The following is a 57671-nucleotide window of genomic DNA, read 5'->3' on the forward strand; positions in this document are numbered from 1 at the left end:
ATTTTTGGCGGTCTTCCATCTATATTCGACCTGAGACTCCCCTGCAAGACCAGAGGACAATGAAATGAATGCGATCGTGTCACCCGCTGATAATCTGTCTGGTTTGATCATATTGCTACCTCCTTGTGAAATGATCTAATATGACGATGGTAGCAGAAACTATTCGCGTTTTCCAATAATCCTATTTTTACTTTACAAATCGCTAGTGATCGCTATAAATCATTTACGTATACACAGAATTTTCTAAATGTTCACCTCTGAATTCTCAGCATTAACCACAAAATCTAGTCCTTCAACCTTAAAATATTCAGTGATCCGCTTCTTTAATTCCTGCATCGCCTGATTCGCTCGCTCCGCCTGTTCTATATTGATTGATTCCATAAAGAAAATCACGTCTTTGGTTTCTTCCGTCAGCATCGTTCGTTGGGCTTCCCGCCAGTTTAAACAACGGCAAATCGCACCTTTTTCATCGTAATAAATGATTTCTCCAGGTAAAGCTGGTGCGTCAGCTTCTGCGCCTAATGGTAAGAAGGCTTCGCCGCCTACTGCCTGACCTAAATGAATGTCGCCAGCGATCTTTTGCAGGTCTTCTCCGCCGCAGGGTACTGCGAATTCCAGCGAAATGCTGTTATAGATATCAACTAGCGGATTAATCGGCTGAAACTCACGATCCTGACTGACTCTTTTCAGCAATGCTTCAATCGAAGAACGAGCACCCTTTTTAGTTTTGAATTGGCTGAACGCCCCACGCCATTCCGCAATAACGGGATTTCGGCTGAAGGTTTCTTCCTGAAGAAACTTCTTCGCCGCTTCCTTTCCGTTAGTTAGTAGCTCGGTTAAATACGGATCATTTTCCTTAGCCTGATTGTCTGCGATTCCTTTTACGATCAGCACATTGAGCTGTGCTTCGGGAAAGCCCCCCAAAAAGGATGGATTTGCGATAAATGTTGTCATATAATTACTCCTTCGTTTTTTCTAAATAGGGCCATTTATTGCCTTTTTTGACTGAGAGCCATTCATCATCAATGTTTGCGACCACTTTTTTCAAGGTCTGGGAGAAGGTCGCAATCTCCTGCTCTGATAACTGTTGCAGCGCAATTTGATTGGAATAGTCATTTTCCAGCTTGATGATTGGTGCAAGCTCTGCTCCTTTTTCCGTAATGAATAAGCGGCGAATCTTTTTATTTTCCACATCGGTTTTCTTTTTAATAAAGCCTTTTTCCTCCAGCTTTTTGATTGCGCGAGCGGCGGTTGTCCGATCGACCTTGATCATTTCGGCCAACTTGTCGGGGATGATGCCAGGATTCTCGGAAATACGGATCAAATACAAATACTGACCTTTAGACAATTGAAAATCCTTAAATTCAATATTAGCAATTGAGTCCAGTGCTCTGGCGATCGCGCCGATGTCTCTAAGAACGTCTATCATTTTTTTGCTCCTATCTTTTACTCCGTTATCATAAAATATTTTTGTTGCAAATGCAACAAAAATTATCGAATAAAAAGTATAGAAAACAGAGTGATTCTCTTCTTTTCTTGTTAAACCAAATGTCGCTTCGCGCACGAATTAAAAATTATGATAGCTTTCAAGAAGCGAATCCGTCACCGAATCTTTTTAGAGGAGGTAATTTGCATGAAAACAAACACAATGGAAGTGAAGTTGACTGTTTGTGCTGGATTAGATGTTCACGCAAAAACGGTCGTCGCCTGTGTGCTCACTGGCGCTCTCAACTCTTTACAAGCAAAAAAGGAGAGCCGCACCTTTTGGACACGAACGTTTGAATTGCGCCAACTTGGAGAAATGTATCCTACGTTTTCTTCCGACTTTATTTCTTTTAGGCAGTGTTTAACACCCTCCATATAGCGATAATTAAAAGTATCTAAGAGGCGATCCCATGCTTAAGCAAACTTATTAACCCACACTTAGTCCATAGAACGATCTTTATGATCTACTCATTTTCGCCAATCATATTTTGCGTCGGTTCAATGAGTTAGTTGACTTTTCTTTTGTCTATGAAGAACTTGAAAACAAGTATTGTTTGAATGATGGTCGCAATGCCTATGATCCAATTAAATTATTTAAATTTTTGATGTTAAAAGCGATATTTCCTGCATCGGATGTGAACCTCGTTGTTCGCAGTAAAACAGACATGGCTCCAAGGAGCTAGAACGCTCTTTGTCACGAATTTAAAACGAATCGTGAAGCTAATAGATGAAAAAAAGAAGATAAATAGCTTCGAACGTCCGACGATCAACTGAAAAGACTGATCATCGGACTTTTTTACACTTATTCATCTGAGTTTCTGTAGAATTTAGGGTACTTTATCAGTAGTCCTAGTATTCAGGCGGTAGTTTTAATTTTCCGAAGCATTCGCTTTTGACTGAACGTTTTTTTATCCTTCGTTCCCTTGGCGAATCAACTTCTGTAACTTTTCGGGAACAATCTCGTAACCGGTCTTATTCTTTTCAATATACCCATTTTCCCGCAAATACTTAAAGGTATGCGTCAGATGGCGGTAACTAACGCCCAAATAATCAGCGATCTGCGTATTGTTTTCGCTGTATTGATTGTTGACTGAGACTTCTAATAGCAATGCGGCTAAACGGTATTTCAGTTCAAAGGTTTGGGCATTGGAAAAATGCTCCATCCGCAGCAAAAGCTTCTTTCCGATGTACTGAGCGATGAAGGTTGAAAACTCCGCATCCTCCATTAGCAATTCCTCCACAACCTTCAACGGGATCGCTAAGCAGCAAACCGAACCGATGGCGATCACATCTTTCGGAGCTTCCTCAGCTTTTACCAAGGTCAACTCACCGATAAAATCTCCGGCTTCCAGAAATTGGAGGATCAAATTTTTTCCGTTAGGCTCCTGTTGGATGATGCGAGCTTTTCCTGATAAGAGGATGAACAAATAGTCCAGCTTCGCTGCTTGACTGACAATTTTTTCATTGCGTTCATAATCGATGAAAGAGCTTTGCTGCAACATTTTTTCTATTAAGAATGGGGCTTCGACTTGATTTAGCAAATTTCTTTTTGAATCAGTATAGGGAATTTTTTTCATGATTAGGCTATATCTCCTAGTGGGCTATTTTTTCTTCTGGCATACTCATCCTATCAATTAGTTATCGGAGGAACAATTATCATGAATCGCAAAACAATCACTCGTTCATTTTTATTCTATCTTCTCAGCGCGTTTGGCATCAGTTTGACATTGAAGGCCAGCATCGGTGTCAGCAGCTTCAACTCCTTGAACGCTACTTTAGCTGAATTCAGCCAGATCAAGATCGGGACGATCACGGCAGGTTTGAATTTTCTCTTTTTGATCAGCTGCTGGCTGCTGGACCCACATCGCAAACTGAAAAATTACTTGACGATGGGTATAGCCCTGCTATTCTTTGGCTCAACTATCAATATCTTCACCTATTTTGTTTTTCCATTGTTCACGCTGCATTCCTACTTTTTGAAATGCCTACTCTTTATTCTAGGAACGGTCATCGCTGGTATCGGGACGGGGAAAGTGTTGAAATACCAGCTGCTGAAATTTCCGATCGAGACTTTTTGCCTGTATCTGGCAAAGCGTGCCAATCACAGCTTCAAGTTTTACCGCTACAGTATTGACCTGATTTGCATCCTGCTGGCGCTGATTTTGACCTTTTCCTTCCAGTTAACCTTGATGGTGCGGGAAGGAACACTGATCAGCTTTCTGCTGCTCTCACCGGTGATCGCTTGGGCGAAGGAGTGAAAAATGGTCTTGCCATGATGAAAGGACAGGACCACTTTTTTTATTTTTAATTATCTAGGGTAATATTCTTCACTATCTTGTCTACTTCTGCCTGCGGGTCAAAATCAGCACAAACTGGGCGAACTCTGTAGCTCATGCTGATCTCGATCATGTGGCAGCTCTATGCCTTTGTTACACCGGACGCGAATACGCAAAGTCTGCTGTTGATGTATGTGGCCGGCGGATTGGGTCTTTCTCGCTGGGTAACTATTCAAAATCACTGACTACAAAAATTGCTATCACGTGATGTCGATTCTGGTTCTAGCGTTAGGTATGTTCGCGGTTTTCTTTTTGATCAAGACCATCGCCGAAAAAGGACAGCAGCCGTTGGAATGGGGGTCAGTCGAAGAAGAGGAGCAGGACACTGCAGCAGTCGGATCCCTCACCTACCAGCAGGCGATCCGTTCAAGTTCCTTCAAAGTTCTGATCATCGCATTACTGTTTGCGACAATCGGCGGAACAATCTCCAATAAGCTGCAGATGTCGGGCTTCGTGATTTATGTATGCTCCGCCTTTGTTTTAACCTTTATCTGCCTGAATCTGTGGGCAGCCAGCGGCGCCACCTATCTTATGATTCTTACCGTAATGTTGGCGGCGGTCGCGTATCCCGTTTGTGCCAGTATTCCTTCCTTTGTTGGAGCGGAAGCGTTCGGCTCGCAGGTATTCGCACAGATATCGGCTACGCTGATAATCGCGGTCTATCTCGGTCAAGCCAGCGCTTCTCCGCTAATGGCCGTCTTTCTCACTTCTGATGGCGGCATGGATTTAGCATGGAATGTCTTTGCGGTAACGACAGCGATCGGGATGATTTTATTGCTAACGGCACTTAGAATTTCTCCGCTGGTAAAACAACTCACTTCTTAAACACTAAAAGACCTCTAGCTTGCTTCGATAGGAGCAAGCTAGAGGTCCTACTATTTTATGCGTAAACCTTCTTTGTAAAATATTTCAATAAAAATGGCGAGGACAGTGTCGTAATCAGGATTACCAAGATCATCGAGGAATAATACTTTCCGGTTACGAGATGTGCCTGAAAGCCTAGTTGGATGATGATCAGCGCCATCTCGCCGCGCGAAACCATTCCTGATCCCACCATTAAGCTGCTATCGTTAGTAAATCCTGAGAATCTTCCTCCCATAAAGCCGCCGATCAATTTTGAGACTACGGCGATGATGGTAAAGACAAGAATGAACAATAGCTGCTTTTTGAGACTGCCAAAGGTCACTTCCAGACCGATGCTGATGAAAAAGACCGGAATAAACACCGCATAGCCGATCGCTTCAATATTGTAGCGCACATCCTTCCAGACATTCGTTTGTCCGATCGCGATTCCTGTTGAAAAGGCGCCGATCACTGAACTTAGACCAATGAAATCCGCCAAGTAGGACATGCTCAGGCATAAAGTCAGGGACACGATGATCACAGAAGATTGAGCGAATATTTTTTTACTCAGATTCATTAAATACGGCGCGCCCCAGCGAATCAAGAAAAACACAGCGAAGAAAAACAGCACCTGCGCGATTAGCATGAAGCCTAATGGTTTGTCACTGCTGCCCTCCACGCCTAATAATGGCATGCATAAGCTGACAATGATTACGACCAAAATATCATCTACCACCGCCGCACCAAGAATGGTGGACCCTTCTTTGGTATTCGCTGCTTTTAACTCCTTCAAGACCTCCACCGAAATACTCACCGATGTCGCCGCTAAAATCAAACCAAAAAAGAAGGATTGATTCAAGGGAACGCCAAAGAGACTGCCTCCTCCTGTTCCTAATAAAAGCGGAAATAGAATTCCCAGCAAAGCCACAAACACGCCCGGTCGAAAATACTTTCGCAGCAGCGGCAGATTGCTTTCGATACCGGCTAAGAACATCAGTAAAATGACTCCAATTTCAGAAAAATCCTTTACCAAAATATCCGGATGAACGATCTTCAGTCCGCCATTTCCCAATAGGATGCCCACGAGCAGCTGCCCCACCACTGCTGGAATGCCAATTCGTCGAGAGAAGTGGCTTGCTACGGTAACGCTCACTAAAATCAGACACAACACACCAATAAATTCCATCTCTTCGCCTCCACAATCGCAAACTAAAAAGCTAGCGTCAATGCAATTGTATTCGTTTCCAACGGGTAAGTCTATGACAAAAATGACAAGAATGAAAAAGAATCCGAGCACTTGTGACAAACAAGCACACGGATTTTTTTACTGATTTATTTTACTAGCGAATCCCCATTCGAGGCGATCACTTCTTTATACCACGCAAAACTTTTCTTCTTATAACGTTCCAAAGTTCCCGTGCCGTCACTATTACGATCAACGTAGATCATGCCGTATCTTTTTTTGATTTCTGCGGTCGTGAAGCTGACTAAATCGATGCAGCCCCAAGAAGTGTAGCCCATCACCGGCACCCCATCCTCAATCGCCTCTTCGACTTGGACCAAGTGATCATTCATGTAATCGATCCGGTAATCATCTATCACGGTTTTTTCGCCATTTTCTAGCGTAACGAGCTCGTCTACTGCACCCAGACCATTTTCAACGATGAATACAGGCTTTTGATAACGATCATATAAGATGTTCAAATAGTAGCGCAGACCTTCTGGATCAATTTGCCAGCCCCATTCGCTAGCCTTTAAATAAGGATTAGGAATGCCGCCAATAATATTTCCTTCCCCTGCTTCTTTCGTCGGATCAGCTGATTCGCACACACTCATATAATAACTAAAGGAAATAAAATCGACCGTGTTCTTTAAATCAGCCAAATCCTGCGGGTGGATATCTAGCTCTATGTCGTTTTCTTTAAACATACGTTTCGCATAGCTTGGATAATATCCGCGAACCTGCACATCCGAGAAGAAAAAGTTCTCTCGCTCGGTTGCCAAAGCTTTTAGGACATCCTCTGGTTTAGGGGTTAAGGGATAGACTGGCACCCCTAAGATCATACAGCCAATCTGCGCCTCTGGAATCAATTCGTGACACGATTGAACTGCCCGACTGCTAGCAACTAATTCATGGTGAATCGCTTGATAGATATCCTGTTGCGTTAGTTCTTCCTTCGGTGTGTTGATGCCGCCGCTAAGAAACGGGACATGGGTAATCGAGTTGATTTCATTAAAAGTCAGCCAATATTTGACCTTATCTTTGTAATGGTTGAAGACAGTCCTAGTGTAATGCTCAAAGAAATCAATCATCTTTCGATTGCGCCAGCCGTCATAGGTTCGAGTCAAATGCAGCGGCGTTTCATAATGGGACAAGGTGACTAACGGTTCGATCCCATATTTTAAACATTCATCAAAAACGGCATCATAGAAGGCTAAACCTGCTTCATTTGGTTCCTGTTCATCTCCTTGCGGAAAAATCCGTGCCCAGGCAATTGATAAGCGGAAGACCTTGAAGCCCATCTCTGCAAATAGCCGGATATCTTCTTTATATCGGTGATAAAAGTCAATCCCGACTAATTTTAGATTATCCTCCATTGGCTCTTCAGTCGGTGCTTCGTGCCAACCTTTACGGGTCACATCCTGCACGGATAGCCCTTTGCCATCCTCTAAATAAGCTCCTTCACATTGATTTGCGGCCACTGCTCCGCCCCATAAAAAATCATTTGGAAATTTACTCATGCTTTTCCTCCTTCGTTTTTTCTTAAATCACATACAAGACGGCATCTTCATAGTCCGCCGTTTTCATCTCATCCTTGGGTACCACATCAATGAACGCATCGGTATTGGTAACAACGATCGGAATCACTGTATCATAGCCAGCTGCCTTGACAGCCGCAAAATCCACCGCTAACAATGTTTGACCCGCTCTAACAGAATCACCGACTGAGACAAAGCTTTCAAAATACTTGCCGTCCAATTCCACAGTATCAATTCCAACATGGATCAAAAGCTCCATCCCCGCTTCGCTGGTCAAACCAATCGCGTGCTTCGTAGGAAAGAGCGCCGATACCGTTCCATCAAATGGTGCCACGATCGTATTTTCTTCAGGAATGATAGCGATTCCCTGCCCCATTATTTTACTGGAAAAGGCGGAATCATTGACTTTTTCCAACGGAATCACTTTTCCCTTAACAGGTGCTAATACCTTCTTTGGATCACTACTGCCGCTTTCAACAACTTCTAAAACAGTATCCTCTGTCGTTACTTCTTCCTCGATCCCAAAGAACCAAGTCAACACGAAGGTGATGACGATCGAAGCAGCTGCTACGATACAGGCATTAATGAAATTACCATCGATACTACCATTGATAAATTGCGGAAGAGCCACAAGTGAAGGTACCGCAAAAGCATAAGATTCGACGCCCGTGATTCCCATGAAGATTCCACAGATCCCACCAGAAATCATCGCCGCATAAAGTGGCTTCTTGTATTTCAAGGTTACACCATATAAAGCGGGTTCAGTTACCCCTGCCAGCAAAGCTGAAATTCCGGCACCCAAAGCAACTTGTTTGAGATTTTTGTCTTTGGTTTTCATTGAAACAGCCATTGCCGCCGCCCCTTGAGCAATATTCGCAGTCAACATCGCTGGTAAAATCAGTACATCTGGCGCCACTGGAGAAGCAATCAAGAAAATCGGCGCAAATGCCCAATGCATCCCGGTCATAACGATCAAAGGCATCAAAGCGGACATCAGACCAAGAGCCAACCAACCAGCTTTCGCTTGGATCCAAAGAACTGCCGATGACAGGCCTTGTCCTGCAAATGTCCCCAGCGGTCCAACAACGACTAACGCGATGATACCAGACAGTAACAACACGACCAGAGGCTGTAAAAGATTTTTCATAACAGCCGGAATGATCCGATTGAAAAAAGCTTCAATATATTTCATCAACCAAACCATGATCAAAATCGGAATTACTGATGAACCATAGCTCGCCAGCGTGATCGGCAAACCAAAGATACTTACCGGATCACCCGCCGTAACCATCGCTGAAAAATTCGGATGCAGCATAATTCCACCTACCGCAACGGCCAGCATCGATGTCACACCGAATTTCTGCGAAGCCGTAAATGCCAGCATCACTGGCATAAAGTAAAATGGTGCATCGCCGAAAAATGTCAAAACGCTATAAGTAGATGATGATTCACTCAAAACACCAAGTATCGGTAGGACAATCAGCAGAACTTTGATCATTCCGCCTCCTAATAAAGCGGGGATCAACGGTGACATACAACCAGAAATAGTATCTACCAAAGCTTCAAACAGATTTTTCTTTTCTTCAGAGGCAACAGGCTCTGAGCTAAAATTTCCTAACTTGGCAAAAGCGCGGTAATAATTTGCGACATCATTTCCTAAAATAATATGATACTGTCCCGCTTTTTTCATGACCCCCATTACACCAGGGATTGCTTTAACCTCTTCATCATCCACCTGACTTTGGTTTTTTAAGACCAAACGTAGCCGGGTAATACAATGTGAGGCTGTTTGAATATTGTCGCTGCCGCCAACGGCATCGAAGATTTCCTTTGCAGTTTGTTGATAGTTCATTTTTTCTCCTCTTTTCTGAATATGGTAAAAACACTATATACATTTTCTCTGGAGCATTCCTAAGTCAGCTCACTACATATACTGCGAAGAGTGGAACTGGCAAAAAAAGACCTAAAGCTGCCTTGTGTGACAAGCTCTAGGTCATGCTCCGGTGGGATAACAATCCTAGTTACAAATTTTTGGTGATGCGACGGATGTGCGCGGTCAAGTAGAGCAGTTCCGTTGAGCTTAGCTCGTACTCAAAGTCCTTTTGCACATATGCTTTAATCTCTAATGCACAGGCGTATTCACCTTCGTATTTATGTTTTAGTGTATTCAGTAATTCCTCGTCTTCATCATCATAGTGATCACTTGCCAACAAACGTTGCGCAAAGAATTTCACATGCGTAATGAAGCGATAATAATCGAGCGAATCCTCATCAAACTCTGTTCGATAATGATTTTTGACAATTGTTTCAATCTTTTTGGTAATCTCGGCAATCTCGTAAGCGAAATCGAATGTTTTATCCATCTCAGCATTAACGAAATGGATTGCGATAAAGGCGGCCTCATCAATCTCAAAAGCCACACCCAAATCGTTTCGCACCACTTCAATGGCTTTTTCACCGACCGCGTATTCATCCGGATAGAAACGCGCGATGTCCCAACGAAGCGGATTTTTTAAAATCAATCCCTCTTGATACCGATCAATGGCGGAGTTGATGTGATCGGTCAAATTCACATAAATGATTTCATTCAAGTTCTTACCTAATTTGATTTTACCGAAATTAATAATCTTCTCAGAGACCAAAATATGCTCCATCGGTACATTGATTAAAAGTTCCGTGAATTTGCTTTGAGTCGCCTTGTCTTTTAGTAAAAAAGTTTTTTCGATCAGCTCCATGTCGATCGTCTGTCCCTTTTTCTTTCCAAAAGCAATGCCCTTCCCCATCAGCAACACGTCAACGCCCTTGCTATTTGACGAAATAACCGTATTATTATTTAACACTCGTTTTATGATCATAAATGATTTCCCTCGCTAGCCACAAAAAAAGCCCATTTACATACACGACAATTGTGCGGTAAATAGGTCCTGCTCACATAAAGTGATAACATCCAACAATTTTCATTTTTAATTCTCGCATGCTTACCCGAAGTAATAACATCAAGAACTTATGGAAAGGTTATCATGAACCCAAAGCTCTGTCAACAACTTCTTTAATCCATTTCTCATAAACATTGTCCTCATTCTCGACATTGTCCTTGCTGACAATTATTTTTTTCATGACTAAATAAGCTCCCTCCCTACTGGATCATCCCATTCATAACAATCTTCATCACTTAATTCTCCACCTTCATAATCAGAAAAAAGTTCATCTTTCCTCAATTTACCTATTATTTTAAATGTGAATTTGCCAACAATCAATTGATTTAAAAGAAGCCTGCCAAAAAGATTCTGGCAGACTTCATTCTATCTATAATCAAATCAATTCCTCAATCATTACCTCTGATAAATCACGGAGCACTAGATCTGCCCCGACTAATTGTTCTGCTTCACCGATCCCCACCGCGTACATGCCGCAAGCTTTGATCCCATCGATCCCCGCCTGCGCGTCTTCAAAGCCGATCACTTCACTTGGCTGCAGCTTCATTAATTCTGCGGCTTTGATAAAGATTTCTGGATCAGGTTTGCCCTTCGTTAAGGTTGCCGGATCGACAATTCCAATGAAATAATCACTGAGGGCTAATTTATCTAGAATAAAGGGCGCATTTTTTGAGACGGAGGCAACAGTACAGGGAATATTGAGTTCTCGAGCTTCTGCCAAAAACTCTCTAACTCCCGGCAGCGCGTCCTCCGGGGTTAATTCCTCTAGTAATTCAACATACTGCTGATTCTTTTTCTCCGCCAGCTCAGCTAAAACTTCTTCCGAAAATTCACCAAGCTTCCCGCCATGCTCCAAAATGCGTTCCAGCGATTTCTGGCGACTGATACCCTTCAGTTGTTCATTGAAGACTTCATCGATCGTAATCCCAATCTCAGCGGCTAATTCTTTCCACGCGATATAATGGTACTTCGCCGTGTCGGCCAGCACGCCATCTAAATCAAAGACAAATCCCTTCATTACTTGCTTCCTTCCACCTGTTTCTCGATCCAGTGTTCCTGATGACTGGCGTAAACACGATATTTCTCATTTTTGTAATAGGTATAAAAATCAATCTCTTCGATTTCTTTTGGCAAATTCGGTGCAATCGTTAATTGATCATCCACTATCTGCAAATTACAGAAGCCATAGACGATGGTCATAAAAGTACCGCCCATCGAAGCCGTATGGATACCATCTTTGGTATTCTTGTGACTGTTATCTAAGTCGGTGCGGGCATTTTTAATAAAGTATTCATAGCCCTTCTCGACTTGACCTAAACGACTATAAACCGTTGAAAACGTTGAGTAGGACAACGAAGAATCATGGGTCGTGACCTCATCATAATAGGCAATACTTTTCGCGATCGTCTCCTGATCAAAGGAATCCTGGAATAGCATCAATGCCAAAACCGCATCCGCCTGCTTAGAAATCTGGTAGCGATAAATCGTCAACGGATGGTAATTCAACAACAACGGATATTTCGTCTCTTCTTCCGAATAAGGCCAAAAGCCCTTATTTAGAAAATCGCGATCTTGCGCGATGATCCCTTTTTCTTCATCTATTGGCAACGCCATCGCCTCGGCAAACTCTGCCAACTCCTGTAGCTCTTCATTCTTTAGCTGAAGCTTTTTCATTAGCTCTGCCCAAACCGCTGGATATTGCTCCTTCAGCATTGGTGCCAAGCGATTAATCCATTCAAACTGATGTGCCACCAGCTGATTGGTGTAATAATTGTCGTTGACCAGCACGGTGTATTCGTCCGGTCCGGTAATCTTATCAATATGGAACTGACCATCCTTCAGATAGCCGATTTCGCTGAAGACCCGCGCTGTTTCCAGCAAAACTTCAAAGCCGCACTCTGCCATAAAAGCCAGATCATCGGTATAGCGATAATACTGAATGAAGGCATAGGCAATATCCGCGTTGATATGATGCTGCGCCGAACCACCCTCAAAAAATGGGGAAGATTCCGTACCTGAAATCGTGCGCCACGGATAAAGGGCGCCCGTTTGATAGCCGAAAAGCTGACGGTTTTCCCGTGCCTTATCCAAAATGCTGTAGCGATACATCAATAATTGCTTCGCCAATGCCGGATTCAAGTGTAAAAAGACTGGAAAAACAAACATTTCCGCATCCCAGAAGTAATGTCCTTCATAGCCGCTGCCGCTCAAGCCTTTGGCGGCGATACTGGTCGTACCATTGGTGCCAAGAGATTGCAGCAGAGCAAAGGTACTGTAGTTGACACTTTCTTCTAGATTTTCGGTGCTCTTGATAGTTACTTTGGCACTTTGCCAAAAATCAGTCAGAAAGTCCGTTTGGGCTTGAACCAATTCCGTGAAGCTGCTTTCGATTCCTGCGTGCTCCTGCTGCTGGAAGGCATAGCTCAAGTTCTTTTGGTAGCTGCTCCCCTCCAACTTTGTGCGAATCACGATGCGTTCTTCTTCAATCGTTTGAGACACAGTTTGATTGTTGATCGACCAGTACAACTCCGCTTCTAATTGAGAGTAATCGGTGCCGAACTGGCAGCGATTGTTTTCTAAATCGATCTCCTTGATCGTGATTTTTTGCAGATCATGACTCATGCGGGGATCATTTTTATCAATCGTTCGCACGGGGTAAAAGTTCAAATGCGTCGTTAATTCGATCTCTTCCTCATGATTCAAGCGCTCAAAATCAATCTTCATGGAGAATAGATTTTTGTATTGGAAGGAAGCCAGACGCGAGATCGTGATACGGGTTTCGCGACCCTTTGGCGATGTCCACACCAATGTTCGAACCGTAATCCCTTTGTCCATATCCAAGTAACGTTCATTCTCGCTAATCTCACCATTGTTGATGGAAAACTGTTCGCCGCCGATTGTGATCAGAGTCGTTTGGCCATCGATCACGCTGATCATCGTTTCACCAGTCGGGGTGAAGCCGTACATTTTTTCAGGATAATGGATATCTTTGGTCTCATAAAAGCCGTTGATATAGGTCTCGCGATTGGTAGAAAAGTGATCGTAATAGTCTTCCTCCAAGTTTCCCCGTAAACCGATAAAACCATTGCCGTTAAACAGCAGACTCTCGGCTTTTTCCAGTGTTTCCGTTTGATAGTCATTTAAATAGATTTTCATTGGTTTTCCTCCAAAAAGCAGGATAGAAGACGGCGCCTCTACCCTACTTTTATTTATTATGAGTTCATTGCTAATTTTTCAGCAGCTTTTTCTGTTGGTGCGGCTTCGATTTTTTCGTCCTTCTGCAAAAAAAGCGTCAATATAAAAGAGAGAACGACAGACATCAGCATCATGGATAGCCCAGCGATAACATTGGCTGTGCCTTTGTCGCCTGAGAAGCCTAAGACCGCCATCAAGCTATTCTGCGGAACATATAGTGTCACGTGCATCAAGCCGGCGAAGCAACCAGAGATTCCGGCGCTGATACAAGCCGCCACTAACGGTTTTTTGTACTTCATCGTGATTCCGTATAAAGCTGGTTCAGTGATCCCCATGATGGCTGAGATTCCCGCAGCTGCGGCGATTGATTTAACGTCCTTTTGTTTTGATTTGAAGGCGACAGCCAACGTTGCCCCACCTTGCGCTAGGTTGGCACAGACTTGCGCCACTAGAATCAATGATTCGGTTCCAGTTGCCGCAAAGGACGCCACAAAGATCGGTGTCAAGGCATGGTGCATGCCGGTCATGACGATAAATGGCATTGTTGCTGCTAATAGTGCCACCATGATGAATCCTAGTTGTCCTTGCATTAAGTTGATTACCCAAGCCAAGCCTTGTCCGGCATAATTGCCTAATGGACCGATTACGATCAGCGCTAAAGGCGCAGTGATCAATAAAGTCAGTGTCGGATTCAATAGGATCTTCAATGATTGCGGCGTGATCTTATCAACGCCTCGTTCAATATAGGACATTGCCCAGATCGTCAGCAGTGCCGGAATCACCGATGCTGCATAGATCACACCTTGAATCGGCATGCCTAAGAACGAGATCGGATCGCCAGAGGCCACCCACTGACTGAAATTCGGATGCAAAAAGACACCCACGACAATAATAGCAATTGATGTATTGACTTTAAATTTGTTCGCCGCAAAGACAGCCAACAGAATCGGCATGAAATAGAAGGCGCCATCACCAATAAAATCCAATACACGATAGGTACTTGAATCCGTCGACATCCAATTGAAGGTCGTTGACAGCGATAAGATCACCTTGATCATCCCAGCAGCGGTCAAGGCTGGGATCATCGGCGTCATACAGCCGGTGATGGTGTCCACAACCTTATTGAAAATACTGGTTTCCTTCGCAGCAGCTTTTGTCGCTTCCGTCTTCCCTTCCGCGTCGCCATTGACCACTCCCTGACGAATGACTTCTTCAAATACATCCCCCACGTGACTACCAATGATCACCTGTAATTGCGTTGGCGTCGGATTCACCCCCACGACACCATCGATCTGCTTCAATTCCTCCAGATTTGCTGTATCCGGATTTTTCAGATCAAAACGCAGACGCGTCGCACAATGGACAGCGGAATTGACGTTGCCCTTTCCTCCTATCCCTTGAATGATTTCCTTTACTAATTGTTGATACTTTTTCATTTTTTCTACCCCTTCCTATTCAAATACCACGGCGCCATTTGACGAAATGACTTTTTGATAAAAGTCGAAGCTGTCCTTTTTGTAACGCTGATGTGACCCATTGTTTTCATCATCCTGATCGACATAAATCACACCATAACGCTTGCTGATTTTTCCTTCACTGACACTTGGCAGATCGATGATGCCCCACATCAGGTAACCCATCAAATCAATCCCGTCTTCTTCAACTGCTAACAACATGTTTTGCACATGCCCCTGCAAATAATCAATCCGATAATCGTCATGTACCTTGCCATCGATGAACTCATCCGGCGTTCCGATGCCATTTTCAACGATGAACAGCGGCTTGTGGTAACGATCCTGCAACTGATTCAAGGTGATCCGCAGACCCAACGGATCGTTCTGCCAAACACTCTTGCCCTTTGGTAAATGCGGATTCCGCAACGTTGTGTAGCCATTTGTCGCCACCCGATCAATCCCCGTTTCTTCTGCAGCGGTACAAGCACTGGAATAATAGCTGAAGGAAACAAAATCAACCGTATTCGCTTTAAGCAGCTCGCGATCCTCGGGATAAATCGTCAGCTTCAAACCCTTTTCCACCATATAATGAGCGAAGAATTTCGGATATTCACCGAAAACCTGCACATCAGAGAACAATAAGTTTTCTTTCTCCTGCTGCAACGCCGCAAACACATCTTTCGGATCACAAGTATAAGCATAGGTTTTACCCGCCGCCAGCATCGCGCCGAATTGATTGTCCGGATCAATGGCTTTTCCAGCTTTGATCGCTAACGCATTCGCCAGCAATTGATGATGACCCGCTTGGTATTGGATCGACAGGTTGTCCTTGCCTTCTTCAAACAAAATCCCTCCGCCGATAAACGGAATGTGGAGCACCATGTTCATCTCATTAAAGGGAATCCAATATTTGATGCGCCCTTTGAAGTGCGTCATCACCGTTTCCGCGTAGTGACTGAACAAGTCCACCACCTTGCGATTTTCCCAGCCATTGTACTTTTTCACCAGCTCCAGCGGAATCTCAAAATGCGACAAGGTAACAATCGGTTCCATTTGATGCCGCTCTATTTCCGTCAACAGCTTTTCATAAAATCGAAACCCCGCATCATTGGGTTCTGTTTCTTCTCCCGTCGGAAATATCCGCGACCAGGAAATTGAGAAACGGAAGCTATTCAGCCCCAGTTCCTTCAATAAAGCAATATCATCGCGATAATGATGATAAAAATCATTTCCGGTTCGACCGGGATAAAATTCATCACCCTTAGATTCCAAAATAGAATCTGCTTGATTCTTATATACTGCTTTTAGACGACGATCATCTAGCGGCAAATAATCAAAATTTGAAGGCTTCCGACCATCAGCCAGATAATTCCCCTCACTTTGAGCCGCTGAGACTGCACCGCCCCAGAAAAACTGCTTTTCATTCTTCATTTATTCTTTCTCCCTTTCGGTACGTATTCGCTTTCATCGGTGTTGATACTTTTATTATAGTCAGGAAATAAAATTTTCATTCCCCCATTTTTGTTGTATTATTCTCAAATATTGTCGAAAGGCAATTACCAATCCAGTAATTGCCTTTCTGCTAGTTATTCAATTTTCATCGCATTCCGGTATTCCAGCGGTGCCATCGCCATCGAACTCTTGAATAGTCGATAGAAGGTTTTATCACTCTCAAAACCGGTCTGAGTAATGATCTCCGACACCGGCAGATCACTGTTGATCAACAGCCACTTGGCTTTATCGATGCGATATTCATTTAAAAAGGTCAGAAATGTTTTACCAGTATTCTTCTTGAAAAACTTCGTAAAATAAAACGAGCTGTAACCAGAGACCTCCGCGATATTCTGCAAAGTCAGCTCTTCATGATAGTGCGCCTCCACATAGCTGAAGATCCCATCCAGCTTCTCCAGCACATCCTGCGTGGCAAGCTTATTGATTTTCTTCGGCTGTTTGGCTTGTTTAGGAATGTCGCGAAGTAATAACGTGATCAGCTGGAAAAGCTCTGCTTTCAAAGCAAATTGATAGCCTGCCTGCTGAGTCTCCATTTCGCGATTCATAGACTCTAACAACTTTCGAGCAACCGTTTCATCGGCTTTCTCCCACAAAGGACTAATCGGCAATAATTCCGCAAACAGCTTCTGCAAATCCAAATTTTCTTTATTTCCTGCCGTAAAATAATTCAGATCAAACTGATAGACCAGCCGTTCACTGCCTGGGGAAGCCAAGACATAGTGAATCAAGCCGCCGCCGATAAAGGCAATCTCTCCCTCACTCAATTTATAGGGTACATCATCGATCCCCAGTGAGATCGTCCCCTTCGTCACATAGATTAGCTCCACCTCGCGATGCCAATGTGGCGTAGTCAAAATATCGCCGTCATTCACCAGTATGCGGAAGGGAAATTCTTTATCTAACTCTGGCATTTCTAAATAAATCGCCATCACGTTCACCTCACGATTCATTTTGGCGGAAAACTGGGTAATTGTAAACGTCCTTTTTTATGGCAGCTTTTCAGGCTAAATCATTTCAACCAAATAATCCTTAGCGTCCTCATAATCAGCGTTCGAGTAAAAGAAAAATACCGAAAAAAGCTCATCGCTGCCGGACCAATAAATACTCAATGATAAACTTCGATCATCAGCTACTAAATAGAACATGTCGAACCTCCACGAATAATTATTTGCATCATAAAAAATCTGTCGCCCCATAATGGAGCGACAGCGAATTCATTCCTGCACATATAGGAAAAGGATAGACACAGCCATGACAAAGTCTGTATCATACTGAAATTATATCATCTAAAACACGAAATAATTATTCTATCTTTTTTGTAAAATCGAAACTTTTTACCACTTCAAACGTGAACCAGCTATCCTTTTTCCTCTACCATCTCGATAAAGTCACTCCAAATACTGCGAATCCAACGATTGTTAAGCCCGAACCTGCGATCATTCCAGTACCTTGAATAATCTCCAATCATTTATCCACAGCAAATAACCCCTTCAAAAAAACAGGTTTTCTGAAAGCTAAGCCCCTCTAAATCGTCTCAAGAGTTCTCGCTCCTTCTTCGTGGGCTTTTTGCGCGGTTTCTGCTCTGCTTCTTTTTCTGGCGGTTTTTCTCCATTATCTTCCGACACAGCACCGACTGCGACTAAGGCAGGTTCTAGCTGCTTCGGCTTCTTGGAAGACACAACCGGTGAATCGCTCTCATTTTCGGGAGTGATCCTATCCTTCAGTCGGGTTTTATGATCGTAAATGATTACTTCGCTGTCATGATTTGCTCTTTCGCTGGCCTCAGTCTCTTCTTCTAAGCTAGCAGCTTCAACTTCTTCAAATATACGTTTGATCATCACGATAAGTTCAGTTTTCGTCATGCTATGAAGATCAAATCCACCTATGAATGCAGACTTATCCTTTTGTTCGACTGTAGGTCTTGGTGAATTTTGAGCAGACTGCTCCCGTTGCTGTTCTTCTGGGGTACGCGAATTGAAAATCGTCGAAGAACCTATGCAATAGCAGTCCACATAGCTGGCGAACTGACGCACATCGTCCTTTTTAAAAATAGTCAGAGTAGTCAAAATTTTGAGTATCCGTATGGTTTGATCGAGGGTATTGCTGGGATCAGCGTCTCTCAGTCTCCACGTGTGCTTTTTCCCATTCTCATCTATAAAAATCGAAACAAGGGTGTAGCTCGCGTATTCTTCATTAATCACTGCATTGCCTCGGTCTTTTAGATAGCTCTCGTATAAACGCATTTTTTTCGTTGCTTTATAATACTTTTTCTCATTGTGGAATAATTTTTTTACAATCGCCTTCCATTCATGCTCTTCCACATAATCCTTCAGGAATGGAATGAAATTTCTGAGTGTATTACTTGGCTCGGCTTGAAAAAGCAGGTCCCGAACAACGTCTGGACAAGGCTGCGAAAAATCACTTTTTACTAAAGCATTCCTCACAAGGATCGCGACAATATATTCGATCACTAAGTCCGCATTTTGTGTATCATTCCAAAATTTACGAACTTTGAGTTCCAGATTTTTTCTCTTCATAGTTAGAATTTGACGTCTCGTTAGCTGCTTCTCCGTGTTTGACCGCTCCTTTTTCAAATGTATAATTGTGAGTTCCACACCACCATGATAGCGCATAAATAACAGGTGTAAAAATTGAAATTCTTTCAAAAATTAAACGAATTGAGAACCATATAATATCAGGAAAAGTAGTTGTCCAAATATTTAAGTTTTGAGCAACATAATCCCCAACGGTCCTCAAATAAATAACAGTCAGCAACTTAAAAATGACAAAATGAGCACATAAAAAAGTCAAAAAGATTAAGAAAATAATCCTTCTGACCTGCGAAATTTTTTTTATTTTTTCTATGCTCGTTCTTCATCCTTCTTCTTTTTTTGGTGATATTCTACCAATGCACGATTGAAATTCGCGATCACTGCTGTAATGATCCCGACGCCAATCAACACGTAAATGATGGTAAAAACCTTACCCAATGCTGTATGCGGTGATAGATCGCCATACCCGACAGTCGCCAAAGTCATAACGGAAAAGTATAAGCCATCTAAATAGGTCATCCCTTCAACATTGTGATAGAAAATCGTCCCGATCGTGAGAATAAAAAGCACCGCCAGCATAATCGCTTTTTGCTCCTCTTGACGAAAGAGAATTTTTAAAATGTGCCACAAGCTTCTGAATAATAGCGCGAATGCAACCATGAGAACCGCCTTTCTGAACCAAATAATATCGTCTCCGTATTTATTTTAGCAGATAAAGACGTGGTCATAAAATACAGATAGCGACCAATGACTATCGCTATCCATTTCTTTTAGTCATGAGTGAATCTCCTACAAATTGTTTCGCCACTAAATAAGGAGCTTCGTCTCTCCATATTTTAATTTTTTTAATGATTCTACTATTAATTAAAAAGGTCATAATCTGACCAACCTTAGAAGGTGTACCAAAATAGCTTTTACTCACGATATATTTCCCAATTTGCTAAAATGAGGGAGCAAAGGAAGTGTTGGAAATGCTGCAAATGAAAAGAGCCTACCTGCCAGCCGAGGATTCCGATGGCTATCGTGTTCTGGTAGATCGCTTATGGCCGCGGGGAAAGTCTAAAGAAACCGAGAAAATCGATCTATGGCTAAAAGAAATTGCTCCCAGTCCCGGACTGCGGAAATGGTTCAATCATGAAACGGAGAAATATCCTGAGTTTGAAGCCAAGTACCGCAAAGAGCTGCAGTCCGGTGCACAGAAAACAGCGCTGGAAGAATTGAGTAAGACTCTTCGGGAGCATGAGGTCGTGACCCTTATTTATGGGGCAAAAAACGAAAAACAGAACAATGCGCAGGTATTGTATGAGCTGTTGAAAGAATAAAAGCAGACTCGCGTGAGCCTGCTTCTTTTAATATAAACATTTGATATGATGCTGATTTAGTTTCTCCATTTTATCTGTCTCAAGGGGCTTATCAGTAATCAGATAATCAATCTCATAACAAGAAACACCTTGATACATATATTTGTGATCCAGTTTGTCACTCGTCGCCAAAACGACTAAATGATTCGCTTGTCGGCGAAAAGCTTTTTTGATCAAGGCTTCGCCCTCATGTGTTTCAGTCAGACCATGATCGAAATCCAGTCCTCGGCAGCCGATGATCGCCAGATCCGCGTTGTACGTCAATATATCATTATAGGCCTTTGAACCATTGATCGTAGCTCTTTTTGGTACGATCGAGCCGCCCAAGACCGAAACATGTGCCGTCGTAAATTCACTCAGCATCGCTGCCGTTAGTACACCGTTGGTAATGATTTGTAGACCATCAAATCGGCTGAGGTTTTTTACCAAATGAAGGCTGGTCGTGCTTGAATCAAGAAAAATGACCATATCGTCTTTGATCAACGTCTCGGCGACATTAGCGATATATTGTTTGTTATCCTCTTCATTCAATCGGGTAACCTTCATCAAATAAGGAACATCGATCTTTTTATTATCGACAATCATCGCGCCGCCGCGTGTTCGTCGGATCAAGCCGCTTTGCTCCAGCAGCACCAGATCTCTCTTTACTGTAGCCTCGCTGTAATTGACAAGCTCGATCAAATCGATGACGCGCGCAAATTGATGCACCTTCAAATAATTGACGATTTGCTGTTGACGATCTTCAATGGCGTTTAGCATAAAGCAGCCTCCTCGGAAATAGTATCTTCTAATCATTATACGTAAGTGGAAAAAGGAAAGAAAGACAGGCCTTCAATTTTTGAAAGCACTGTCTTTTCGAATTAATATAATTCCGCTTTTCCGATGGTATTTAACACACTTAACTTGTGTCTCACCACTTCTTTGACCTTCTCGTTTGCCATTGGATACACTTCATTTGGTTCATACATCGCCGGATTTTCACTTAGAATATCCCGCAAGGCATCGAAGAAGACACTCTTAAGATCTGAGCTCAAGTTTACTTTTGCAACACCATATTTCACTGCTTCACTGACTTCTGAATCCGGATTTCCTGACCCCCCATGCAAAACAAATGGCAGATCAATTCGTTGGTTCAGTTCCTTCAACAGCTCAATATTCAACTTAGGCGTCAGGTCTTTTGGATACAGGCCATGAGCCGTACCAATCGCGACCGCTAAGGTATCAATCCCGGTTTTTTCGACAAAATCCTCAGCCTGATCTGGGTCAGTATAAATGATGTTGGCTGATCCGCCTTCTGCCGAGCCATTATTGCCGATCGTCCCTAATTCCGCTTCCACCGAGACATTCACAGCATGGGCTAACTCCACTGCCTGTTTGGTGATTTCCAGATTGTCTTCATAGGCTTGGACAGAAGCATCAATCATTACAGATGTATACCCGTTTCGAATTGCTCGCATCACATCATTGATCGTTCCGCCGTGATCCATATGAACGACGACCGGAACTTGGCTGTTATGTGCGTAATCCTTCACTGCGGCTACAAACTCATCATTTAGATAGGCAATCTCATCCGGATGAATTTCCAGAATGACTGGTGCATTTTGCTCCTCAACTTCCTCCATGATCGCCTTCAGCATATCATAGCTGCAAATATTAAATGCGGGAACCGCAAACTTGTTTTCTTTCGCAACCTTCAATAAATCCTTCATCGTATACAACATTAGACTTCCACCTCATTAGTTAATTTTTCATTTGATATAGTTTCTTCAGTGACCGGTTTTTTCAGTAATCCAACAGCCACCGCTGTTACAATCGTTCCTGCGACAATCGCTAGGAGATACATCGGCAGGTTATTCATGACATTAGGAATCAGCATCACCCAGATTCCGCCATGCGGTGCCATCGAAGTGACACCCGCTGCCATAGAGATTCCGGCGGCCGTGGCAGAGCCCAGCATCAAGCTAGGAATAACTCGAATAGGATCGGCAACCGCAAAAGGAATGGCCCCTTCTGTGATATAAGAAGCTCCCAGAATCCAGCATGATTGACCTGAAGTCCGTTCTTCTTTGGTAAACTTATTTTTGAACAAGATTGTCGCTAATGCTAGACCAAGCGGCGGGGTCATCCCGGCAGCCATACATGCGGCAATCGGCGCATTTACACCAGCAGACATCAAACCGATTGAGAAGGTCGAGATCGATTTATTGATCGGTCCGCCCATATCAGCCGCCATCATCACGCCGATCAATAAGCCAAACATCAGACCTGAAGTATTTCCAAGCCCATTCAACCAGCTAGTCAATGCATCTAAGACCCACGCAATCGGCTTATCGATCAAGAAAACCATCGCTAATCCAATCACCAAAATCGAAACCAGTGGAACAACGATCAATTGATAAATAGCTGCGAATTGTTTCTTAATAGTGATCTTGTTTGCCAAGAAATCCGTCGCGTAACCCGCTAATAATCCACCGATCATCCCGCCTAAGAATCCCGAACCGCCATTCGCAGCAAGCAACCCAGCAACAATCCCTGGAGCAAAGCCTGCTTTTCCGGCAATTGAACTGGCAATCCCCGCCCCAAGAGCCGGCACCATCATAGCGAAAGCCGTTCCGCCGCCAATCGTTGACAACGCTCCCGCCAATACATTATAGTCATCCGATTTCGGATCAGACGCTGTGATTCCAAAAGCAAAGCTCAAAGCGATAATGATCCCGCCGGCGATGACAAATGGCAGCATATAGTTCACACCATTCATAAAATGGTTGTAGATACCGGCCTTTTGCGGCTTCTCTTCACCTGTGCTGGAAACCGAGATTTTGACCGTTCCTTCGTCATTGAGAGCTTCTTCAATCACTAGCTCCGGTTCCTTGATTGCCCGACCAGTAGAGACTCTTTTCACTTTTTTTCCAGCAAATCGACTCATATCGATATCCTTATCAATGGCTAAAATAATGGCATCCGCCGCTGAGATTTCTTCAGCAGTTAATTTGTTTTCTGTCTTTGCTCCTTGCGTTTCAATCTTTGCCTTGTGACCCATACTAGCAGCCGTTACCTCTAGTTTTTCGGCGGACATGTAGGTATGTGCAATTCCTGTAGGACAAGCAGTAATTCCAACAATATTCATGATTGTTCCTCCTTATTTGGTTTAAAGTACTATTGAATTAGTCCGATTCAAATTCCGTGTATCCTTCACTACAAGCGCTTGTTTGTTCATTAACTCTATCTTGCTAAATATTTTTTTGAGTACGAACTCTGTTAAAAGCTGAAGGAATACCAAGTTACAATATATGTAAAACCTCTGCAGCGGTTTTAGCCTTCTTCAGTTGATCTCGAAACTCTTGATTCATCAGTCTTCTGGATAGCCCGCTCAAAATATCTAAGTGTAAGTCAGCGGCCTTCTGCGGGACTAATATGGCAAAAACACATTCGATTGGCTTACCATCCAAGCCGACATAATCCTCCATCAATCCTGTGTGAGCAAAACAAACCGTGGGCTCCAGAACATATTTGCTTTTTGCATGAGGAATCCCGAAACCATCCTCGATTCCTGTTGACGTTTCCTTCTCTCGCTTATATAAATCCTTGATGATCTTTTTAGCTTTGCTTACCCTATTTTGCTCCTCAAGCCTTTTTGCTAAACAATCAAACAGATCATCCTTTGAGCGAATTCCTTCATCAAAAATAATTAAATCGTTCAACATTATTTCTTTTAATTCCATAAGGAAACACCTCTCATTACGCCATGTTAGCGCTCTCTCATTTCTTGAGATCACTATATCATCGTAATCTAAATCGTTCAATACTATGCACAATGAACGGTTCAAAGTTCTTTTTACGATTATTCCGCTCACATTCTATGATCTATTTAGCTCATAAAATCAACCTAGTTTTGAGTGCTTCTCAACTACTCAGGATTCTATACACAAAGAAAACCCCAAAAAGCAGATTTCTAATCCTGCCCTTTGGGGTACATTGTTCATTTATAAGTACCGTCTAACCTCCGATTGATACTGACGATAATTCTCACCAAAAGCCGACACCAGATAAGCTTCCTCCCCACGAATTTGTCGATCAAACAAAACCACCGCAATCAGTGCTGCAGCAAACATAAGCATATTCGGAAAGACCACCGCCAAACCAAGATACAGCAAATCAAATGCGACAAAGGCCGGATTGCGACTGAAACGATAGATCCCAGTCGTAACCAAATCAGTTTTCTGATCCTCGTTATAGCCTGCACGCTAATTCAACCCCATCGCCCTGACCGCGATAAAAAATAGAACCACTCCCGCAAAAATCAGACCTAAACCAAAATACACCCAAGCGGTTTGATTGATTTCAAATAGAAATGACGCAAGAAACTGGAGCACTCCGCCGATCCCAGTCATTGTTCTTAAAACGATTTCAAAATACTGATCTTTTTTCGCGTCTTTCCCTAACAGATTGACGATGATTCCTTGTTTTCTCATTAGCAGGCCTTTTACCAAGTAGATTAGATAAAATAGCATAACAGCCGTAAATACGAAAACCCGTACTAACATTTTTTATTCCTCCTCAGCCAAACATGATAGGTTATTCATATGTCCATTATTTCATATGAATATTCTTTGGTCAAGCCTTCTATTGAATCAAATTGTCGATCATAGATGTGAAACGAATCATTAAATCTGCTCCAAAAAATACTCCTTCCACTCAGCAACGGAAAGTAACCGTCACTAAACTTGAAAGGAGTATTTCATTTATCTGCTAAAACGGTGCTTTAATTACTTCATGAGACAGTGCTGGAGCACCGGCTTCCTTCGCATTGAATCCGGTTAAGCGGAAGGACAAGTTGAATTTTTCGAAGGTTGTTCGGTATTTTTCCAGCTGCCATTGACCACAGGAATAGCTGCCCAGCGCATTTTGCTTGTAATCAATATTCACGACAACATAATCTCGTTCTTTTAGATCACAGGTATGTTTAGCGTTATCCAGATCGGCTTCTTCATAATAAGAAGTACTGAAATTGAAGCCCGCTTCATCTGCGGCGAATAATCCCTGTCCGCGATCATCTGTCAGCGCCACCCATCTTGTATCCATTCTGTTTCCGTTGGCTTGAGGAACGACGTAATTCGTAAACATCTCCTCAACGGTCGAGCGATAAACCCCCATATATCCTGCCTCTTTTGAATCCGCATAGTTTTCTCTTGGTCCTCGCCCTAGGTAATTTACTTGATTCATGTCCTTATTCACATGCATCGATACGCCTAAGCGCGGCAGCATATTTGGTGCAGAGTCGATCTTCCCGCTAGGAGTCCCCTCCAGGTTGAATAAAACATCGCCGCTGCCACAGATCGTGTAGCTATAGGTGCATTTGTAATGCCACGCACTGTTTGTTGTCGAATTGATCGTCTTGACGGTGATCTGAATGGCTTGATCGATTTCCTTCCAGTCAAAGGATTCGACTATTTCATGCTCTAAGTGCAGGAAATACTGTTTTTTCATCTCATCGATGATTTCCATATCGTTGCTGATTGGCGCACGCCACATGGTGAATTTCGGTCCTCGTTCAATAATTGTTTGGCCGTCTCTGACCAATTTTTGCAGCGTTCCTCTGACCGTATCAAACGTGACGATAAAATCTGTTCCTTCAATACTCAATGTTGTTTGTGTCTCATTAACCTGCAGCTTGCCGCTCGGTAGAATCTCTACACCTGCAGCTTTGATTGGAAGCTCAAAGCTGGCTGAGGCTAGCCCGTAACCTTTTGGTGCATAGGCCGTCGTTGCCTTTAATTGATAGGAAAGGTTCAAGAAATAGCTTGCGCCAGGTTTTGGTGCAAAATCCAAGCTATACGGCAAGCTTAATTTGGCTTTCTCTCGTGCTGGAATCGATGGCAGCGAAATCGTTCCATCTTCAATCAGTGTTTCATCCTCCATAATTGAATAATGCAGCTCAAAAATTTTCAAGTCTTGGAAATCAAAGCGGCTCAACAGCTCGATTTCTCCTTTGTTCAGATCGATCGCTGTCGTCTGGATCGGTTCGATCACCTTTTTGTATTCATACAAGCTTGGTGAAGGCGTGCGATCCGGCATCAGCATTCCGTCAATACAAAAATCTTTGTTAGAAGGATCATCGCCGAAGTCTCCACCATAGCGATAATATTTTTCTCCATCTTCAGTATAGGATTCGATACCATGATCAAACCATTCCCAAATGAAGCCGCCCTGCAGCTTGTCATGAGCATAAAACAAGTCTTGATATTCCTTCAGGTTTCCAGGTCCATTCCCCATCGCGTGACCATATTCACACAGAATATGCGGCTTTTTCGATTGCTCAATGATCGTGCTCATCAATGGCTGCTTCGTCGGATGCTCCAGCCAGCTGTACATGGTTGAGTAGATATCCGCAGCCTCTACCTCAAAGTCTCCCTCATAGTGAACCAAGCGAGTTGGGTCCATTTTTTTCGCGACCTCGGTCATTTTCACAAAATTACAGCCGAAAGCCGACTCATTCCCCAGCGACCAAAGGATGATGGACGGATGATTCTTATCCCGCTCGATCATTCGGACCATTCTGGAAACATAGGCCAGTTCCCACTCAGGATCGTTACTGATCCAATCATATTTCCCAGTCAGCTCAAAGCCATGACACTCTAAATCTGTCTCATCGATCACATACATCCCGTACTCATCACACAAATCATATAAATAAGAAGATGCTGGATAATGACTGGTGCGAATTGCATTGATGTTGAATTGCTTCATTAGGCGAATATCGTTTTCAATTTCTTCCTTCGAGACAACACGGCCGTTTCTAGGATTGTAATCATGACGATTGACTCCTTTAAACTTGATCGCCACACCATTGACTAGGAAGACCTCGCCAGCTAAGCGAATATTTCTGAACCCGACCTTTTGCGGGATCACTTCAACTAGCTTTTCCCCTTCATAAACCGAAATCAGCAGCTGATAAAGCTCAGGTGTTTCCGCCGTCCAATGAGCAACGTTGGGAATTTCCGCCTGAAGACTTCCCTGTTCACTAGTGATTTCTTGATGCAATACCTGTTGACCTGAAGGATCGATCAGTTCTACTTCAATCCGTTGCCCCTTGCTTTCTCGCAGAGTAAATGAAAGATCTAGCAATCCATTCTTATAATCATCGTCCAAATCGGCGACGACTTTAAGATCGTTGATCCCAGCATAAGGAACGCCGAGTAATTCCACATCCCTAAAGATTCCGCTGAGCCACCACATATCCTGGTCTTCCAAATAAGTCCCGTCAGACCACTGATAGACGCGTACCGTCAAATCATTGGCAGCATCCTCGTGAACGAAGGCCGTAATATCAAACTCCGCCTCATTTCTAGCACCCTTGCTGTAGCCGACTTCCGTTCCATTGACCCACACATGGTAAGCCGAATCGACACCGCAAAAACGCAAAATGATTTTTTTGTCCTTAAAGCTTTCATCGATACTAAATTGCCGTTTGTAGATACCTGTCGGGTTTTCCGTTGGAACATACGGCGGGTTAATCGGAAAGTTGTACCATAGATCGGAATAGTGCATCTTGCCATAGCCTTGAACCTGCCAATTACCAGGAACCTTGATGTCCGCCATTTCCGCTGTATCAAAGTCCGGCTCATAAAACTTGCTTGGACTATACTCTGGCGCATCTACCAGTAAGAATTTCCAAACGCCATTCAAATTTTTAAACGCATGTGTATATTTATTTTCATTTAGCAGCGCCTTTTCCTTGGTTGGAAAGGTCGAAAAATGTGCTCGCGGTTCTAATCGATTGATCTGATCTAATTGATAGTTTTCCCAAATTTTCATTTACCAGTCACCTCTACATTTGTCTCTTCATTGTTCAATCCTTTTGATTTTCTTTCATAACGATTCCAGCAAATCCACGCAAAGCCCATAAATATCACTAGTCCGACGACATTGTAAACCAGCATCCCGATCGGACTCGCCTCGCCCGCCGGCAACGTCCCATTTATCTCAGCCATGATCAGCTGCGGATCAGGCACCGTTGACATAAAGAAGACGAAGATGAAAAGCACCAGTAACGCGATACCGGCAAAAATCCCAAATTGACGACTGCCGAACTTAAAGCTGCGAGGCATTGAATCCTTCTTCAGGCGCAGACCGATATAAGCGATCAATAAAAACAATACCGGCAGCAGCGATGTAGACGCTGTCATATTGATCAAGGTCGAAAGGAAGCTGTCCATATTGCCGATCCCTAATGCTGGAATAATCAAGAGCATCGTAACAATCCCACCTTGTACAACCAACGCATTTGTCGGATTCCCCTCTTCATTCGTTTTCACCAACCATTTGCCGAAGACACCTTCTGGAATTTCCGAGAAAAAGACTTTTACAGGTGCCGCAGTCCATAATGCTAACGAACCAAGACTGCCGATAAATAGGATTAATCCGACTAGCCGAACCATCACACCACTTGGAATATGAAAATAAGCTCCCAAGATTTTGAAGATATCGAAGATCCCGTTTGAGAAATTCCCCTTCAATACATCCATCGGTACGACAAAACCAACCGCTACAGCACCTAAAACATACATGATACCGACGATAATCGTGGCTCCAATCATCGTCCGAACGAAAGTTTTATTGCCGCCCTTAACGTCCTTAATGTAGACACCGATACTTTCTCCGCCTCCAACCGCTTGCAAGATCCAGGCCATTGTCATGAAAAAGGTCCAGTTAAAGCTTGGCGTGATCGACTGCATGGTAAAATCCTGCGCAGGTTCATTTCCTAGACCAAAGACAACCACGAAGGCTAGAACGACAAAAGCGACTCCCATAAACAATCGGGCGCTGCCGGCAAAGCTAGTGACTTTTGAGATCCATGACACGCCTTTGATGCAGACCCACGTCATCAGCCAAAAGAGAACAATAGAAATGATTGCGATAATGATTGTGCTGTTGCCTCCCTGAAATACATTCCTTCCGACGAAAGCATACGAGCCGTAAATCAAGGTATTGGGCAACAAGGAACAAAAATAGAACAGATTAACGAAAAAATACGACCAGGCACCTAAAAAGGCCCATTTGTCACCCAAAACCGATTGCAGCCAGCTATGAACACCTGATTCTTTCCCTGAGTTAGCAGAAGCGAATTCTGCAATCATCAAAATAAACGGTAAAAAATAAAAAATACTGCCGAACAAATACCCAGGAATTGTCGCTAACCCGATTTGAATACTGTTGTTAACAATACTGGGAAACGCGAATACCGCTGAAAAGGTCATAAGCATCAATGCAACCGATCCTAAGCGCTGTCTTGAATTAGAGTTTTCCATCTCAAACATCCTTTCAATAATTACTTACACGTTGATTTTATAGCGCTTTCATGGTATAAAAAATAAGAAATGTTTCCAAAAACTTGTAATAATGTTGACTTTTGCAAATTTGCATTCCAGGAGGGATCGAATGTACAGCTCATTAACAAACGATATCAGCATTTTGATCAACAATGATACACTAAGCTCAGAGTTTCACGTATGCGAAGTAGGATATGAAAAATGTCGCTCAACCAAGCCTACGGAGTATGCTCCAATCGATTATTGGGTGATCCATTACTGTATCGAAGGAGAAGGCTTTTTCTCAACACCGTTTTTCCCCGAAAGAAAAATCACAGCCGGTGACTTTTTTATCATTCCATCGAATTGTAAAAATGTGTATTACCCGAATCGTGAGGACCCTTGGCAGTATCGCTGGGTCGGTTTCTCTGGCAAGCTGATGGATCATTATTTTTCAAAGATAAAATTGGACAAATACCATTGCGTAATTAGCCATTCCTTTGATCATCGGATCGATGCCCTCTTTCAAGATATCTATGACTCCTTCAAACAGGACAATCTTTTTCGCACGATGGCTTCTTCCTTCATTCTATTCGATACCATCGATCGAATGAATCTAAAACCAGATAATACTTCACAAAGTGAGCAGCTTTTTAAAAGTATTCTGACCTACATCAATAACAATATGTCGGAGAATCTCAGCGTCAATCAGATTGCAGAAGCAAACAATATTGATCGAACCTATCTCTATAAGCTGTTTCAAACTCATAAAGGCATCGGGCCCAGTGAATATATCCAGGATTTGAAGCTTCAAAAGGCCTGCTCCCTGCTGCGAAAAAGTTCGCTGACGATTACGGAGATCGCCTATGAGACTGGCTTTTCTTCCTCTTCCTATTTTTCAAAATTTTTCCAATCAAAACTAAGCATTTCCCCTTCGACTTATCGGAAAAAGTTTATTATCAATTGATCGAACAAAAAAAGAGCATGTGGCATAAGATATTGCTATTAACGACAAGAAGTTGGGCTATCTAAAGTGAGTTGAATGATTTAGAGTACGAGCGTCTTCTCGTACTCTTTTTGTTTACCAAAAAAAGCCAGTGAAATGAACAACTTCTCGTCATTTCACTGGCTTTTCATTCAGAGACTTATGTCACAACCTCTTTGGCGTTTATTTTTAGCTGCGATGATTGATTCAGCTAATTATTTTTTTCAACTAATGACGTCGTTTAGGAACGTGTTCTGTAACAATTGCTTAGTCCTCATTTAATTGATATGTCCAACTGTCATTATATAACGAGAATCGCTCTGCGCGATATGCCCAGGCACTCGTTGGGAAATCGGTCAGATCAATGTTCAGAACTGCTTCACCCTCTTCGGTGACTTCCATAATCGAGCTAGTCTTCCCTTCGTCACGATAGCCAAAGTTGACTAAGCGGTTGCCAGTATCTTCAAGGTAGCGGGCACTGCCGATGATTTTGGTGTAATACTCTTCGCCTAAATCTTCACCAAAGATCCAAATCTCTTCAATAGTCATTTCTTCTTCATTGATACGAACCTGACGGGCTTCTGAGTATTTTTCAGAAGTGTCTTCGTCACCGCGCGTCACCGAGATATTGTTGTCATAGAACAGAATATCGGTAGTTTCCTCGTTATCATCTTGATCTGGCAGAACGATTGCGGCATGTTGTCCGCCGCTGGCTTTGACATCACCCGCTAAGAAATACTTCTGATAACTGTCAGGCCAGCCGCTGCTGTCTCCCATGATCCATTGGATTTCATTTGTCTCATAATCGATTTTCATTACTGTATCCTGATGCCTCCCAGATATGACGATGCTGTTATCTGATTCATCATATTCTACCGAATTTTGATGGAACCAATCGATCTTGCCATCCTCGCGACTTGTTGAATCATACTCCTCATAGAAGGATTCCGGTAAAATGTCTTTTAGATCGATGGTTTTCTCAATCTCACCAGTCTCGCGATTCAGCTCGATCATAGTGTCCTCGATGTAATTACTGCCATCATTGACAGTCAGGAGCAGATTGCCGCTTGGCAACTCAATACCATCATGATGGATGACTGTCATCTCCCCTTCGCTCTTCCCTGTATCATTTGCAGCACTAGAGCTGGAAAAATCGTAACGGGTGTAGATTTTTCCTAAGTAGTCCGTCTCCAGCAGTACATTATAGGTGTCGGCGTCGTTGGATTCTTTGGTCAGATAGAGCAGATTGCCATTGTTTAATTCTTGGAAAATATGGCTGTTGTAGCGGGTCGAATACCAACGGACATCGCCATTGGCATCAAAGGCATAGGCGCGTTTGGTACTTGGCACAACGAAGGTCAGTTCACTATCACCAAGCGCCATTTTTTCGGTATCGGCTTCTTTGACGTCGATTTTCGCGATAGAATCCGGCAATGTTCCTGTTTTAATCGTTACTTTTTTCTCCACGCTGTTTCCTGTTTCGTCAGTCAAGGTCACTGTTACCTCATTCTCTTGATCCGCATAGAGCCCTAAAACGGGAATACTGTGCTCTGTCGTATAGTCATCAAAGCTGTTCTTGATCGTCGTTTCTTCATCCTTGCCTGCCACGGAAATATCCACCTTCATGGCTTCCTCTGTTTGGAAAAGCAGCAGTGCGGATAATGGGCTGGCATCATAAGGATCGACCTTTACATAAATATTGTCCTCATCGTAGTCGCCGCTTGCCAGCAGCGTCTGATACTTCTTCTCATTTTCACTTTGATCTTCCTGCCAATCTTCATTCAGCGAGACCGAGAGTGCTTCAGTCTCCACCTCATTCGATACAGTGCCGCTGACACCACAGCCCGCTAAACAAATGGTCAATCCGATAAAACAGCTCACCCTCTTTAGGGTCGTTCTCATCTAAATCCTCCTTATTCGCATGAAGGTATTTATTTTTTCAAATAACGAAAAAAATAAATCTGATTCTCATGCCGTATGTCATTCCTCTATACTTCTCTTGCTCTTTCTTGCCAGTATTTTATTTTTGTCACTCCAGCATGCTAAACTGCTAAAAGAGGAACTGAAATCCTTTTATGAAACCTGCCTGAATGCTTGATTTTTCAGCTCATACACCACATCGCATCCTTTGGCGACTTCCTGCTCATGGGTGACTAAAATGATGCATTTTTGTTGTTCGTGGGCGATCTCCTGAAACAGCTTGACGATCTCACCCGAGGTTGCTTCGTCTAAGTTTCCAGTCGGTTCATCGGCAACGATCAGGTCATGCTCGCAGCATAACGCCCGCGTGATGGCGACCCGCTGCTGCTGGCCACCGGATAATAAGGTGACTTTTTTCTCGGCTAGTTCTTTGGTGATTCCGACCTTTTCCAGATTTGCCAAGGCATAGGCTTTCTTGTCCGCCTGCTGGCTTTGGGCGATCTCCATCGCGGCGACCACATTGTCTACCGCTGATAAATACGGCAGTAAATTATAGGCTTGAAAGACGATCGATACGTCCTTGCGCCGATATTCCCGCAGTCCGATCTTTTTCAAGGAGACTTCTTCATAAAGAATCTCCCCGCTTTTTGGTGTGTCCAGTCCGGTGATCAAAGATAAAAAAGTCGTTTTCCCTGAGCCGCTAGTGCCTAAAATGGCGTACATCTTGCCCTTTTCAAAGGTTAGATTGACCTTTTCGAATAGTGGTTCGTTGTTTTCATACCAGTAGCCTAAGTCTTTGGTTGATAATGTCATAAAATTTCCCTCCTATGAAATCAAGATTTTTTTCGGATTCAATCGCAAAATTCCCGCGGATGAGAGCACGATCGAGAATAAACTGATGCCTAGTCCAATCCCTGCAAGACTGAGAATTTCCATCGGCTGAACGGAGATGTCCAATTCGCTGATTTCTTTTGTTTGAGTGAATGGATTGCCGCCCATTTGTCCGCCACGACCGCCGCCAGGCATTTGTCCTTGTCCGCCTTGGCCTGGTCCACCGTTATTTCCAGCAGCATTGGCTTGTCCATCTTCATTTTGCGAAGTCGTCTGTTGACTCAATAATTGGTTACCGATTGCGTTGCCGACGACATTTCCGCTGGCTGCCGCGATCCCTAATGCGAAGACCATGCAGACAAAGATCTCTACGAAGAATTGTGAGATGACTTTTCCTCGAGATTCACCTAATGAAAGCAATACACCAATCTCATATTTCCGTTCGCGAATCGATAGCATGATGATCAGTGTCAAAATGATCACGCCAGCCGCTGCGACTAGGATCACGATATTTTTCGCGAAGCTGGAGACATTGTTCAATGGCTGCAGCATTTGCTGATACATTTGGTCGTTGGTTTCTAAGCTAAAGGTATCGGTATCGATTAATTTGTTGGCTTCCTTCACGAAGCTGTCCATTTCCTTTGGATCATCTAGGTTGTACACTGCCGAATCGATGGTTTTTCCATCTGAACCAGTCAGCGTATTGACCATTGTATAAGAAGAGAAAATCGTATTCGCCGGATTTATAAAGTTGAAGCGCGCGCCCATGCTGTCACCTGAATTGCTGGTTTTGTAGATGCCTTTGATGGTGACTTCGACATCCTTATCGTCGCTGTCCTTGATCTTGAACTTGTCACCGACACTCAACTCGTTGGCTTCGGCTAAGCTTTCTTCGATCAGAACATTATTGGTACCCTCATCTTCTGAAGTAATTGCCTCGCCGTCAACGATGCTGGCTGTCCCTGAAGAAAAATCATTATAAGAGCTGCTTTCAGAAACACCTTTGATTTGGAAATCCCCTTGGCTCATACCACCAGGAGCCCCTTGTCCGCCAAAGCCGCTCATCTGTTCATCTGATGATTCTTCCTCTTCACTATCACTTGAAATCGGTGTGATTCCCGAGCTTTTATCCGCCGAGGTGCTGGCTTCAAAGGAATAGGATTTCACATTGTCCAGCTTCGCAATTTTTTCGGCATCGCTCAGATTGACTGGTGTTCGTTCGAAGCTGCCTGGATCAGGGCGACTATTTTCATCCTCTGAATCAGCATTTTTGAACATCGCCTCTCGATTCGTCGATAAGGTCACCGTCGCTCCGACACTTTTTTTCGCGTTCGTTCTCGCAAGATCTGCGCCGCTGCGGATCGTCAGCCCCGCTAAAACAAAGATTAATATGGCTGAGAAGACCGCGATCATTAAGATACTGCGCCCCTTCTTGGCCCAAAGGCTTTGGATCGCCCGTTTGATGTAATTCATACTGTTTCCCCCTTCATCTGTCTGCCTGTAGAATAGTCAAGCTGTCTTAACTCAAGCTTAAGCAACAGGAAAAAAGTTTTAAGCTTGGTTTAGGAAAGACATGGTACACTGAATGAGTAATAAAAAAAGGAGCAGAAACATGATAAAACTATTAATAGTAGAAGATGAAGTGACACTATCAGAAAATATAAAGGAAATTTTGACCGACTTAGGCGAGATTACTCAAGTCTATGACGGCGAGGAAGGCCTATTTGAAGCGGAAAGCGGAATGTATGATCTGATTTTGCTGGACCTGATGCTGCCGGAGAAGAACGGCTATGAAGTCTTGGCGGAATTACGGGAGAAAAACATTCAGACACCGGTGCTGATTCTGACCGCTAAAGACAGCTTAGAGGATAAAGTGACGGGCTTCCAAAAAGGCGCGGACGACTATTTGACCAAGCCTTTTTACCGCGAGGAACTGATCCTGCGGGTCAAAGCTTTGCTGAAGCGTTCGCTGGGCTTATTTTCCGAAAACCAGTTAACCTACAAAAATGTCACCTGCAACCTCGCGACCAAAGAAGTGACGGCTAATGATGAAGTCCTGCCGATTCAAGGAAAAGAATTTGATCTGTTGGTCTACTTCATCCAAAACAAGGGCGTCATCTTGACCAAGGAACAGATTTTTGATCGGATCTGGGGCTTTGATTCGGATACTACCCTCACCGTCGTGGAGGTCTACATGAGTCATTTACGCAAGCATCTGAAGCCGGCTGGTGTCGATCAGCTGTTTAAAACACTGCGAAATGTCGGCTACATTTTGCAAAAGGATTGATTTTATGAACACGGAAATTTCGAGAAAACAACGACTAAAATTTTTCTTCATCAATGTTGCCGCTTTTGCGGCGATCTTTGTCTTGCTGGGCTTCATCACCCTGCAGCTGCTGCAAAGCTCAGCCTATCGACAAACGGACCTTTCTTTAGAGCAGATGGCGGACAACGAACACATCATCCAGATGGAGATCAATCGCTACCAGCAGAACAATCCTTTTCTAGCCCAAATGCCGGATGAAGAGCGGATGGACAAAGGGCCCGCTGGCAACAACCGCTTCAACACCCAGATCATTCTATGGTCAAAGGACGGCAAGATTCTGAACAAGGACGTTATCGGTGGACGCTTTACCGAATTGGAATACCTGACCTTGGACAAGGAGCATCTCGATTCTGTTCAAGCCCTGAGCTTGAAAACTTCGGCGGATCTGAGTCAGAAGCTGTCCTTCCGCTCTTATACCATCAAGGCAGAGAACTATGAAGGCATCGCCTATATTCAATTCTTAGCCAATACCAACCAGATCGCCGATTCAATGAAGACCTTCGAGACGACGCTGATTATTTGTATGGTGGTCTTTTGGCTAATCTCAATCGGTATCAGCTTCTATATTTCAAAAATGAATATGCAGCCGATCATGAATTCGTGGCGCAAACAGCAGGAATTCGTGGAAAATGCCTCCCACGAACTACGGACACCGCTGGCAATTATTCAAAACAGTCTACAGCAGCTATTCACTAGGCCGGATCACACCATCATGGAGGAATCCGAACCGATTGCCCAAGCGCTGAATGAGACGCGGCGAATGAACGGCTTGACCGAGGATTTGCTGACACTGGCTCGCGGTGATTCTAATCAATTGCTTTTACAGAAGGAAGCAGTTGATCCGAAAGCCTTTATCCAGCAGCTGGCGCAGCCCTTCCAAGAAATCGCTGAAATGAAGGACAAGCAGTTCATACTGGAAAACTTCGCGGATAAGCCGATGCAGGTGGATGAGAAGCGGATCCATCAAGCCCTAGTAATTTTGCTGGACAACGCGTTGAAATACACCGAAGCAGAAGACAAGATCATCCTGCAATCAGAGATCTCCAATGACAATTGGCTGATTGAGGTCAAAAACAACGGCCCATCCATCAGCGATGAAGACAAGAAGCACATCTTTGAACGCTTTTACCGCGAAGATCGATCCCGCTCCAAAGAAACCGGCGGCTACGGCTTAGGCCTCGCCATCGCCCAGCAGATCATCACCCAGCACAAGGGCAAGCTGACGGTGCGAGATTGGGAGCCGCGGGGCGTGGTGTTCCAGATTAAGCTGCCCCTGAAATAGAATGCTAACTAAACAAACCCGAGATTGGTTAATCGCGGGTTTGTTTGTCTATATTTTTTATTTCCAAGTACCAATTACTTCCCCACTGATCACTTCCATACCTGTTCGGAAATCAAATGATTTTCCTTGAGGATTCGTAACAATCAGCATCACAACATCCTCTAATCCAGCGGAGGCAATCACCTGTCGATCAAAACGCAGTAGGGGATCGCCAGCTTTGACTCGCTGACCTTCCGAGACCAGCAACTCAAAGCCCTCATTTTTAAGCGTTACTGTATCTAATCCCACATGAAGCAGCCACTCAATGCCTTCTTGAGTTTTCAGCCCGATCGCGTGTTGCATTTGCGAATTAGCTGCCTCGACTCTTCCATCGACTGGTGAAATAATCAACTCTTCTTTAGGTGAGATTGCCACACCCTCACCCATCATTCCGGTTGAAAAGACCTCATCTTTTACCTCAGATAAAGGGATGACTACTCCCGCAACATAGGCGTTAACACTTTTCTTTTTCTTAAAAAACACCCTCACACCTCCTTATAACTAATCAATTCAATGCCTAGATTCTCGACTCTTTTTTTCACCGCGGGATCTGTCAGAAAGGCTACCTCCGCTGTCCGAGGGATTAGCAAAGAGGAACTTTTCACGAGAAAGTCATCCAAATACCCAGGATGAAAAATCATCATATCTACCCCATCATCATGCAGGTTCGATAACAGCTTTTCAAAGGTCTGATACGGATCATAATCCGGCTGCATCGCCTCCATCAGCATATAGATTTTTGTACCATTTACATCAATAAAGGCATCCTTCGTCAACGAATTGGGTCCCTGTCCCTGCGGCAAGCCAGAATATTTCAACTGCTGCTCCGCCGCAAACTGCTCCATGGCTTTAAAATAATTTGCGCTAGTTACAGCGTGTCCTTCAAAATAATCCGGTTCTCTACCAAATAATTCTAAAAAGCGTTGATACTGTGCCTTGATTTCCAGCATCACTTCTTCGAAAACAACAAAATCTTCCGTTGCTTCTCGATATGTTTTAGAAGATTTAAAATTTCCGTCCATATCCACTAAGGACGGAATCTGTTCGGGATCGGATAATGGTTTGCCAACACAGATGTTTGTATGCTGGCTGAAGGCGATCGGTTCCTCTTTTAGTAACGCTACACCATGGGCAGCCGCAGGCATGTTTACCATCACACCAACACTTTGAATCATGCCTTCCTTGACAGATTTTTCTATCCCGTAATTAACCGCTTCCGAATAGCCAAGATCATCAGCTCTAAGCAAGACTTTCTTCAAGTAAGTCGTCATTTTCTTTTCCCTCTTCCTTCGCTCCTAAGATATAGGTCACCGCTGCAGAAACAACAAAACCGATTCCACAGGCAATAAATCCATTCAGCATGTTCCCATTGGTCCCGCCGACAAAAGAGATCAAGCAAGCGAAATTCGCCACCGGAATCAGAGTATAAGCAGTCACACCAGTCAAGCCTGCGTATAATCCGCCAGCAAGTCCGCCAGCCACTAGACCGATAAATGGTTTTCTATAGCGAATACCTAGTCCGTAGACACCCGGCTCCGTCACACCACCGATCAAACAAGCGGCAAAAAAACTAAATGCCAGCGCTTTTTCGTTCTTATTCTTCAAACGCAGGAATGATCCTAAACACATACCCGCTACACACATACTAGAAATGATCGCAGCTGGAGTAACCAACGAATCTTGACCATTTTGAGCGAACAGTGTGATCATAGTCGAAATCATCAGCAGGTGCATCCCAGTCATTACTAAAAATTGCCATAATGCCGCGATTATTGCAACAGCTAAGAAGCCGCCGATGGCATCCAGAGATAGTAAGAATTTACTGATGTACTCTCCAGCTACAAAGCCCGCAGGACCTAAGACCACCAGCGTGATTGGCAGCATAACAACCATCGTCAAGGTCGGAGTGAAAATCGTTCCTAAGGTTGCTGGGATGACCTTTTTAAAGAATTTTTCCACATAAGACATGATCCAAATTGACAAAATCATTGGAAGCACTGTGCTGGCATAATTTTGGGTTGCCACTGGAAGTCCAAAGACATCAAAAGCTGTGCCTTCCGCTGCAATCTGAGTAAATGTTGGGTGAAGCAATATACCACCTAAGAACATCCCTAAAACAGGTGTCACCCCGAACTTTTTCGCTGCGGTATAGCCTAGAAACACTGGGAAGAAGTAGAAGCCGGCATCTCCGACAAAGGTGAACAGAGTTGCTAATGAACTGCCTTCATGTATCCAATTCAACATGGAGGGACCAAAGACGGCCATAACCATTTTAAACATCGATGCTGCGATCAACACGGGAATCAGGGGCGTCAGGCTGCCTGCTAAATAATCTAAGACTGTATTGCCTAGGCCCTTCAGCGTGAACGGCTCCTTCTCTTTAGCCGTTTCTGTTTCTCCCTGATCCTGCCCTCTGCCGGTCAATTCCAGCAAAATAGCATACACCTTATTTACCGTTTGTCCGACGATGATCTGATATTGCCCGCCAGATTGAACAACACCCAAAACACCTGTGGTAGCTTTTAATTTATCTTCATTGATTTTACTTTGGTCCTTCAAGTTAAAGCGCAATCGAGTCATGCAATGGGTCATATTCGAAATATTTTCTTTTCCGCCAACATTTTCTAAAATAGCTTGCGCCAAATGGTTAAATTCACTCATTTTCTTTACTCCTCACATTTTTTTCGTATAGTCGATTCATATGGATCATTAAATAAACCAGTTCATCGTCATTCGTTTCAATTCCGTAAAACTGTGTGATCAACGCACTAACCTTTTGAGCTACCTGATAGATCGCGGGATGCTGTTCCTTTATTGAATCCAGCATATCCATTCCTTGTCCAACCAGCTCTTCCCCGCTGCGCATCCGCTTCAAGTAATAAAACATATGCATACAAAAACGATTGTAATTAAACTCATCTCGATCAATCACGATGTGCAGATCCTGCTCGATCAAATTCGTCGTTTGCTGAATGATTTCTTCAATCAACACTTCTTCCTGTGAGATTCGATATTCAGACTGACTATTGACAAAATGCATCGTAATGCTGGTCAGTTCCCCTTTTGGCAAAACGATATGAGTCTGTTGCTGAATCATTTTGACCGCTTTCGCTGCCAATGAGTTTTCCTTAGGATACATCTGTGCAATCTCATACGAGTAGGTCATACGTACATTTTTATAGGTCGTCAGACGCTGGATCGAAAACTGGATATGATCGGCTAAGCTAAAGACCAGCGTAGGATTTAGCTGTCCGTTCAATTCATCCTGTGCCATGCTGACAATCTCCGCACTTAAATTCAAAATCTCCTCAGGTATCTCCGTTAGTAATCCTTCAAAATATTCACTTAATTTGTAAAATGTCATGGTGATCTTGTTCAAATCCGTCAATTCATAAGGCGTTTTGGGAAATCCTAACCCTTTTCCAAAAGCAATCAAGTGGTTGCCGTTATCATCGATCGCTTCAGCGACATTATTATTAATCTTCTTAATAATTTTCACTTACTCCTCCGCCTTTCCAATAAAAAAACTCTTTGAGCGCACACTACACCCTCCTTTTTCAAAGAGAATGGTAATGCCTCAAAGAGTAACAATCCATTTTTATTTAAATTTCACTTAAAGCATAAAGGATAAAGAAAACGTTGTCAACACCAATTTGAAAATTTCTAGTTAATCGACAAAACGTTCTCCATGCTCTTCCACCCACTGCTTCACCTCAGAAACCAACGCCTCCGGGTACGAATAGTGATAATAGTCCGCCAGTTCACGGGACATTTTTTCATACAATACGATTGTCTCTTGTAATGCCCGCCAGCTATCCACAGCATCAAAATTCCCAAAGACACCATTCAGTGACTCAAAAATATCCTCATCCACCCATTCATAGATGAACCGCCCGGCATGCCAAGTATCGTAATCCTCACCGTGCCTCATTTTCTCGTACCATTCGAGGGTTTGCAGGAGCACCTGTTTGCACTCGGCATCCCGCAGTTTAAACGTCCACAGCTCCTTGCGCAAAATCTGCTTGGCTAAATAAATCGCCAAAAACCAGAAGGTATTCGCGGTATACGCAAAGCTTTCCTCGCTGATCGGTCTCGTTTTCGATCGTTCAAACCGCTCAGGGATCAGCCGCTGCGCATCGCCGGTCTTATCCATAAGCACTCTCGCGCCGCGACGAAACCAATCCAGCGGAGCACCCTGCTCCACCTGCCGCTGGAATACCACCAGCGAATCGATCACAAAATCTACCTGATAGCCGCCTTTAAACAGCGACAGCCACTCCAGACCGCCACCGCCGTTTTGGAATGGAACTGCTGTATTCAGCGCACCAAAATTTTTGAGCCATTCACTCGTATTCAAATAGCGCTGCGGATCATCCACATACAACTGGATATCCAGATCAGAATACTCATCTGCACTATGATCGGTCCGCGCCTGTGAGCCAGCCACATACGCCACATGGACATCCGGCTGTTCTTCTGCCCACTCAATAAAACGTTGCTCGATTTGCTGGTAGAAATCTTCACTTTTCATAAAATAACTCCTTTATTCGAATTAGTACAGACCTTCATGACAGCCCTTTTGTTACAAATAAACTATCGTATTACTCATAAAGTAGTGTATTTGTAACACCGAAAAATTTTTCATATTTACTCAATCATTCTCAAATCCAGCCAAACCTCTTACATGCATTATAGATTCCGTCATCAACATTGCGATCCGTCACATAATCCGCCCGCTCCTTCAACTCAGGCACACCATTGCCCATTGCGATGCTGGTCCAGTGCTTGTCAAACATCACCAGATCATTCACATCATCCCCGAAGACCACGACATCCTCCTGCGGTCTGCTAAAATAATCCAAAACATCCAGAATGCCCTGCTTCTTATTGTCATGCTGGCACATCGTATATTCTTGTACAAAGCGCAGCTTCGCAAACTTCTTCGGCTCAGGAATCAAATGATCCTGCTCCTTTGGCAGCGCCAAGTAAAACTTGAAGATCTCCGCCACCTCATCCACATTAAAAGCCGGATCAATGAAATATTCTGTCGGCTCTTGTCTTGGTCCTACCTGTTCGCGAAACAGATCATTCTGGGCATAGACCTTCTCCGAGTCATCCGTCGCAATCAACACACCGATACCCTTTTCCTCCGCATCATGAATCACTGCTAGCGCTTCCTCTTTATCCAGTGGTGTATTCTTTACCAGCTTATTCTTGATAACGACACCCATCCCGCCGGAACAGACCATGTTTTCTAATCCAAGTTCTTCCAACAAGCCGCGACATTTGTAATGCGCCCGCCCCGTCGCGATTGACACAAAATGACCGTTTTCTTCTAAAAGCTCCAACGCTCGCTTCGCACTGGGAACCACTTGCCCAGTCTTGCGATCCGTCAGCGTTCCATCGATATCAAAGAAAAACAACTTCTTTTCCATTTCTTACCCGCTCCTTCATCTTCATCACACTTGTCACAATTATATCACAATTGGTAGATTGGAGAGTTTTCAACTTAAATATACTTGGTTAGTCACGACTAAGTTAGCTATGACTAAGTTTGTCAAAGTTGATTTTTGGGAAATGTCCAATTCTACTATTAAAATACATCACATCTCTAAAGAATTTTTAATCCACTTATGTGTACCGTTGTGTTACACTCAGACAAAAGCATAAAAAGAGGAGAATTCTTGTGACTGAATATACTGGCTTCGACAAAATTTATCGCGACATCGTCATGGATATCATTGAAAACGGCACGGATCAAGACCCTGCGCTGGTTCGGGCAAAATACGCCGATGGCAGCCCCGCTCCTACCCGCTTCATCCAAGGTGTCAACTTTAAGATCAAACCAACAGACGGTATCCCGATCTTAAAATCAAAGCGCGTATTCCAAAAGACGCCATTGATCGAATTGGAATGGATCTGGCAAGAATTATCCAACGACGTGACTTGGCTGCAGGAGCACAACTGTAAAGTTTGGAACGAATGGGTCGATGACAACAACACTATCGGCAAAGCATACGGCTTCCAATTAGCTAAAAAATGCCGCAAGCTGCCCGACCATGAAGAAAAGCTCAATCAGGTCGAATACGTCCTGCATCAATTAGAAAACAATCCCGGCTCCCGCCGCATCATGACCAGCCTGTGGGATGTCGATGATCTCGACGAAATGACGCTGGAACCCTGCGTTTGGGCAACCAACTGGAAGGTCAATAACGGTGTGCTTGATCTCCATGTTAAACAACGCTCCGCTGACATGGCACTAGGCCAGCCCTTCAACACCTATCAATACGCCGTCCTGCATCGTTTGATCGCGGATCAACTAGGCTTCGAGCTAGGCACGATGCACTGGTCCATCGATGACGCTCACGTTTATGATCGCCATATCGATGCACTGAAAGACCAATTATCACAGCCAATCCCAGACAGCGAACCAACGCTTGTCTTACCAGACAAATACGATGAGAATGGCAACCAACGCTCATTCTTTGAACGCAGACTGTCTGATGTGAAGCTGGAAGGCTATGAGAATAATGGCGTTATCAAGTATGAGATAGCGGAATAAATGCAAACAGAGCCGAAACGAAAAATCGTTTTCGGCTCTGTTTTTTGATTGGTAAAAATACAAATCTATATTTAAATGAATGAATACTAGAAATCGCTGCACTTAAATCGAGTCTATCGCCTCATTCTCATTAAACGACTCAGCCACTCCATTTTTTCCTCCTTGTTCCTCTCTAATCAACAGGTGTTACATTTTAGCTTTGCTCTGATAGGATTACTCAAACTTCAACGCTTCGATAGGGCTTAGCTTCGCTGCCTTGTACGCGGGCAGAAAACCAAAGACGATTCCGATCGTACTGGAGAATAGCAGACTTCCGACGATCGATTTTTCTGAAAGAATGAAGGGGTAATCCATCGAACGGCTCACAAGAAACCCGACACCGATCCCCAAAAACACACCGATGACTCCGGCAATAAAGGACAATGTGATCGCTTCAATCAGAAATTGTGCCAAAATAATGCTCTTGCGCGCGCCAAGCGCCTTTTTCAGGCCGATTTCTTTGGTCCGTTCCGTGACAGAGACCAGCATAATGTTCATTACGCCGATACCGCCGACTAATAGCGAGATACTGGCAATCCCCACCAGCATAATAAAGTTTGATTGATTGATTTCTTCCAAATTATTTGCGATATCCTCATAATCATTTACACCAAATTCAAAATCTGATGCCGGTATTTTTTGATTTAAATAACGAATCACCTGATTACTAATGGGTTTCAACTGATCCGTGTTCTGTGTTTGAACGCGGACGGTCGGCTGAGGATTGACCTTTTGCGACAGGATCGACCAGTTATTGAAGGGAACAAAGGCCTGTCGCTCGGTGTATTCATTTTTCCGACTGGGATCGACCACCACGCCGATGACCTTGAAGGGAATACCGTTGATCTCAACCAATTGATTGAGCCCATTTCCTCGGGGAAACAGTTCCTGATAAAAATCCTTTGGTAATAAGATAACCTGCTTACTCCCGTCATAATCACTCTCATTGAAGAAGCGTCCTTCAACCAGCGTATGTGGAGTGATCGCAAAAAACTTCGGCGCGATGGCACTGACATTGGCCTGAATACTTTTGTCTCCATAGAAAATACGCAAGAATTCTTTTTGGAAGAGCGTTGCATTCTTAATCTCCGGCGCATTGTCCAGCTGGTTGATCTCTTTTTCAGGGATCAGCGGCACATAAGAAGGGAAAGTCTCCTTAGATTTTCTGATGGTCTTTCTGAAGGTCGCCTTGGAGCCGTAGAGAATGTCGACCGAGTTATTTCCGCTGCCGACGATTCCCTGTTTCATCTTCTCCGTATTGCCGCTGATGATACAGAAAATGGCGATGATCGCTGCGATGCCGATGATGATCCCCAGCATCGTTAAAAAAGAACGAAGCTTATGCTCGCGAATGGCTTTTAAGGCCAGCTTAGTATTTTCTATCAACGCTCTTCCCCCTTTTCAATTAAGCGATGGCGCCATCGCGAATGATGATTTTGCGGCTGGCATATTCAGCGACCTCCGGTTCATGCGTGATCAGGACGATTGTTTTGTTTTCGATCACATTCAGCTCATTGAAGAATTCCATGATTTGTCTGCTGTTCTTAGTATCCAGTGCGCCAGTCGGTTCATCCGCCAGAATCAGCGAAGAATCTGTGACTAATGCCCGAGCGATTGCCACCCGTTGCATTTGTCCGCCAGATAGCTCACTCGGGAGAAAATCCATTCGTTCAGCTAATCCCACCCGTGCCAGTGCTTCTTTCGCCCGTTCAACCCGCTCCTTCTTGGCAATCTTTCGATAGATCAACGGCAGCTCGACATTTTGCAGCGCCGTTTGCTTCGCCAAAAGGTTAAAGTTCTGAAAGACAAAGCTAATGGTCTGATTCCGCAGATCACATAATTCGTGATCCTTTAGCTGAGCGGTCGCGATGCCATCGATCAGCAATTCGCCCTCCGACGGCTGATCCAAACAACCGATCAGGTTCATCAACGTTGATTTTCCCGAGCCGGAAGGCCCCATAATAGCGACAAACTCCTGCTGCTGGATGGTCAGGTTGATGTTCTTCAGCACAACGATTTCCTGCGATCCCTGCTGATATTTTTTTGAAATATTCGTTAGCTCAATCATGGTCGCTGATCGACATCCCTTCCTTTAGGCTTTCCTGCGGCAATAAGATTTCTTGATCCGCGGAAAGACCAGACGGAATTCGGGCATATTTTTGATTTGCCACTTCTTCTGCCGCTACTTCTGTTTTGCTTATTTTTGAATTTTTGACGACCCAGACATAATACTTCCCGTTTTCCTTGACCAGATAATCAAGGGGAATAAATAACGCCTCCTCATTTTCCAATGGTTCAGCTGAAAGGTAGACATTTTTATCCAGCGCAGGCTTGGTGTCAGACGGATCAAGCAGTGCTCGGTAAGGATATTTCGATAAATTCGGATTCTCCTCCTCTTTCTTATCCGCGTCCTCACTAGAAGCCAGCTGGTCAATCTTAGTTACTTTTCCGGTCCAGACTTGATCAGATCCGCTGCGATCAACGATTTTCACCGGCTGATCCAGCTTCAGCTGGTCCTTGCGAAATTCATCCACCATTCCCTCTACATAGAGGGTCGAGTCATCAACGATCTGCATGAAGGCGTCCTTCGACGGTGATGGTGTGTTGAGCTGATCCTGATCAATCTTGAGTATCCGCCCGTCAATCTCTGAACGAATCGTACTGTCTCCGAATTTTTCTTTGATCGAGTTCACATTGATTTGGGCCTTTTCCACCTGCAGCGCCGCATTTTTAACCTCCGTCTCCGCCAACCGTGCCTCTTCTAGACTTTGCTGAACCTGTTCCGCTTTGGCATCCTTGTCCTGTTTCAACGCTTCCTTTTCTTCCTCACTGGCTTGGTTATATTTTTGCGTGGCGGCATTCAGTTCATTTTGTCTTTCCGTGTGGCGGTTCCACTTAAATGCTGACTCTTCCTGTTTTTGCTGCAGGATTTTCGCTTGATTATCAACCTCCAGCTGAGCCTGATTAACTTCAAACTCGTTTTCTGGACTGACATAACGGAACAGCTCCTGCCCCTTCGTCACGTTATCCCCTTCCTTGACCAAGGTCTCCAATACTTTTCCTTTGCTGGCATCCAAGAACAGCTCGCTGCTCCGTTTAGGCTTGATGGTTCCCGATAAGAGAAAATTCGCGCCTTCCTTGGTATCCTTGGAAAGCTCTGAGACTTTGACGGGGATGAGCTTTCCTTCCGCCTGCTTTTCCGTGCCTGAGCCAGCGTAAACAAAAATGACTGTGACAAATCCGAATAGAACCAACGACAGGATAAGCAGCACGCTTTTTTTATTTGATTTCTTTTTTGTCCTTCTTTTTTTCATCAGGCACCACTCCTTCCGTCTTCAGTCTCTATTTTTCCGGATCTTTGCTCGTCTCTTCTTCATGAACCGAAAGCTCTCCGTTCCCGTTTTCTTGTTCCTTCTTCGCGTCATCGATGGTCATACCTTTTGGCAGCGCGATCGTTTGCCCATCCTTCAGTGTCTTAATAACGATCTTTTCGCCGTCAACCTCTGTTTCTTCCTCGGAAACAACATCCTTTTCCGAAAGTCCCTCCAATGGATTGTCCTGCTTTGCAGCAGAAGACTCCGTAGTCGCTTCCTTCTTCTCTCCGCAGCCCGCTAAGCCAAATACAACAAATAATAACAATAGACCGATACCCATTTTCTTCATAACGAATCCCTCCAACTATTTTTTTATTGTTTTATCTTTCGTTGAATTCACTATAGCGAAGGAATATCTAGTTTTAATCGAGAAAAGATGTACTTTTGATCAAGATATAGAAAAAGCTTCACAAACGGCTCAACATTCATCGCCGTTCGTGAAGCAAAGGATTTGGTTATTCACTAGACAAGGGCAATTGAATCTCAAATTTCACACCCTTGTCTGTATTGAAAAAGCGATACTGAAACGCGTGCTTATCGAGAATCGTCTTAACGATATACAGCCCTAAACCGCTGCCGCCATACTTCCGATTTCGCGAAGTCTCCAATCGCTGAAAAGGCTCATACAGATCCGCCAGCTTTTCTTCCGGGATGTGTACCCCCGTGTTTTCAAAAGAAATCAGCAGATGGTCCGCTGTCTGATCCATGAGCACTTCAACCTGCTCTCCTCTAGGGGAGTGATGAATCGCATTGGTAAACAAATTAGAAAAAACGAGTTTAAGCAAATCATAGTCCGCATGAATCCTCACAGATCGCTCTAGCTGCTGGACAATCTTAATCTCGCGAGCATCTGCAAGCTGAGCATTTTTTTCGATTGTCGTTTCAAGTAAAGCAGCAACCTCAAAATTAACAGGTCGGATTAATTCCGCCTCTGATTCCAGCTTCGAGATCATCATGATCTCCTTGACGAGCTGTTCCATGTCGCTCAACGTCTCCTGCGTATGAACCAGATACTCGTCGCGGTCCTTATAGCGACCGATGCGATGGATCATTCCCTCCACCATACAACTCATGATCGTGATCGGCGTTTTTAATTCATGAGAGACAGCTGAAAAGAATTCCCGCTGCTGCTGCTTTCGAGCAACCTCATGTTGAATTTCTTCCTTTAATTGATCATTCGCCTGATTTAATTCCTCTAAAGCACCCGACCAATTATGTGCAAGCTGCTCCAAATTCATCGAGAGCAGTCCGATCTCATCCTTACGGTGTATGGACATTTCCTGGTCGAAATCCAAGTTTGCGTAGGCTTTAGAAACATCACTCAGCTTAATGATCGGCTTGGCGATGATCCGATAAACGATATAAGCGGTGACCGTCGAGAAGATCAGGATACCCAGCAAGACATACGGAAGCAGTCCCTTCATGATTGCCGTAATCTGATTTACAGGCTCGGCGATCGCTGTCATAGTCACAAAATACTCCTTCTCGCCAATCTTTAATTCTGTCGCCGCTGAAATAACGGTCCCTTCTTTTGCTGTACCATCCTGCTTAGGCAGCTTGCCCCACCTACCGATTTTATTTCCTGCTTTATCGGTAAGATCGATATTCGCCTGATAACGCTGACTATACTTCTCGATTTTGTCTTCGTCTAATCCGTCCTCTTTCAGTTCCTTTACTAATTGAAAAAAAGAGTTGTTGACTTCCTGATCAATTTGCTCCTGGTAAGTCGCTGGAACCGAAAACATGATGACAAGATAAAGGCCCAACGTTGAGATAGAAAGCAGTAGAAACGTGAAGACAAAAACCTTTGTTCCCAGACTGGTCCTTAATTTATTATACAATCCGATACCCCACTCCCCGAATCGTCTCGATCGCGTTCGTTTCCAGTTTCTTACGAATATTCATCATATGATGATTCACCAACTTGTCACTGTTCTCGTAATAATCCAGCTCCCAACCTGCCTGCAGCAGCTGTTCTCTGGTCAGAACCTGACCTTTGTTCTCCAGTAAAAACACCAGCATCTTATACTCGATCTTCGTCAAGGTAACCAGTCGATTGTTTGAAAAAACCTCATGCGTTTTTTTGTTTACCACAATATCATGCAGGATCAGCTTGCCGTTCATGTCTGGTGCAGTATTCTGCCGTAGAGCCGCTTCGATCCTCTTTAATAAAACGATATAAGAGAAGGGCTTGCAGACATAATCATTGACTAACAGATCAAAGCCCCTCACCTGATCCTCCTCTTCGGTCATGGCCGTCAGCATAATGATAGGCACAGAAGAATGCAGCCGAATTACTTCGCAAACAGCAAAACCATCAATTTTCGGCAGCATGACATCCAGCAGCACCAGATCAAATGAGCCATTGTTAAAACAATCAATCGCCATCACACCATCATCAGCGGTCGTCACTTCATAGCCCGCCTCCAGCAAACATTCCTTGATAAAGTCCTGAATCTCCTTCTCATCCTCCACTACCAATATATGTCTCATCCATTATCTCCAATCCTTCATTTTTCCCGCAGGTCCTAGTAAGGAATAGTGTAACAGGTTTTTGTTTGGTTTGCTCATGGATGTACAAAAGTGTATGAACATTCCTGTAGCTCTGTTCTCCTTGACTCTTATAGGAGATGGATGTAATCATCTTATTTTTGCCTCAAGAATCCACGATTTATGAACTGCAACAATTAATAAAAAAGTCTGCGATATCACATACACGGGGAAAGATTTCGTGTGTATTTTCAAAATAGATATACGATTCTCTCTCTGGCAGTTGACCTATTAACCGGCTTCTTTTATATCCTCGGCAGTGTCGCCGCCCTAACCCCGATCCCTGATCGCATTGGCATGTATTTCTATCTCGCTGGTTCGAGCTTTCTGACCATCCGTCTGATTTTACGAATTATCAAAAATATTTTTATCTATGATGATTTAAAGATAGAAAAAAAACAAGAAAGAAACGTCGCAAAAGCCGATTCAAAAGAATTCACGAAACGATTTAATCAATTCCTTCAAGCCTAGCTCTCACAATAAGCCGATCGCCAAAATCGGTATCCGAAAGAAAAAAGAGCATTCACCCTTTTTTCGCCCTTCGATTTTCAGCTTGCAATGGCTACTCGCAAAAGTTCGCTGAGGTCATTCGTACCAACATTGAAAAATATCCCAGTAAATCCTCCGGCTGTATCGAAAACACCTGCGATTACTGCGCCGGTTAACCCGAGACACATATCTACAGCTACATCTACCCAGACGGAAAGAATAAAGCCTATTGCGGAGTCAACGCACTGGAAATTCCAAACATTTGCGCCGAAGATTTCACCGAAATCAAACAGCTCATTAAAGAAGAACATGAGTATCTGTTGAAGTATGAAGGAAGTGTGTAATGGAAAAGACCCGTCAATGCCTCCTTGTGCAACGGTAAAGGAAACTTTTTAAGGTCACAGAATTGGATAAGTTATTACGTTTGAGAGAAAAAAGTGAATTAGCACTTTTTTAGTTGGTTTCAAAATCGTATGAGTGCTTTCCCTGGTGTTTTTGTTATTGGAATAAAACAGATATAATAAACGTACTAATTTCACTATTTCAATTTATGTATAGATAAGGGGGAGATGTTCTATGGAAACTTATTATGAACTGCTTCACTTAACCAATGAGAAGCAAGAGAATTACTGGCGTAAAAAAACAGTATCAGCGAATACCACGCTTTTATATGAGGGAGATGTTGCTGATAAAGTATATTTTGTTAAAAAAGGAGCACTTCGTCTTTGGAATAATGATGATGGAAAAGATATTACATTCCAATTTTTCTTTGAAGGACAGGTGGTTTCCTCTTATGAGAGTTTTTACCTTGGAAAACCAAGCATGTTTTCAATTGAGACTATGGAAGATTCCGAGCTATTAATCCTGGATAAAGCAAATTTAGATCTTTTATTGAAGCAGTCCACAGATTTAACACATTTAATGTTGAAACAGTTATCGGAGCGCTTTATTGCATATACAGACTATTTTTTATCAAGAATTAAAGAAACACCAGAAAAAAGATATATTTCTTTGGTAGAAAAAAATCCAGAATTAGTGACACGTGTTCAAGACCGCCACATAGCTTCCTTTTTGGGTATTACACCAGTCTCTTTAAGCAGAATAAAAAAGAGAATAAAGTAACTGAATTATCTTTTGTTAATTACTCAAACAGGCTTTCCCTTTATTCTTTAGTCAGAAAAGAGTAAAGGAGACATCAATATGACTACACTTATTATCTATAACCATCCATATGAAGGCAGCTACAATCACGCTATTCTAGAATCAGTGATACGTGGAATAAAGAAAGCACATGGGGAATATGAACTAATCGATCTAGATAAAGAGAATTTTAACCCTGTAATGACATCGGCCGACTTATTGGGATTTGTAAAGCATCAAGCAGTTGATCCAATGGCCATAAGTTATGCAGAAAAAATTAAGCATGCAGATCATCTTGTTTTCATCTTTCCAATTTGGTGGGAGCTGATGCCCGCTTTAACCAAGGGCTTTATTGATAAAGTTATTTATCCAGGTCTAACCTATGACTATAAAGAAAATGGTATAAGTATGGTAAGTCTTTTGCCTAAATTACAATCTACAACAATAATTACAACAATGAATACACCCAAAGCAATGTACAAACTAACTTATGGTAATGCACTCAAAAAGGCCCTTATAAAAGGCACTTTTAAGAAATCTGGTATGAAAAATGTAAAATGGATCAGCTTCAATATGATCAAAATGGTCAAAACCGAGAAAAGACAAAAGTGGCTAAAGAATATTGAACAGCAATTTGCGACTAGGAACTCTGTTAGTTGAGTTCAAGCCAAAATATTCTGAGCTGTCCTAGCACACCTTTACGTAACCATCGATGACGATTGTGAGTGGAATATAACCGTGCAAGCTCCCCATACTCCTAGGCAAGAATTGCTTTGGGGCGGATATTCCACTCTTTAACTAGTTTATAAGGATATTGATGACTTCTAAACGCATCACAACCAGTCCTTTCCCTCCACTATCAACTCTCTCACCCTCCCAAATATTCCTCTAAGCAAAGGCCTTTTTGATAAATCTCCGTTGCCGGTCCAATCCCAACATAACGATAATGCCAAGGCTCATTGATGACCCCGGTGATCTCTGTTTTATCTGAAGGGTAGCGGTAAATGAAACCAAATTTATGGGCATTTACCTGCAACCAGTTGTACACATCTGCCGCAGAGGAACGCCATTTGTCTTCATTTATATCTACGGCGATTCCCAGCTGATGCTCGCTGGTTCCTGGAAGTGCGACCCATTTTTCCGCCTTTTCTTTGGCTTGCTGGCGGCTGTTGCCTGCTTTTTTGTATTCTTCAATCTTGTTGTCTAAAAGCTCCTGCTGCTGGACTGAGCTTCGATAGCCTGATGCGACAATCGGAAACACCCCCTCTGCCTTGGCTGCGTCCAGCATTTTTTGTAATGGCTCAGAAATTTTTTTATCAATTCTTTCGCCATTTTCCAGCGTCACCAGCTCTGGTTGGCTGTTTTCAGGAAGCGGGTGCCAACGATTCACTAGCAAGGTGGCCCAGTCAGCGTCTGTCGTAGTTGAAAAAAGAGCGGTTTGTTGTGCGGCTCCTCCATCCGCTCTAGTGAATTTGCTGAACAGTGTATTTTTAAAGGGAAGCATTGTTACTACGATAAGTGTTGCTAGAATCGAGATTCCAATTAGTTTTTTATTTTTTCTATTTGCTAAATATACATGACGGTTGCTATTTTTCGACATTGCCATCGTTTTTCCTCCTAAATCATTCGTTGCCTTGATTATGACGGGAGAATATGTAATTAACCTGTTGGCAATCTGTAGTTTTCCTGTAAAAAAATAAGCAGCCGAAGCCGCTTATTGCTGCGCGTCATTTCCTTTTGGGAGTCGCATATTAAACACTACGCCATCCCCTGCATTCTGCAGCTCGAAGGAAACCGCCGACAGATCCAGCATTTTTTTTACGATGGTCAGACCTAGACCGCTGCTGGTCGTTCGTTTGGTCCTGGCAGCATCGCCTTTATAAAAAGGATCAAATAGTTTTTCCAAAATATCCTCATGGATGCTTGCTGGTGCGTTCTTGATCGTCAGAAGATAATCCGTTTCCAGCGCCTTCGCGTCAATCGAAATCTCTGCCCCTGGCGGTGAATAGCGAATCGCGTTTGATAACACATTTGAGAGAACTTTTTTTAAAACATTTTCATCCATAAAAACTGACGCCTCCGCGTCGATCGCAACCGTGACGGTCTGATTTAACTCCTCAATCAAGGCTTGATAGGAAAGCAGGGTCTCATTGAGCAGGGGCAATAATTCTATTTTTTTGGGGGCAAGTGCGATTTTACCATCGATCAGCTTTACCGTTTCCAGTATCTCAGAAACCAAATGGCTTTGATCCTCCATCAGCCGTAAACATTCCCGCAAATATTTCGGATGATTCTTATAGTCGCCAACGTTGGCTAACATCCCCTCCAGCAAAACACTGGCGGCTGCAATAGGGGTTTTCAGCTCATGGGAGGCTGCTGAGAAAAAGTATCTTTGCGACTCCTCCATCTGTCTTTCTCGGACAATTTCTGCCTCTTGATGGGCGATCGTTTTCTTTAGCTCGCCATACATAAAATGAACATCTTTGGCAAGCTCGCCTAATTCATCCTTTCGATTTGGCAGGGTTTGCGGCACATCCTCTAAGGCAGACATCTTTTTGGTATTTTCAGCCAACCGCTTGATTGGATTGGCCAGCTGCCGCGTGAAAAAGTAGGCCAGCAAAAGAGCCAGCAGCAGCATGAACAAGACAACTACCACCGCTCGGCTGATAATTTCGTGGTAAAAGCCCGTTAAGGCAGGCCGCGTTTGCGCAACGACAGAATACCCGCGCTCCTTGTCCTCATACACAACATAATAAAAATCCGTTTTGCCCGTCACCGGTGCGACCGCTTTCGGCGTAGCGAACAATGTGCTATCGTCTTTGTTTAAAATAATGAACTCAAAGGACTGGTTTTCCTGATAAAAATCCTGGGCGCTTCTCGCTACATCGGGATTGCTTTTTCCCTCGACGGCAGCCACCAGCGGCTGATACTCTTCAAAAATTCGTTCACGTTCCACCGCTCTGGACAGCGTTAAAAACTGATTCGAAAACAATGCGACCGTGACTACTACAAGGAACATCATCGCCAGAATCGTGTAGATAAAAATTTTTACGGTGATACTGTTTTTCTTCATTCCGCCTCCTCCAAATAATAGCCGATTCCCCGAACAGTCTTAATTAGTTTCACCGAAAGCTTTCTCCGCAGATTCTTGATATGCGTATGCACCGTACTTTCATCGCCATCAAAATCATAGCCCCAAACACGAGACAGGATCATTTCATGCGTCATGGTCTTGCCCTTATTTTGGGCCAGCAGCAATAATATCTCAAATTCCTTTAGTGTGAGACTTATCTCCGTTTCAGCATAGGTCACTCTATAGTTTTCCGGATAAAGCGTTAATTTCCCGATGCTCAACGTTTTCGCCAGCGCACCTGATCGCCGCAGCAAGGCTTCGACACGTTTCATTAATAGCTGGATTTTGAAGGGCTTGGTCACATAATCATCCGCTTCCCCATCAAAAGCCTTCAGCTGATTCTCATCATCTGACAGGGCCGTCATCATTAAAATCGGTGTATCACTGATTTTTCGAATCTCTGCCAATAATTCATACCCATTCATCCCCGGTAGCAGGATATCCAGAATCACCAATTGATAGACATTTTCATAAAACAGCTCAAAAGCCTTGTCCCCATCTCCGCTGGAATCCACCTGAAAGCCCGCTTCCACCAAAAAAGCCTTCACAGTATCACAAATAATTGCATCATCTTCTACAAGTAAAATTCGAATAGCCATACGATCCCTCCACCTTTGATAGTAATACATCAAACTGGATTTTTCCTGTATTTTTGCCCAAATTGTTCCTTTCTCTTGCTTTCAATCGAGTGTAGCTGCTCACTCGACTCTATGAATGGTCAAAAAAAGCATCTGCGATTAGGTTCACAGATGCTGGTTTGATTCTTCTCTCTAATAGGCGACGCTTGTCATCACTTCACAAACGGAACAACTTCCTCCGTCAACTCCTCAAAATCCAACTGATTAACCTCTTCAATCTGCTGAATCATTTCCTTTGGCAGCTCTGGGTTCATGCCACCGCAAATCGCTGCGCTGATGGCGCCGATCGTATCGGTATCCCATCCCAGAGAGGCGCTTAATTGGGCGGCTTTTAATGGATCGCCTTTGGCTAATTCGACAATCACGAAAGCACTTGGAATGGTTTCGATGGTTTCCATACCGGTCCCGATTTCTTGGTATAGTCGTTTTAGGATGACGGTTTCATCCGCTTCCTGCCGCAGGATTTTTCGCGCCTGATTCATGCGGAAGGTCAAAGAAGCCGCTGGGAAATCGTGACCATATTCTTTGGCTACATTAATCGCGTCAAAGGCCACTGACCAGATTTCTTCAATCAATTGTCCTCCGCGGACTGTGTAGCTGATCGCGGCTGCGACCGCACTCGCTCCGGCGATAGCAATTTTGGTGTTATGGGTTGGCAGGCAGATTTCCGCGACATTTTTTACTAATGTCGGTAAGTCCTGGTAATCGCTGATTAATCCGATCGGGGCAATTTTCATAGAAGCCCCGTTGGTTGTTCCTGTGACACCCGTCTCTTCGATCGGCACACCTTGAGCGATTTTATCCAGCGCCTTCAACGTTGATGGACCGGAAACAAAGGCGGAAACCGGAGAGTTGTCATTCCATTCTCGTAGCTCCGCAACATAGTCTGCCACCCGAATCTGCCCGTGGTTTTTCTTAATCATGGATAAGATCATCAACACGTTCAATGTATCATCGGTGATCGCTCCTGCCGCTAATTTGCGTCCAAACACATCGTTTTCGTTTGATGCGATTAATTCGGTTACCCCATCGGGAAAATTCTGACGGATTTTTTCCTGTGACCAGCATTCTGTCGGCATCCCCATCGCGTCTCCTAATGCTCCGGCTGCGAGTACGCCCCAAATCTTTTCTCTCACTTAATTTACCTCCGCTAAGTTGATTGCTTCTGCTTGATTGTTGAAAGGAATGACGGTCATGACCTTGTCATTGAGCTTCACATGACCTTCCTGTTGGCTAAGCACGTCTAGAAATTGATCGGAATTCGTAACCGTCACAAAAGATTCAATCGAATAGCCCGCTTCGGTGACTTTTTCCAAATCTACTTCTAGAATTTTCTCGCCTTGAACAACAGATTGTCCTTTTTCTACTAATGGATGGAAGCCTTGACCTTCTAATTCCACTGTATCAATCCCGATATGGATCAGCACTTCGATCCCCGTGTCACTAATGATTCCAATAGCATGACCACTCGGGAAAACAGTTTCCACCGTACCAGTGACCGGCGAGACCACCTCGCCCTTTTCTGGAACAATCACAAAGCCGCTGCCTAACGCTTTTGATGCAAAGCTGGCATCTGTCGCCTGTTCGATTGGCTTGATTTCCCCTGCTAAAGGTGAAACCAATACTTCGGCTTTCACGAGACTTTTTTCTTCAGGATCGACGACGTCTTCCTCTTTTTTAAAGGTCATATAGGTTAACACAAATGGCACCGCAGCTGTCGCGATTGACGCAATAACCGCGATAATCACGCCATTCATACTGCCGCTTTTCGGATCAATAAACGCCGCAAAGCCTAGAATCCCAAAGGACATCGCGTACATTTTTGTCGAGGTCAGCGCTAAGATCAATGAACCAACTGCACCCCCAAGCATTGAGAAGGCAAAACGTTTCTTGACAGGTAAACTAAAGCCGTAGATCGCCGGTTCAATGATACAGAACAAACCCGATACCATCGCTGGAATCGCCAACGTCTTTTGATCCTTCGAGCGCGTCCGTAAAAAGACAGCCAGTACAACAGCAGTTTGCGCAAAATTGGCAGTAAAGGACATTGGGAAGATGTAATCCACGCCCGATTGCGCCAAGTTTGTAATCCCGATCGCTGAAATTGGCCAATGCAACCCAAAAATAACCAATGGTTGATAAAGCAACGCTACCACTAGCGAAGTCACTACAGGAGAAATGCCATATAACCCTGATACGCCGGCACTGATCAATGAACTAAGAACATTCGTCACCGGACCAACCACCAAAATCGCTAAAGGAACCGTGATCAGGATCGTTAAGAACGAATTCACGTTGTGAGCAATCACTGCCGGCACAACCTTTTTCAACCATTTTTCGACCTTTGAACCAACATAGACAATAAAGATGATGGGAATGACGGTGTATTGATAGCCATTCGCCGGAAAAAGAATCGGAATCCCAAAGAACGTGTTAAAGACCGGCGTTTGGAACAGCGTTCCGTTGAATAACGTATACAGCGCATCGCCGCTCGTCAAACCTGTCATCAGCTCTGGAATCAGCAGCGTCGCTCCAAGCATCATCCCTACAAACGGGTTCATCTTAAAGGCCTTCGCACTCGTGTAGCCTAGTGTGACCGGTAAAAAGTAAAAGACCGTCTG

Annotated in this window: 55 protein-coding genes and 2 pseudogenes (2 of these 57 cut by a window edge); 13 read left to right on the forward strand and 44 right to left on the reverse strand. The window is 43.7% G+C overall.

Annotated features, from left to right (window positions below):
- The 3 genes from AC4J95_RS05880 to AC4J95_RS05890 all read right to left on the reverse strand — a co-directional run.
- Positions 1–111 carry the 5' portion of a S66 family peptidase gene (locus AC4J95_RS05880; RefSeq protein WP_494549031.1) on the reverse strand. It extends 924 nt beyond the left edge of the window, so 111 of the gene's 1035 nt are visible here — the first part of the coding sequence; it begins with the start codon at positions 109–111; its stop codon lies off the left edge, out of view.
- 132 nt (positions 112–243) lie between these two features.
- A complete protein-coding gene (locus AC4J95_RS05885; RefSeq protein ID WP_494549032.1) occupies positions 244–954 on the reverse strand; it encodes a B3/B4 domain-containing protein in 711 nt (236 codons plus the stop codon).
- 4 nt (positions 955–958) lie between these two features.
- Positions 959–1429 carry a MarR family winged helix-turn-helix transcriptional regulator gene (locus AC4J95_RS05890; RefSeq protein WP_494549033.1) on the reverse strand — a complete coding sequence of 157 codons (471 nt, stop codon included), beginning with the start codon at positions 1427–1429 and terminating at the stop codon, positions 959–961.
- A gap of 204 nt (positions 1430–1633) precedes the next feature.
- Between AC4J95_RS05890 and AC4J95_RS05895 the strand changes: the two genes are divergently transcribed.
- Both AC4J95_RS05895 and AC4J95_RS05900 read left to right on the forward strand, forming a co-directional pair.
- Positions 1634–1864, forward strand: coding sequence for a hypothetical protein (locus AC4J95_RS05895; protein ID WP_494549034.1), 231 nt, complete (start codon positions 1634–1636; stop codon positions 1862–1864).
- Between the two features lie 70 nt (positions 1865–1934).
- A pseudogene (locus AC4J95_RS05900) lies at positions 1935–2156 on the forward strand (transposase); the annotation flags it as partial.
- Positions 2157–2393: 237 nt separating this feature from the next.
- Here the strand turns inward: AC4J95_RS05900 and AC4J95_RS05905 are convergent.
- Positions 2394–3062 (reverse strand): cyclic nucleotide-binding domain-containing protein, encoded by a 669-nt coding sequence (locus AC4J95_RS05905; protein WP_494549035.1) that lies wholly within the window; start codon positions 3060–3062, stop codon positions 2394–2396.
- Positions 3063–3143: 81 nt separating this feature from the next.
- Between AC4J95_RS05905 and AC4J95_RS05910 the strand changes: the two genes are divergently transcribed.
- The 3 genes from AC4J95_RS05910 to AC4J95_RS05920 all read left to right on the forward strand — a co-directional run bounded on the left by AC4J95_RS05910 (position 3144) and on the right by AC4J95_RS05920 (position 4646).
- Positions 3144–3743, forward strand: coding sequence for a YczE/YyaS/YitT family protein (locus AC4J95_RS05910; RefSeq protein ID WP_494549036.1), 600 nt, complete (start codon positions 3144–3146; stop codon positions 3741–3743).
- 134 nt (positions 3744–3877) lie between these two features.
- Positions 3878–4006 carry a hypothetical protein gene (locus AC4J95_RS05915; RefSeq protein ID WP_494549037.1) on the forward strand — a complete coding sequence of 43 codons (129 nt, stop codon included), beginning with the start codon at positions 3878–3880 and terminating at the stop codon, positions 4004–4006.
- A gap of 19 nt (positions 4007–4025) precedes the next feature.
- On the forward strand, positions 4026–4646 hold the full coding sequence (locus AC4J95_RS05920) for a hypothetical protein (RefSeq protein WP_494549038.1): 621 nt from the start codon (positions 4026–4028) through the stop codon (positions 4644–4646).
- A 55-nt stretch (positions 4647–4701) separates the two neighbouring features.
- Here AC4J95_RS05920 and AC4J95_RS05925 read toward each other — a convergent pair whose 3' ends face one another.
- The 12 genes from AC4J95_RS05925 to AC4J95_RS05980 form a co-directional block, all read right to left on the reverse strand.
- A complete protein-coding gene (locus AC4J95_RS05925; RefSeq protein ID WP_494549039.1) occupies positions 4702–5850 on the reverse strand; it encodes a cation:proton antiporter in 1149 nt (382 codons plus the stop codon).
- Positions 5851–5996: 146 nt separating this feature from the next.
- Positions 5997–7406 (reverse strand): glycoside hydrolase family 1 protein, encoded by a 1410-nt coding sequence (locus AC4J95_RS05930; RefSeq protein WP_494549040.1) that lies wholly within the window; start codon positions 7404–7406, stop codon positions 5997–5999.
- A gap of 22 nt (positions 7407–7428) precedes the next feature.
- The gene (locus AC4J95_RS05935; RefSeq protein WP_494549041.1) at positions 7429–9276 is read right to left on the reverse strand and encodes a beta-glucoside-specific PTS transporter subunit IIABC; all 1848 of its coding nucleotides are present in this window, start codon (positions 9274–9276) and stop codon (positions 7429–7431) included.
- 169 nt (positions 9277–9445) lie between these two features.
- Complete coding sequence (gene licT, locus AC4J95_RS05940) at positions 9446–10279, reverse strand: BglG family transcription antiterminator LicT (protein ID WP_494549042.1); 834 nt, start codon at positions 10277–10279, stop codon at positions 9446–9448.
- 457 nt (positions 10280–10736) lie between these two features.
- Positions 10737–11378, reverse strand: a complete 642-nt coding sequence (gene pgmB / locus AC4J95_RS05945) for a beta-phosphoglucomutase (protein ID WP_494549043.1) — start codon at positions 11376–11378, stop codon at positions 10737–10739.
- Complete coding sequence (locus AC4J95_RS05950; RefSeq protein ID WP_494549044.1) at positions 11378–13516, reverse strand: glycoside hydrolase family 65 protein; 2139 nt, start codon at positions 13514–13516, stop codon at positions 11378–11380. Before AC4J95_RS05950 ends, pgmB begins: the two co-directional genes overlap by 1 nt.
- 56 nt (positions 13517–13572) lie before the next feature.
- Positions 13573–14991: a PTS transporter subunit EIIC gene (locus AC4J95_RS05955; protein ID WP_494549045.1), complete on the reverse strand. Its 1419-nt coding sequence runs from the start codon at positions 14989–14991 to the stop codon at positions 13573–13575.
- Positions 14992–15006: 15 nt separating this feature from the next.
- Positions 15007–16440 (reverse strand): family 1 glycosylhydrolase, encoded by a 1434-nt coding sequence (locus AC4J95_RS05960; protein WP_494549046.1) that lies wholly within the window; start codon positions 16438–16440, stop codon positions 15007–15009.
- A 155-nt stretch (positions 16441–16595) separates the two neighbouring features.
- Positions 16596–17450, reverse strand: a complete 855-nt coding sequence (locus tag AC4J95_RS05965) for a helix-turn-helix transcriptional regulator (protein ID WP_494549047.1) — start codon at positions 17448–17450, stop codon at positions 16596–16598.
- A 75-nt stretch (positions 17451–17525) separates the two neighbouring features.
- Positions 17526–17666: a hypothetical protein gene (locus AC4J95_RS05970; protein ID WP_494549048.1), complete on the reverse strand. Its 141-nt coding sequence runs from the start codon at positions 17664–17666 to the stop codon at positions 17526–17528.
- A 369-nt stretch (positions 17667–18035) separates the two neighbouring features.
- Positions 18036–19058 (reverse strand): hypothetical protein, encoded by a 1023-nt coding sequence (locus tag AC4J95_RS05975; protein ID WP_494549049.1) that lies wholly within the window; start codon positions 19056–19058, stop codon positions 18036–18038.
- A 324-nt stretch (positions 19059–19382) separates the two neighbouring features.
- Positions 19383–19733, reverse strand: a complete 351-nt coding sequence (locus AC4J95_RS05980; protein WP_494549050.1) for a potassium channel family protein — start codon at positions 19731–19733, stop codon at positions 19383–19385.
- Positions 19734–20044: 311 nt separating this feature from the next.
- Here AC4J95_RS05980 and AC4J95_RS05985 point away from each other — a divergent pair, with 311 nt between their 5' ends.
- Entirely contained in the window at positions 20045–20395 is a 351-nt protein-coding gene (locus tag AC4J95_RS05985; RefSeq protein WP_494549051.1) for a DUF488 domain-containing protein, read from the forward strand.
- A 27-nt stretch (positions 20396–20422) separates the two neighbouring features.
- On the opposite strand, the gene AC4J95_RS05990 is transcribed toward AC4J95_RS05985, so the two are convergent.
- The 8 genes from AC4J95_RS05990 to AC4J95_RS06025 all read right to left on the reverse strand — a co-directional run bounded on the left by AC4J95_RS05990 (position 20423) and on the right by AC4J95_RS06025 (position 29742).
- Complete coding sequence (locus tag AC4J95_RS05990; protein WP_494549052.1) at positions 20423–21193, reverse strand: DeoR/GlpR family DNA-binding transcription regulator; 771 nt, start codon at positions 21191–21193, stop codon at positions 20423–20425.
- 101 nt (positions 21194–21294) lie between these two features.
- Positions 21295–22155, reverse strand: coding sequence for a ketose-bisphosphate aldolase (locus AC4J95_RS05995; RefSeq protein WP_494549053.1), 861 nt, complete (start codon positions 22153–22155; stop codon positions 21295–21297).
- Positions 22155–23561: a PTS fructose transporter subunit IIC gene (locus tag AC4J95_RS06000; RefSeq protein ID WP_494549054.1), complete on the reverse strand. Its 1407-nt coding sequence runs from the start codon at positions 23559–23561 to the stop codon at positions 22155–22157. The genes AC4J95_RS05995 and AC4J95_RS06000 overlap by 1 nt, the downstream gene beginning before the upstream one ends.
- A gap of 154 nt (positions 23562–23715) precedes the next feature.
- The gene (locus AC4J95_RS06005) at positions 23716–24156 is read right to left on the reverse strand and encodes a PTS sugar transporter subunit IIA (protein ID WP_494549055.1); all 441 of its coding nucleotides are present in this window, start codon (positions 24154–24156) and stop codon (positions 23716–23718) included.
- 261 nt (positions 24157–24417) lie between these two features.
- Positions 24418–24645, reverse strand: coding sequence for a methyltransferase family protein (locus tag AC4J95_RS06010; RefSeq protein WP_494549056.1), 228 nt, complete (start codon positions 24643–24645; stop codon positions 24418–24420).
- Positions 24646–24678: 33 nt separating this feature from the next.
- On the reverse strand, positions 24679–24978 hold the full coding sequence (locus tag AC4J95_RS06015) for a hypothetical protein (protein ID WP_494549057.1): 300 nt from the start codon (positions 24976–24978) through the stop codon (positions 24679–24681).
- 205 nt (positions 24979–25183) lie between these two features.
- Positions 25184–28249 (reverse strand): beta-galactosidase subunit alpha, encoded by a 3066-nt coding sequence (gene ebgA / locus AC4J95_RS06020; protein WP_494549058.1) that lies wholly within the window; start codon positions 28247–28249, stop codon positions 25184–25186.
- Positions 28246–29742, reverse strand: a complete 1497-nt coding sequence (locus AC4J95_RS06025; RefSeq protein WP_494549059.1) for an amino acid permease — start codon at positions 29740–29742, stop codon at positions 28246–28248. The genes ebgA and AC4J95_RS06025 overlap by 4 nt, the downstream gene beginning before the upstream one ends.
- 130 nt (positions 29743–29872) lie before the next feature.
- Between AC4J95_RS06025 and AC4J95_RS06030 the strand changes: the two genes are divergently transcribed.
- On the forward strand, positions 29873–30709 hold the full coding sequence (locus tag AC4J95_RS06030; RefSeq protein WP_494549060.1) for an AraC family transcriptional regulator: 837 nt from the start codon (positions 29873–29875) through the stop codon (positions 30707–30709).
- A 285-nt stretch (positions 30710–30994) separates the two neighbouring features.
- Here AC4J95_RS06030 and AC4J95_RS06035 read toward each other — a convergent pair whose 3' ends face one another.
- The 3 genes from AC4J95_RS06035 to AC4J95_RS06045 all read right to left on the reverse strand — a co-directional run bounded on the left by AC4J95_RS06035 (position 30995) and on the right by AC4J95_RS06045 (position 34951).
- Complete coding sequence (locus AC4J95_RS06035) at positions 30995–32629, reverse strand: aryl-sulfate sulfotransferase (RefSeq protein WP_494549061.1); 1635 nt, start codon at positions 32627–32629, stop codon at positions 30995–30997.
- Positions 32630–32800: 171 nt separating this feature from the next.
- The gene (locus tag AC4J95_RS06040) at positions 32801–33460 is read right to left on the reverse strand and encodes an ABC transporter ATP-binding protein (RefSeq protein ID WP_494549062.1); all 660 of its coding nucleotides are present in this window, start codon (positions 33458–33460) and stop codon (positions 32801–32803) included.
- A gap of 12 nt (positions 33461–33472) precedes the next feature.
- Positions 33473–34951, reverse strand: coding sequence for an ABC transporter permease (locus AC4J95_RS06045; RefSeq protein WP_494549063.1), 1479 nt, complete (start codon positions 34949–34951; stop codon positions 33473–33475).
- A 139-nt stretch (positions 34952–35090) separates the two neighbouring features.
- On the opposite strand from AC4J95_RS06045, the gene AC4J95_RS06050 reads away from it, so the two are divergent.
- Together AC4J95_RS06050 and AC4J95_RS06055 are read left to right on the forward strand one after the other, a co-directional pair.
- Positions 35091–35765 carry a response regulator transcription factor gene (locus AC4J95_RS06050; protein WP_494549064.1) on the forward strand — a complete coding sequence of 225 codons (675 nt, stop codon included), beginning with the start codon at positions 35091–35093 and terminating at the stop codon, positions 35763–35765.
- 4 nt (positions 35766–35769) lie between these two features.
- Positions 35770–37086: a sensor histidine kinase gene (locus AC4J95_RS06055; protein WP_494549065.1), complete on the forward strand. Its 1317-nt coding sequence runs from the start codon at positions 35770–35772 to the stop codon at positions 37084–37086.
- Between the two features lie 57 nt (positions 37087–37143).
- Here AC4J95_RS06055 and AC4J95_RS06060 read toward each other — a convergent pair whose 3' ends face one another.
- The 6 genes from AC4J95_RS06060 to AC4J95_RS06085 form a co-directional block, all read right to left on the reverse strand.
- Positions 37144–37608, reverse strand: coding sequence for a PTS sugar transporter subunit IIA (locus tag AC4J95_RS06060; RefSeq protein ID WP_494549066.1), 465 nt, complete (start codon positions 37606–37608; stop codon positions 37144–37146).
- Between the two features lie 2 nt (positions 37609–37610).
- Positions 37611–38396, reverse strand: a complete 786-nt coding sequence (locus AC4J95_RS06065) for a ChbG/HpnK family deacetylase (protein WP_494549067.1) — start codon at positions 38394–38396, stop codon at positions 37611–37613.
- Entirely contained in the window at positions 38365–39786 is a 1422-nt protein-coding gene (locus tag AC4J95_RS06070; RefSeq protein WP_494549068.1) for a PTS transporter subunit EIIC, read from the reverse strand. The genes AC4J95_RS06065 and AC4J95_RS06070 overlap by 32 nt, the downstream gene beginning before the upstream one ends.
- Complete coding sequence (locus tag AC4J95_RS06075) at positions 39779–40624, reverse strand: PRD domain-containing protein (protein WP_494549069.1); 846 nt, start codon at positions 40622–40624, stop codon at positions 39779–39781. The genes AC4J95_RS06070 and AC4J95_RS06075 overlap by 8 nt, the downstream gene beginning before the upstream one ends.
- 168 nt (positions 40625–40792) lie before the next feature.
- Positions 40793–41656 carry an aminoglycoside 6-adenylyltransferase gene (locus AC4J95_RS06080; RefSeq protein ID WP_494549070.1) on the reverse strand — a complete coding sequence of 288 codons (864 nt, stop codon included), beginning with the start codon at positions 41654–41656 and terminating at the stop codon, positions 40793–40795.
- Positions 41657–41786: 130 nt separating this feature from the next.
- Positions 41787–42560: an HAD-IIB family hydrolase gene (locus AC4J95_RS06085; RefSeq protein ID WP_494549071.1), complete on the reverse strand. Its 774-nt coding sequence runs from the start codon at positions 42558–42560 to the stop codon at positions 41787–41789.
- A gap of 251 nt (positions 42561–42811) precedes the next feature.
- Here AC4J95_RS06085 and thyA point away from each other — a divergent pair, with 251 nt between their 5' ends.
- Positions 42812–43687, forward strand: coding sequence for a thymidylate synthase (gene thyA, locus AC4J95_RS06090; RefSeq protein ID WP_494549072.1), 876 nt, complete (start codon positions 42812–42814; stop codon positions 43685–43687).
- A gap of 213 nt (positions 43688–43900) precedes the next feature.
- Here thyA and AC4J95_RS06095 read toward each other — a convergent pair whose 3' ends face one another.
- The 6 genes from AC4J95_RS06095 to AC4J95_RS06120 form a co-directional block, all read right to left on the reverse strand.
- Entirely contained in the window at positions 43901–45112 is a 1212-nt protein-coding gene (locus AC4J95_RS06095) for an ABC transporter permease (RefSeq protein ID WP_494549073.1), read from the reverse strand.
- A gap of 19 nt (positions 45113–45131) precedes the next feature.
- Positions 45132–45794 carry an ABC transporter ATP-binding protein gene (locus AC4J95_RS06100; RefSeq protein WP_494549074.1) on the reverse strand — a complete coding sequence of 221 codons (663 nt, stop codon included), beginning with the start codon at positions 45792–45794 and terminating at the stop codon, positions 45132–45134.
- Complete coding sequence (locus AC4J95_RS06105; protein WP_494549075.1) at positions 45787–47040, reverse strand: efflux RND transporter periplasmic adaptor subunit; 1254 nt, start codon at positions 47038–47040, stop codon at positions 45787–45789. Before AC4J95_RS06105 ends, AC4J95_RS06100 begins: the two co-directional genes overlap by 8 nt.
- 28 nt (positions 47041–47068) lie before the next feature.
- Positions 47069–47389, reverse strand: a complete 321-nt coding sequence (locus AC4J95_RS06110; RefSeq protein ID WP_316402018.1) for a hypothetical protein — start codon at positions 47387–47389, stop codon at positions 47069–47071.
- A 166-nt stretch (positions 47390–47555) separates the two neighbouring features.
- Positions 47556–48941 carry a sensor histidine kinase gene (locus tag AC4J95_RS06115; RefSeq protein ID WP_494549076.1) on the reverse strand — a complete coding sequence of 462 codons (1386 nt, stop codon included), beginning with the start codon at positions 48939–48941 and terminating at the stop codon, positions 47556–47558.
- On the reverse strand, positions 48934–49593 hold the full coding sequence (locus AC4J95_RS06120) for a response regulator transcription factor (protein WP_494549077.1): 660 nt from the start codon (positions 49591–49593) through the stop codon (positions 48934–48936). The genes AC4J95_RS06115 and AC4J95_RS06120 overlap by 8 nt, the downstream gene beginning before the upstream one ends.
- Positions 49594–49800: 207 nt before the next feature.
- Between AC4J95_RS06120 and AC4J95_RS06125 the strand changes: the two genes are divergently transcribed.
- From AC4J95_RS06125 to AC4J95_RS06135, 3 genes are all read left to right on the forward strand, one after another.
- The gene (locus tag AC4J95_RS06125; RefSeq protein WP_494549088.1) at positions 49801–50121 is read left to right on the forward strand and encodes a YrhK family protein; all 321 of its coding nucleotides are present in this window, start codon (positions 49801–49803) and stop codon (positions 50119–50121) included.
- Positions 50122–50715: 594 nt separating this feature from the next.
- Complete coding sequence (locus AC4J95_RS06130; RefSeq protein ID WP_494549078.1) at positions 50716–51261, forward strand: Crp/Fnr family transcriptional regulator; 546 nt, start codon at positions 50716–50718, stop codon at positions 51259–51261.
- 78 nt (positions 51262–51339) lie between these two features.
- Entirely contained in the window at positions 51340–51939 is a 600-nt protein-coding gene (locus tag AC4J95_RS06135) for an NAD(P)H-dependent oxidoreductase (protein ID WP_494549079.1), read from the forward strand.
- 208 nt (positions 51940–52147) lie between these two features.
- Here the strand turns inward: AC4J95_RS06135 and AC4J95_RS06140 are convergent.
- From AC4J95_RS06140 to AC4J95_RS06160, 5 genes and pseudogenes are all read right to left on the reverse strand, one after another.
- Positions 52148–52693: pseudogene (locus tag AC4J95_RS06140) on the reverse strand (M15 family metallopeptidase); the annotation flags it as partial.
- Between the two features lie 300 nt (positions 52694–52993).
- Positions 52994–54352, reverse strand: coding sequence for a sensor histidine kinase (locus AC4J95_RS06145; RefSeq protein ID WP_494549080.1), 1359 nt, complete (start codon positions 54350–54352; stop codon positions 52994–52996).
- Positions 54349–55011, reverse strand: a complete 663-nt coding sequence (locus AC4J95_RS06150; RefSeq protein ID WP_494549081.1) for a response regulator transcription factor — start codon at positions 55009–55011, stop codon at positions 54349–54351. Before AC4J95_RS06150 ends, AC4J95_RS06145 begins: the two co-directional genes overlap by 4 nt.
- 191 nt (positions 55012–55202) lie before the next feature.
- Positions 55203–56186: an ADP-ribosylglycohydrolase family protein gene (locus AC4J95_RS06155; protein ID WP_494549082.1), complete on the reverse strand. Its 984-nt coding sequence runs from the start codon at positions 56184–56186 to the stop codon at positions 55203–55205.
- A protein-coding gene (locus AC4J95_RS06160; protein ID WP_494549083.1) for a beta-glucoside-specific PTS transporter subunit IIABC crosses the window boundary here: on the reverse strand, positions 56187–57671 show its 3' portion. It continues 441 nt past the right edge of the window; only the last 1485 of its 1926 coding nucleotides appear in the window; its start codon lies beyond the right edge, outside the window; its stop codon occupies positions 56187–56189. It lies immediately after the preceding gene.

The sequence above is a fragment of the Enterococcus sp. GPZ-007 genome, from assembly GCF_059374735.1.

What these genes read in the sequence shown, in the direction of transcription:
- AC4J95_RS06005 (WP_494549055.1), bottom strand. Translation starts at nt 24,156, where the DNA reads ATGGAATTAAAAGAAATAATGTTGAACGATTTAATTATTTTTGATGAA.
- AC4J95_RS06120 (WP_494549077.1), bottom strand. Translation starts at nt 49,593, where the DNA reads ATGAGACATATATTGGTAGTGGAGGATGAGAAGGAGATTCAGGACTTT.
- AC4J95_RS06080 (WP_494549070.1), bottom strand. Translation starts at nt 41,656, where the DNA reads ATGAAAAGTGAAGATTTCTACCAGCAAATCGAGCAACGTTTTATTGAG.
- AC4J95_RS05980 (WP_494549050.1), bottom strand. Translation starts at nt 19,733, where the DNA reads ATGGTTGCATTCGCGCTATTATTCAGAAGCTTGTGGCACATTTTAAAA.
- AC4J95_RS06030 (WP_494549060.1), top strand. Translation starts at nt 29,873, where the DNA reads ATGTACAGCTCATTAACAAACGATATCAGCATTTTGATCAACAATGAT.
- AC4J95_RS05970 (WP_494549048.1), bottom strand. Translation starts at nt 17,666, where the DNA reads ATGTTCTATTTAGTAGCTGATGATCGAAGTTTATCATTGAGTATTTAT.
- AC4J95_RS06105 (WP_494549075.1), bottom strand. Translation starts at nt 47,040, where the DNA reads ATGAAAAAAAGAAGGACAAAAAAGAAATCAAATAAAAAAAGCGTGCTG.
- AC4J95_RS06085 (WP_494549071.1), bottom strand. Translation starts at nt 42,560, where the DNA reads ATGGAAAAGAAGTTGTTTTTCTTTGATATCGATGGAACGCTGACGGAT.
- AC4J95_RS05930 (WP_494549040.1), bottom strand. Translation starts at nt 7,406, where the DNA reads ATGAGTAAATTTCCAAATGATTTTTTATGGGGCGGAGCAGTGGCCGCA.
- AC4J95_RS06050 (WP_494549064.1), top strand. Translation starts at nt 35,091, where the DNA reads ATGATAAAACTATTAATAGTAGAAGATGAAGTGACACTATCAGAAAAT.
- pgmB (WP_494549043.1), bottom strand. Translation starts at nt 11,378, where the DNA reads ATGAAGGGATTTGTCTTTGATTTAGATGGCGTGCTGGCCGACACGGCG.
- AC4J95_RS05950 (WP_494549044.1), bottom strand. Translation starts at nt 13,516, where the DNA reads ATGAAAATCTATTTAAATGACTATCAAACGGAAACACTGGAAAAAGCC.
- AC4J95_RS06040 (WP_494549062.1), bottom strand. Translation starts at nt 33,460, where the DNA reads ATGACATTATCAACCAAAGACTTAGGCTACTGGTATGAAAACAACGAA.
- AC4J95_RS06025 (WP_494549059.1), bottom strand. Translation starts at nt 29,742, where the DNA reads ATGGAAAACTCTAATTCAAGACAGCGCTTAGGATCGGTTGCATTGATG.
- AC4J95_RS06035 (WP_494549061.1), bottom strand. Translation starts at nt 32,629, where the DNA reads ATGAGAACGACCCTAAAGAGGGTGAGCTGTTTTATCGGATTGACCATT.
- AC4J95_RS06110 (WP_316402018.1), bottom strand. Translation starts at nt 47,389, where the DNA reads ATGAAGAAAATGGGTATCGGTCTATTGTTATTATTTGTTGTATTTGGC.
- AC4J95_RS05910 (WP_494549036.1), top strand. Translation starts at nt 3,144, where the DNA reads ATGAATCGCAAAACAATCACTCGTTCATTTTTATTCTATCTTCTCAGC.
- AC4J95_RS05995 (WP_494549053.1), bottom strand. Translation starts at nt 22,155, where the DNA reads ATGTTGTATACGATGAAGGATTTATTGAAGGTTGCGAAAGAAAACAAG.
- AC4J95_RS05990 (WP_494549052.1), bottom strand. Translation starts at nt 21,193, where the DNA reads ATGCTAAACGCCATTGAAGATCGTCAACAGCAAATCGTCAATTATTTG.
- AC4J95_RS06145 (WP_494549080.1), bottom strand. Translation starts at nt 54,352, where the DNA reads ATGAAGAAAAACAGTATCACCGTAAAAATTTTTATCTACACGATTCTG.
- AC4J95_RS06070 (WP_494549068.1), bottom strand. Translation starts at nt 39,786, where the DNA reads ATGAGTGAATTTAACCATTTGGCGCAAGCTATTTTAGAAAATGTTGGC.
- AC4J95_RS05985 (WP_494549051.1), top strand. Translation starts at nt 20,045, where the DNA reads ATGCTGCAAATGAAAAGAGCCTACCTGCCAGCCGAGGATTCCGATGGC.
- AC4J95_RS06100 (WP_494549074.1), bottom strand. Translation starts at nt 45,794, where the DNA reads ATGATTGAGCTAACGAATATTTCAAAAAAATATCAGCAGGGATCGCAG.
- AC4J95_RS05935 (WP_494549041.1), bottom strand. Translation starts at nt 9,276, where the DNA reads ATGAACTATCAACAAACTGCAAAGGAAATCTTCGATGCCGTTGGCGGC.
- AC4J95_RS05905 (WP_494549035.1), bottom strand. Translation starts at nt 3,062, where the DNA reads ATGAAAAAAATTCCCTATACTGATTCAAAAAGAAATTTGCTAAATCAA.
- AC4J95_RS06000 (WP_494549054.1), bottom strand. Translation starts at nt 23,561, where the DNA reads ATGAATATTGTTGGAATTACTGCTTGTCCTACAGGAATTGCACATACC.
- AC4J95_RS05960 (WP_494549046.1), bottom strand. Translation starts at nt 16,440, where the DNA reads ATGAAGAATGAAAAGCAGTTTTTCTGGGGCGGTGCAGTCTCAGCGGCT.
- AC4J95_RS05915 (WP_494549037.1), top strand. Translation starts at nt 3,878, where the DNA reads ATGCTGATCTCGATCATGTGGCAGCTCTATGCCTTTGTTACACCGGAC.
- AC4J95_RS06055 (WP_494549065.1), top strand. Translation starts at nt 35,770, where the DNA reads ATGAACACGGAAATTTCGAGAAAACAACGACTAAAATTTTTCTTCATC.
- AC4J95_RS06065 (WP_494549067.1), bottom strand. Translation starts at nt 38,396, where the DNA reads ATGACGACTTACTTGAAGAAAGTCTTGCTTAGAGCTGATGATCTTGGC.
- AC4J95_RS05895 (WP_494549034.1), top strand. Translation starts at nt 1,634, where the DNA reads ATGAAAACAAACACAATGGAAGTGAAGTTGACTGTTTGTGCTGGATTA.
- AC4J95_RS05955 (WP_494549045.1), bottom strand. Translation starts at nt 14,991, where the DNA reads ATGAAAAAGTATCAACAATTAGTAAAGGAAATCATTCAAGGGATAGGA.
- AC4J95_RS05890 (WP_494549033.1), bottom strand. Translation starts at nt 1,429, where the DNA reads ATGATAGACGTTCTTAGAGACATCGGCGCGATCGCCAGAGCACTGGAC.
- AC4J95_RS05965 (WP_494549047.1), bottom strand. Translation starts at nt 17,450, where the DNA reads ATGGCGATTTATTTAGAAATGCCAGAGTTAGATAAAGAATTTCCCTTC.
- AC4J95_RS06150 (WP_494549081.1), bottom strand. Translation starts at nt 55,011, where the DNA reads ATGGCTATTCGAATTTTACTTGTAGAAGATGATGCAATTATTTGTGAT.
- AC4J95_RS05975 (WP_494549049.1), bottom strand. Translation starts at nt 19,058, where the DNA reads ATGAAGAGAAAAAATCTGGAACTCAAAGTTCGTAAATTTTGGAATGAT.
- licT (WP_494549042.1), bottom strand. Translation starts at nt 10,279, where the DNA reads ATGATCATAAAACGAGTGTTAAATAATAATACGGTTATTTCGTCAAAT.
- AC4J95_RS05925 (WP_494549039.1), bottom strand. Translation starts at nt 5,850, where the DNA reads ATGGAATTTATTGGTGTGTTGTGTCTGATTTTAGTGAGCGTTACCGTA.
- ebgA (WP_494549058.1), bottom strand. Translation starts at nt 28,249, where the DNA reads ATGAAAATTTGGGAAAACTATCAATTAGATCAGATCAATCGATTAGAA.
- AC4J95_RS05885 (WP_494549032.1), bottom strand. Translation starts at nt 954, where the DNA reads ATGACAACATTTATCGCAAATCCATCCTTTTTGGGGGGCTTTCCCGAA.
- AC4J95_RS06045 (WP_494549063.1), bottom strand. Translation starts at nt 34,951, where the DNA reads ATGAATTACATCAAACGGGCGATCCAAAGCCTTTGGGCCAAGAAGGGG.
- AC4J95_RS06015 (WP_494549057.1), bottom strand. Translation starts at nt 24,978, where the DNA reads ATGTTAGTACGGGTTTTCGTATTTACGGCTGTTATGCTATTTTATCTA.
- AC4J95_RS06130 (WP_494549078.1), top strand. Translation starts at nt 50,716, where the DNA reads ATGGAAACTTATTATGAACTGCTTCACTTAACCAATGAGAAGCAAGAG.
- AC4J95_RS06135 (WP_494549079.1), top strand. Translation starts at nt 51,340, where the DNA reads ATGACTACACTTATTATCTATAACCATCCATATGAAGGCAGCTACAAT.